Raw genomic sequence first — 57,671 nt, forward strand, 5'->3', positions numbered from 1 at the left:
TCGCCTCGGCCCGCTGGCGGGCCGCCGCAGCCGCCTGCCCCTGGTAGTCGGCGACGGCCTGCTGCTGCCGGGCGGTCAGCCGCTGCATCAGGTGGGTACGGTCGAAGAACTGCTGCGGGTCCTCGGCGAGCATCAGCCGCGCCGTCGAGTTCACGCCACCGCCGCGGTACTGCGCCGACGCGAAGGTGCCCAGCTCGCGCCGGGCGTCGTTCATCTTCTGCGCCCGCCGGGCGGCCGCGTCGAGCAGGTCGTTGACGGTGTTCTTCTGATCGTCGGCGCTCTCCTTCGCCGCGTTGTACTTCTGGGTGGCCACCTCGGCCTGGCGGTAGAGGCCGTCGACCTTCTGCTTGACCTCTTCGATGGTGGGCCGGGGCGCGCTGGGTGCCGCCTCGGCGGACTGTGCGAGCAGGGTCACCGAGGCGAGCGCGGCGGTGGTGAGCCCGGCGGCCGTACGGCGGCTTCCGGGCGAGCTGAGAACACTGGTGCGCGGCTTGCGGTGGGACGCCAAGGCCGGCGGCTCCTTCCGTGTGCCGCCTACCGGGTTAGCTGAAGGGTTCGGGCCGGCGGAAGGGTGGCCCTACGGTCCGGGCGTCCGCTGCGGGCGGTCGCAGGACCGATTCACCCCGGTGGTGCGGGTGGGTCCCCGGCTCCGGGCCGGGGGCCCGGGGTTCGGGTCTTCCGGCGCGTCTGGACTCGGCGGAGGCGGCCCGTGCCGGTGCTGTCACCGACGGCGTGCGGGCTGCCCGAGCCAGGACGTTAGCCAACTGGCGTGGCTCCTGTGAAGGCTGATGTTCGATATGCCCGAAACCTTTTCGTGACCTTAGTGGCCTCAGTGACGACTTCAGCGGCCTTGGCGGCAGCGCACGGCAGGACGAGGCAAGACGGGACAGGGAAGGGCGGGGGAGGTGAAGCGGGGGAAGTGAAGCGGGGGAGATGAAGGGGAAGGGGAAGAGCAGGGGAGAAGGGGAGGGGCTGCGGACGGCGGTCATCAGTGCACGTACCGGTTTCGTCCGTGCACGGAGCGGTTGCATCCGGCCGGTCCGGCCACACTTGTCCACACTCCCCAGCGCACTGTCGGTGGCGCGGCCTAGACTCGGTGGGCGATGAGCAGCCTCTTTGACGACAGCTTCCTGGCGGACCTCGCCCACAAGGGCGAGGAGGAGCCCCCGCCGCCTCCCGAGGACGAGCACGAGCCGGTCCCGGAGGAGATCCCCGCCGACCTCTTCGGCGGGCAGTTCGACGTGCCCGTATCCAGGGACGCGTACTACCGCGACGGCGCCGCCCGCCCGGTCATCGACCCCGCGGCGCTGCTCGAGGGCCTCAACGACCAGCAGAAGGCCGCCGTGGTGCACGCGGGCGGCCCGCTGCTGATCGTCGCCGGGGCCGGCTCCGGCAAGACCCGGGTGCTCACCCACCGCATCGCCCATCTCCTCGCCGAGCGCCATGTCCACCCCGGCCAGATCCTTGCGATCACGTTCACGAACAAGGCCGCGGGCGAGATGAAGGAGCGCGTGGAGCAGCTGGTCGGCCCGCGCGCCAACGCCATGTGGGTCTCCACCTTCCACAGCGCCTGCGTCCGCATCCTGCGCCGCGAGAGCAAGAAGCTGGGCTTCACCTCGTCCTTCTCGATCTACGATGCGGCGGACTCCAAGCGTCTGATGGCGCTCGTCTGCCGTGATCTGGACCTGGACCCCAAGCGCTTCCCGCCGAAGTCCTTCAGCGCGAAGATCTCCAACCTCAAGAACGAGCTCATCGACGAGGAGACCTTCGCCGGGACGGCAGCCGACGGGTTCGAGAAGACCCTGGCCGAGGCGTATGCGATGTATCAGGCACGGCTGCGCGAGGCCAACGCCCTGGACTTCGACGACATCATCATGACGACGGTCCATCTGCTCCAGGCGTTCCCCGACGTCGCCGAGCACTACCGTCGCCGGTTCCGTCATGTCCTCGTCGACGAGTACCAGGACACCAACCACGCCCAGTACACCCTCGTCCGGGAGCTGGTCGGTACGGGCACGGCCGACATCCCCGCCGCCGAGCTGTGCGTGGTCGGTGACGCCGACCAGTCGATCTACGCTTTCCGCGGCGCGACCATCCGCAACATCCTCCAGTTCGAGGAGGATTACCCCGATGCGACGACGATCCTGCTGGAGCAGAACTACCGCTCCTCGCAGACGATCCTGTCCGCCGCCAACGCGGTCATCGAGCGCAACGAGAACCGCCGTCCCAAGAACCTCTGGACGGACGCCGGCGCCGGCCCCAAGATCACCGGCTATGTCGCCGACACCGAGCACGACGAGGCCCAGTTCGTCGCCGACGAGATCGACCGGCTGACGGACGCCGGCGACGCCAAGGCCGGTGACGTCGCCGTCTTCTACCGCACCAACGCCCAGTCCCGGGTCTTCGAAGAGATCTTCATCCGGGTCGGGCTGCCCTACAAGGTCGTCGGCGGCGTGCGCTTCTACGAGCGCAAGGAGGTCCGCGACGTCCTCGCGTATCTGCGGGTGCTCGCCAACCCCGAGGACACCGTCCCGCTGCGCCGCATCCTCAACGTCCCCAAGCGCGGCATCGGCGAGCGCGCCGAGGCCATGATCGACGCCCTGTCCGCACGCGAGAAGATCACCTTCCCGCAGGCGCTGGCCCGGGTCGACGAGGCGTACGGCATGGCGGCCCGCTCCGCCAACGCCGTCAAGCGCTTCAACGTCCTCATGGAGGAGCTGCGGACGGTCGTCGAGTCCGGTGCCGGGCCCGCCACGATCCTGGAGGCCGTCCTGGAGCGCACGGGCTACCTCGCCGAGCTCCAGGCCTCCACCGACCCGCAGGACGAGACCCGGATCGAGAACCTCCAGGAACTCGCCGCCGTGGCCCTGGAGTTCGAGCAGGAGCGGGGTGAGGCGGCGACGTCGGGGGAGGCCGCCCCGGGGCCCGGCACGCTCGCCGAGTTCCTGGAGCAGGTCGCCCTGGTCGCCGACTCCGACCAGATCCCCGACGAGGACGAGGAAGGCACGGGCGTCATCACGCTGATGACCCTGCACACCGCCAAGGGCCTGGAATTCCCGGTCGTCTTCCTGTCCGGCATGGAGGACGGCGTCTTCCCGCATATGCGTGCGCTGGGCCAGACCAAGGAGCTGGAGGAGGAGCGCCGGCTGGCCTACGTCGGCATCACCCGCGCCCGTGAGCGGCTCTATGTCACCCGCTCGACGATGCGCAGCGCCTGGGGGCAGCCCTCGTACAACCCGCCCTCCCGGTTCCTTGAGGAGATCCCGGACGACTACGTGGAGTGGAAGCGCACGGGGCCGGCGACGCCTTCCGCCTCGATGGGCGGTCTGTCGTCGCGGGGCGGCGGAGCTGGCGGTGGCGGCCTCGGCGGGGGCATCGGTTCCACGCTGTCGTCGACCCGCTCGAAGGGTGCCGGCGGGTTCGCCACCCGCCGTGCCAAGGACCGTCAGGTGGTCTCGCTGGCCGTCGGCGATCGCGTCACCCATGACAGCTTCGGGCTCGGCACGGTCGTCGGCGTCAAAGGCAGCGGCGACAACGCCGAGGCGACCATCGACTTCGGCGGCGAGAAGCCCAAGCGGCTCCTGCTGCGCTACGCCCCGGTGGAGAAGCTCTAGTCCTCCCCCCCCGCCTCTCCCGGGTTTCCGCGAGCTCTCTGTGGACTCCTGGGCTCTGGGCTCTGTGGGCTCCGAGGAGCCGCAGAGCCCAGGGGTGCTTCAGTCTCTGTGATCTCTTCGGCCTCTGCGGTCCCTTCGGCCTCTTCGGCCTATGCGGTCCCTTCGGGGTTACGTGGCACCCGAGATTGAGGGGGACACCGGAATATCGCTCGCCCCCGCCTTGTTGTGGCCCCGCAGGGGGGCCTCGCTCCCCCTAGGGGATCTGTTCGAGCCTCCCCTAGGGAAACACCCCCAGAACCCCCGGGCGCGCGTGGGGCGCGGTGGCGTGCACGGTGTGCGCGGGCGCGCCCCGGGCGGTGCAGGAACGGTACGGCGGGGGTCAGTTCGGGTTGAGGCCGTGGGTGCGTAGCCAGGGCATCGGGTCGATGGGCGATCCACCGCCGGGCCGTACCTCGAAGTGCAGGTGCGGACCCGTGGAGTTGCCCGAGTTGCCCGAATAGGCGATCTGGTCACCGGCCTTGACCGAGCCGGAGCGGACCTTGGTGCTGCTCAGATGGCAGTACCACGTCTCGGTGCCGTCGGGAGCGGTCACTATCGCCATGTTGCCGTACGCGGTGTTCCACTGCGTACGGACGGTGCCGTCGGTGGCGGCGAGGACCGGGGTGCCGTAGCTGACCGGGAAGTCGATGCCGGTGTGCACGGACATCCAGTTCACGCCGGCCTGGCCGAAGAGCGCGCTCAGTCCGTGCTCGGTGACCGGCAGCGCGAACTTGGGCCGCATGGCCTCCTTACGGGCCGCCTCCTCCGCCTTGCGCTTGCGCTCCAGCGCCTGGCGCGCCTTGAGGTCGATCCGTTCCTGAGTGCGGCTGGCGCGGTCGCGGAAGTCGTCAGCGCTGGCGCTGAGCCCGGCGAGCTGGGTGTCGAGCTTCTTGTTGGCCGCGGAGCTCTTGACGCCCCCCGGGTCGACCGGGCCGGCCTGGTTGGTCGTCGTGTCGTCCTTGTCGTCCCCGCCGAGACCGGCGACGGACGCGGCGGCCACGCCGCACACCCCTATGGCGGCGACCGAGGGAACGGCGACGGTCAGCAGCGCCGACCGCTTCGCCGGGCGCCGTCGCCCGCGGCCGCGGACGGGCTTGCCGGGATTCGGGCCGGCGACCCGGCGGGCGGCGGGGGTGGCTGTGGCCGCGGCCGCGGTGGTGACCGGCATGGCCTGTGTCATGGCATCGGCGAGGGCGGCGGCGTCGGCATCGGCGTCGCCGGTGTCCGTGCTGCCGCTGGTGTGGCTGATAGCGCCGGTGTTGCTTGTGCCGTTGGGGTTGTCGGCGTCGGGGGAGCCGTCGTCGTGCCGGCCGGTCTCGTTCCATGGGGTGCGGACCCATGGCTCGCCGTCGTCCGGCGGGGGGCCGGCCTGCGCCGGGATTCCGGCGGTCAGCTCCTGGTCGGCGGCCGGCCAGATCGCCGTGGCCTCGTAGCTCGCGGTCTCGAACGCCGCGGTCTCGAAGCCCGCGGTGTCCTCGACGGCGGTGGCCTGCGGGCCGATGGTGTCGTAGCCGCCTGTCGTCCCGTACGTGCCCGTCGGCTCGTACGGATCGGCCGGCTGATGCGCCCCGGCCGTCTCGTAGGCGCCCGTCGCCTCATAGGTGACCGTGGCATAACTGCCGGTGTCGTAGGCGTCGGTGGGGTGGTTGCCGGTGTCATGGCCGCCGTGCCCGTAGGCGGTGGCGCCGTATGTGACGGCCTCCGGCGCGGTGCTCTCGTACGCGGTGTGGGCGTACGGGGCGTAGCCCGCGGCATCCGACTGGAGGTCCGTAAGGACGTGGGAGCCGGTGTCGTGGGTGCTGGTGGCCCACTGCGTCGTGTCGTAGGAGCCGGTGTCGTAGGTGGCTCCGGTGACGTCGTAGGTGCCTGTGCCGTAGGCGTCCGTGCCGTAGGCGCTGTGGGTGCCGGTGTGGTCGTAGCCCGTGGTGTGGAAGGTGCCCGTGTCGTAGGCGCCGGTGTCGTACACCCCCGTGTCGTACGGGCCGGGGTACGAACCGAACAACGGGGCGCCGTCGCCGTATTCGGCACCGGCAGTCGGCGAATACTGCTGCCCGTAGGAGTCGTAGGCGGGGTAGTGCGCATACGAGGCGTCGGAAGCGGAGTCGGTCGGAAGACGGCCTTCCGAAGGGCGACGGTCGTTCACCAACTTCTCTTTCGCCTCGGCAGCAGGAGAATTAGCGGCGACTGTACCCGGCGGTACGCGACGGCGACAATCTTCCACGGGTTCCGGGCTCGCCGAGGCCGGGCATTTGGCCGCCTTTCGGCACTCTCATGCGAGTTTTTGGCGCCCCGTTCGATGTTTGTTCGATTCGCATCGCCTCGCAGAGCAGTGTCAGGCCACGACTGACGCGGAGTCGGCGGCTCCCACCGCTGCCGGTATGCCGCCCGAGGTGAGCGCCTCGCGTATGCCGGCCGCCACAGTGCCGTTGACCGGCAGAGCGAGATGTCCGACACCGGCGACCTGCGCGTTGTACGCGAGCAAATCCGGGTGATCGATTCTGGCCGTGCCGGCCGGCACCATCACTTGATCCTCCTCGCTCCAGAAAGCGACAAATTGTGTTCGGCAATTCGGGGCCGGAAGCGCCAACTCTGCTATCACTTCGGAATCCGGGCGCATCTGCCGGACGACCGGATGTACCGACATCAGCGGCGCGACACGGGTACCGGAGTGCGGGGTGCCGAGCGTGACGACCGTACGGACCCGGGTGTCGCCGCCGAGCCGCTGGACGTAATAGCGCGCGATGAGCCCACCGAGGCTGTGGCCCACGATGTCCACCCGGCGGTGACCGGTCCGCGCACACACCTCCTCCACATGGCGGCTCAGCAGCTCGGCCGCCTTCCGCAGATCGCAGGTCAGTGGGGAGTAGTTGAGCGCTTCGAGGTGGCGCCAGCCGTGGCGGTGCAGGGAACGGCGCAGCAGTACGAAGACGGAGCGGTTGTCGATGAAGCCGTGGAGCAGCAGGACCGGCGGATGTGAACGGCCCTCGGTCGGGAGCAGGGCGGGCGGAGCGGGCAGAGCGGGCGGAGCAGGTAGAGCGGGTGGAGCGGATTGGCCGGCCGAGGCGCGGCCCGGGGCGGGCGCCGGGCACACCTCTGGGTCCTTTGTCGTGGGGGGTGGCAGGGGCCGGGGTACCGGGTGCTCCTGGGTGATGCCGGTGGGGTAGAGGAGCAGATGCCCGGCGAGGACCACCAGATCCACGACGGTGCTGCGCAACAGCAGCGACGACGCACGCCCGGGAAGCAGGCGTACGCGCCGGAGGGGCGCCGAGACGGCGCGTGCGATCAGCAAGGGTGCGGAGAGAAAGGGCAGGGCTCGCATAGCCGACCTCCCGAACGGCATGCGGGAGACGGCTCTGACCCCCGTATGCCCTCGTGGGAAGCCACCCCATGCGAGAGCGAGTATGCGGCGCACTCGCCCTGATGTGCGCCTCAAGGCGCGGTGGCCCGGCTGCGGCTCCCCGGGCGCGCGGTCCGCGCGTACTGAGCCACCCGTCCCTGAGGTGACGACACGCGGAACGCGGCGCGTAGCGGACGTGTCCCGTGTGTGATTTCCCCCTCGCCGGATGTCACGAAACGGCTGGGTACGGGATGCTGGAGATAACGTTCGTTCACGCTCGTGGCCGCCGGACCGCGGCCGCGCGATCGATTGTCGGCTCGGCACCACCGTGTCGTGCGTGGCTTGGAGGCAGTGATGAGTGTGGCTCGGCAGGACGGGGTGCAAGCGGGGAGCCAGGGCGTGGCGGGCCGTTCGGGGCCGATCCGCGTGGTGGTGGCCAAGCCGGGCCTGGACGGGCACGACCGGGGCGCCAAGGTCATCGCGCGGGCGCTGCGCGATGCGGGGATGGAGGTGATCTACACCGGGCTGCACCAGACCCCGGAGCAGATCGTCGACACCGCGATCCAGGAGGACGCCGACGCGATCGGGCTGTCCATCCTCTCCGGCGCGCACAACACCCTCTTCGCGAAGGTCATCGCCCTGCTGGTGGAGCGCGACGCGGCGGACATCAAGGTATTCGGCGGCGGCATCATCCCCGAGGAGGACATCCCGCCGCTCAAGGAGCAGGGCGTCGCGGAGATCTTCACGCCGGGTGCGACGACCGCGTCGATCGTGGAGTGGATCAAAGCGAACGTACGCCCGGCGGCGGTCTGAGGGACCTGCGGAGGGGCCCGCGGGGCAGGAGGCGGTCCCCAGTTGGCGGAGGGTGGCCGGGACGCTGCGGATCACGGTATGGCGGATGACGATGCCGCGGATCGCGGTACGGCCGGTCATGGCGCGGTCCGGTCGTCGTCGCCGGGCGGTGGGGTGAGTTCGGCCTGCATGGTGGCGCGCAGCCGGAGCGTGCCGACCAAGCGCTGGAACGCTTCGGACCAGTAGCCGCCGGATCCGGGAGAAGCACCCTCCGGCTCGTCCGTGAGCGCGGTGAGCCTGTCCAGGCGGTCCGCCGCGGACGGGTCCAGACAGCGCTCGGCCAGGCCCATCACCCCGCTGAAGCTCCACGGATAGCTGCCCGCGTCCCGGGCGATGTCCAGCGCGTCCACGACGGACCGGCCGAGCGGCTCGGCCCAGGGGACCGCGCAGACGCCGAGCATCCGGAAGGCGTCCGACAGGCCGTGTGCCGCGATGAACTCCGCCACCCACCGGGCCCGCTCGTCATCGGGCAGCACGGTCAGCAGCTTCGTCAGGTCCCGTGCCGAGCCGGCCGGTGCGACCTCGGCGGACCGGTCCGGGGCGCCCGGGCCACCCGGCGCGCCCAGCAGCGCCCGCGCCCAGTCGGCGTCCCGCCGGCGTACCGCGGCGCGGCACCAGGCGTCGTGCAGCTCGGTGCGCCAGCCGTCGGCCACGGGGAGCGCGACGATCTCCGCCGGGCCGCGCCCCGCGAACCGGTCGCGCCACCCGTCCAGCGGGGTCGCCTCCACCAACTGGACCAGCCACCAGGACCGTTCGCCCCGCCCGGAGGGCGGCTTGGGCGCGACGCCGTCCCGCCTCATCCCGGCATCGCACTCGTGCGGTGCCTCGACGGTGAGCACCGGCGCGTCGGCTGTGCGGTCCAGCGCGACGCAGGCGTGGGCGCGTCGTGCCATACGGGCCGCGAGCGCGGAGCCGGGCAGGGTGGAGAGCAGCTCGGCGGCCGTGGCCCGTACGCTCCGGCTGCGGTCGGACAGTGCCTGCTCGAGGAAGGGCTCGTCGGTCGCGGTGAGCTCCCCGCGCAGTGCGTCCAGGAACATCAGCCGGTCCTCGGCCCGTTCGGTCGCCCAGGTCGTACCGAGCAGCTCCAGACCCGCCCGCGGGTCGCGGCGGCGCAGCGCCGTCAGCAGCGCGACCCGTTCCGTGAACAGGCCCTCCTCCCACCGGCGCCGTACGTCCTCGGGGCCAGCCGCGCCGGGCGGCGCGGCCGGGTCTCCTCCGCCACCGCTGCGGAGCGCGAACTTCCAGTCGTCGTTGAGCCGGGCCAGCCACTGGGCACGTGGTCCGGCCAGGGCGAGCGCGGCGGGCCGGAGGTCCGTGCGGGCCCGGGCGGCGTCGAGCAGCGCGGGCAACAGGGCGGCGGGGGCGCGGTAGCCGTGGCCGTGCGCGGCGGTCAGCCACTGGGGCAGCAGCTCGGTGAGGTCGGGGGCGGTGCCCCGGCGGCTGCCGCTCGCGGTGCCGCCACGGTCGGCGAGCAGCAGGGACAGCCGGCGGTGCGCGGCCGGCGGCAGCGGGGGCCGGGTGTCGGAGGGGGCCGGGGCGGGGCGCTCACCGGCCGGGGCGGGGCGCAGCGCACCGCGCCGGCGCACCGTGGCCACCGCCGCCGCGTCCAGCAGCGCGGCCGCGGCGCCCTGCCCGGGGCGTACCGCCACCGGCGGCAGCCGCCGCTCGGTGCCGAGCAGTGCCGCACTCACGAGCTCGGCCCACGGGGCGGCGGCGGTCGGAGGGGCGGAAGCCGGTGCGGCCGACGGCGGGGGCGTGGAGGCAGGGGCGGTGGGGACAGGGGCGGTGGGTGCGGTCGGGGGAGGAGAGGCAGAGGAAGCAGAAGGCGTAGAAGGCGTAGAAGGAGGAGGAGAGGTGGAGTTGAGGGGGGTTGGTGGGGTGCAGGGGTTGGTGGTTGTCGTCATGTGAGTGCTCCAGAGGCGTGTGGTGGGCGGGGTGCGCGGGTGTCGTGGCTGCCGGCGCCGGGGTCATAGGGCCACCGGGGTCGGGTCCCAGACGGTCAGCGGGCGGAAGCCGTGGTGTCCGCACTCGCCGAAGACCGTGACCGGCTCGCCGCCCGATATCGCGACCAGCCGCCACAGTCCCGTACGGCCCAGGCAGCGCGGATCCAGCGGAACCGCCGACTCGCCGAGCGCGTCGGCCAGTTGCCAGCCCTCGCCGTCGCCGGCCGGTATCGGGGTGACGTCGGCGAGCACCACCGGCCAGGAGTCCAGCCAGGGGTCGTCGCGCAGCGTGTCGCCGTACGCGGCCAGCGCGGCATCGACGCCGCAGCCCGGCGGTACCGGCCCCGGGGCCGCCGGAGCGTGCCGTTCGCCCAGGAGAGCGCGCAGCGGGCGGGCGCCCGGGTAGTAGGTCAGGTCCGCGTCGATCACCAGGCCGGGCGGCAGTGCCAGGTCCAGGGGGCGGTGCGGGCCGCCGAAGGAGAGGTGCAGCGCCATCCGGCCGGTCCGCTCGCCCCGCAGGAAGATCCTGCGGGTGGTCAACTTGCCGTCGTCGCTGTCCTGCTGGGACAGCACCAGCCAGCGGTCCCGCACCGCCGTCGTGTCGGAACCGGCCAGCAGGCCGGCCGCTTCCGTGGTCAGCCCGACGCGTGCGCGGACGGTCGCCGCGAGTGGGTCGGGCAACCGCTCGATGCCGAGGAATCCCCGGGTGAGGAGGTGCAGCAGGGCACACTCCTCCAGCAGTCGCGTCGGCCAGTCCGGACCCGATGCCGCAACCGGCCCCAACTCCCGTACCCGCGCGGCGAGTCCCGGCGCCTGGGCGTCGACCATGCGGGCCGCCGTCTCGTCCCAGGGGGCGGTGCGGCCGGCCGCGGCCAGGCCGGACTGCAGCAGGTCCTCCAGCCGCTGCTCCAGTTCCGTGGCGCCCGCGCCGATCCGCTGCATCCGGCGCTCCGCCCGGCGTTCGGCGGCCTCCGGATCGGCCGGTGCCCGCGCCGCGGCACCGCCGCCGGGTACCCCGTCGTCCGTCCGCCCGGCGGCGTGCTCCCGGCGGTTGTCCAGCCATTCGCCCGCCCACTGCGGCGGTTCCCCGTCCGCCACCGCCCCCTCCGTACCGGCCCAGAGCAGCAGCAGTCCCAGTGCGTGTTTGCACGGGAACTTGCGGCTCGGGCAACTGCACCTGAAGGCCTGGCCCTTGACGTCCGCGACCGTCTGATACGGCTTCTTTCCGCTGCCCTTGCACAGTCCCCACACCGCGCTTCGGCCCGCACCCGTGTCCGACCACGGGCCGGGCGTGGCGAGCTTGCCACCCGCCTTGCGTGATGCCTCGTCAGGCGCCAGTGCGAGCACCTGATCCGTCGTCCAGCGTTCCCCCTGCGGATTCATGTCTCCGACGCTACGACGCGGCACTGACAATCGCCCTCGGCCGCCCGCTCAGCGCGAGGAAGGCGCAGGTCAGCGGGGATTTCAGGGGCGTTGTCAGTGGTGTGGTGCAGGCTGGATTCCGCAAGCGGCCGACGGGATTTCGCGGAGGCGGCCGCAGTCCTTGCGATAGGGGGAGCCATGTCCGAGAACACCTTCACGACGACGCATGAGGCGACGGCTGAGCACGCGACGGCCGATCACGCGGCGACGGAGCCGGCCGGAGGCGGCGCCCTGCGCCCGCACGCCGAGGAGAGTTTCGCGGCGGAGCTGACGGCTCTCGCGGCCGCCGACGACCGGCCGCGGCCCGCGCGCTGGCGGCTCTCGCCGTGGGCCGTCGCGACGTACCTGCTCGGCGGTACGCTCGCGGACGGCACGGTCATCACACCCAAATACGTCGGCCCGCGCCGCATCGTCGAGGTCGCCGTGACGACCCTGGCGACGGACCGCGCACTGCTCCTGCTCGGCGTGCCCGGCACCGCCAAGACCTGGGTGTCCGAGCACCTGGCGGCGGCCGTGAGCGGCGACTCCACCCTGTTGGTGCAGGGCACCGCCGGCACCCCGGAAGAGGCGATCCGCTACGGCTGGAACTACGCCCAGCTGCTCGCACACGGCCCCAGCCGGGACGCGCTGGTGCCCAGCCCGGTGATGCGCGCCATGGCGCAGGGCATGACGGCCCGGGTCGAGGAGCTGACCCGCATCCCCGCGGACGTGCAGGACACGCTGATCACGATCCTGTCGGAAAAGACCCTGCCCATCCCCGAGTTGGGGCAGGAGGTGCAGGCCGTCCGGGGTTTCAACCTGATCGCCACGGCCAATGACCGCGACCGCGGCGTCAATGAACTCTCCAGCGCGCTGCGCCGCCGCTTCAACACCGTCGTCCTGCCGCTGCCCGCGACCCCGGACGCGGAGGTGGACATCGTCTCGCGCCGGGTCGAGCAGATCGGCCGTTCGCTGGATCTGCCCGCGGCGGACGGCATGGACGAGATCCGCCGGGTCGTCACGGTCTTCCGCGAGCTGCGGGACGGCATCACCGCCGACGGCCGTACGAAGCTCAAGTCGCCGTCGGGCACGCTGTCCACGGCCGAGGCCATCTCGGTGGTGACCAACGGGCTGGCGCTGGCCACCCACTTCGGGGACGGCGTGCTGCGCGCCGGCGATGTGGCCGCGGGCATCCTGGGGGCCGTCGTCCGTGACCCGGCCGCCGACCGGGTCGTATGGCAGGAGTACCTCGAGACGGTGGTGCGTGAGCGCGACGGCTGGAAGGACTTCTACCGTGCCTGCCGCGAGGTGGGCGCATGAGGGGGAACGCCGAGCGGGCCGGGGGCGTCGGCGGGCCGGCGCTGCTCGGGGTGCGGCACCACGGACCCGGTTCGGCGCGGGCGGTCCGCGCCGCTCTGGAACAGTGCGGGCCCGCCGCGGTCCTGATCGAGGGCCCGCCGGAGGCGGACGCGCTGGTACCGCTGGCCGCGGGGGAGGACATGCGGCCACCGGTCGCCCTCCTCGCCCATGTGCAGGACGACCCCGCCCGCGCGGCGTTCTGGCCGCTGGCCGAGTTCTCCCCCGAGTGGGTGGCGATGCGCTGGGCGCTGGAGCACGGCGTCCCCGTCCGCTTCATCGACCTGCCCGCGGCACACTCCCTGGCCATGGGGGAGCCGGCCACGACGGAGGCCGAACAGGAGACGGAGGCCGAGCAGGAGGCCGGTGACGCGCAGGCCGGTGGCGCGGAGGCGGACGTACGGGTCGATCCGGTCCGGGTACTGGCCGAGACCGCCGGATACGACGACCCCGAGCGCTGGTGGGAAGACGCGGTCGAGCACCGCCGGGACGGGGGAGGGCCGGGCGTGGACGCGCTGGCCCCGTTCGCGGCGCTGGCCGAGGCGATGGGGGCCTTGCGCGAGGCGTACCGGGACGGCGGAGACCACGAACGTGACCGAGTGCGCGAGGCCCATATGCGACTCCGGCTCCGGGCCGCGCGGAAGGAGTTCGGCGACGACCTCGCCGTGGTCTGCGGGGCCTGGCACGTCCCGGCGCTGGCGCGGCGCACCACCGTGGCCGCCGACCGGCAGCTCCTCAAGGGCCTGCCGAAGGCGAAGACGGCGGTGACGTGGGTGCCCTGGACCCACCGGCGGCTCTCCCGGCGCAGCGGCTACGGCGCCGGCATCGCCTCACCCGGCTGGTACGGCCACCTCTTCAGCGCCCCCGACCGCCCCGTGGCCCGCTGGCTGACCAAGGTCGCCGCACTGCTCCGCGAGGAGGATTACGCCGTCTCGTCGGCGCATGTCATCGAGGCGGTACGGCTCGCCGAGGGACTGGCCACGGTCCGCGGGCGGCCACTGGCCGGACTGACCGAACTGGACGACGCCGTCCGGGCCGTCATGGGCGACGGCTCCGATGCGCCGTCCGCGCTGATCCACGACCGGCTGGTGGTCGGCGACGTACTGGGCGACGTCCCCGAGGACGCCCCCGCCGTGCCCTTGCAGCGGGACATCACTCGCAGTCGGCGGGCACTGCGGCTCAAACCCGAGGGCCCGGAACGGGAGCTGGAACTGGACCTGCGCAAGGAGACCGATGCCGGGCGCAGCCGCCTGCTGCACCGGCTGCGGCTGCTCGGTATCCCCTGGGGCGAGCCCAGCAGCTCCCGGGGCAGCACGGGGACGTTCCGGGAGACCTGGCGGCTGCGCTGGGAGCCGGAGCTGTCGGTGCGTGTGGCGGAGGCCGGCATCTGGGGTACGACCGTGCTCGGCGCCGCCACCGCCAAGGCCGCGGCCGAGGCGTCCGGGGCGGCCACCCTCGCCGAGGTGACCGCGCTCGCCGAACGCTGTCTGCTCGCCGAACTCCCCGATGCCCTGCCGGTGGTGATGCGCGCGCTGTCCGACCGCGCGGCGCTCGACGCGGACGTGGGCCATCTCGCGCAGGCACTGCCCGCCCTCGTGCGCACGGTGCGCTACGGAGACGTCCGCGGCACGGACGCCGGGGCGCTCCGCGAGGTGGCGACGGGCCTGGCCGAGCGGATCATCGTCGGACTGCCGCCGGCGTGCCTCGGCCTGGACACGGACGGTGCCGCCGCCATGCGAGGCCACCTCGACACCACCCACCAGGCCGTCGGCCTGCTCGCCCACCCGGAGCCCGGGGCGGAGGCCGCGCCGGCCGGGTTGCGGGCACGGTGGGCCGGGGTGCTGCGCGCGGTGAGCGGGCGGGATGCCGTGCCGGGACTGATCCGTGGCCGGGCGGCCCGGCTGCTGCGGGACGACGGGGAGTGGGGCAGTGGCGCATCGGCCGGCGGCGCGCCGGGCAACGTCGATCCGGTTCACGGCGAGTGGGGTGACGGGGGTGCGGAACGGCTGATGGCCCTGGCCCTCTCGCCGGGCACTCCGCCCACCGATGCCGCCGGGTGGATCGAGGGGTTCCTGGGCAGCGGGGCAGGCGGGGCCGGCGGGGACGGCGGGATGCTGCTGGTCCACGACGAACGGCTGCTCGCGCTGGTCGACGGCTGGCTGACGAGCGTGCCGGACAGCGCCTTCACGGACGTCCTCCCGCTGCTGCGCAGGACGTTCGCGGAGTACGAGGCCGGGGTGCGGCGCACGCTCGGCGAACTGATCCGCCGCGGCCCCGCGACCAGCGTGCGCGGCCCGGCCGGCGACGCCTCGGACTCGGACTCGGCCGCGCCCGGCTTCGGCCCCGGCCTGGACCGTGACCGTGCCGCGGCCGTCCTCCCCACCCTGCGTCTGCTGCTGGGGATCGAACAGCACGGCTTCGACCACGAGCCCCGCGGACAGTCCCCTAACGGTCGGTCCCCTTACGGACAGTCCCATGACCCGACGGGAAACAGCCCGACAGTCGGCAATGAACAGTCCAACAGTCGTGTGGAGGTGGCACGTTGAGCGCCATGACAGCAGGATCCGGTGCCGGTGCCGGTGCCGGTGCCGGTGCCGGGGTCGGTGCCGGGGTCGGGGTCCGGGTCGGGGCCCGGACCGAGTCCGGGAGCGAGGCGACGGCTGACCGGCTCCGTCGCTGGCGGCTGGTCCTCGGTGCCGGCGGCGCGGACGGTACGGGGTGTGAGCTGCGGGGGCGTGACGCCGCCATGGACGGCGCGCTGGCCTCGCTCTACGGCCGGCAGCCGGGCGGCGCGGGCAGGGACGCCGACAGCGGGCGGCGCACGGCGGGGCTGGGCGCCTCGGCGCCCGGAGTCGCGCGCTGGCTCGGCGACATCCGGGCGTACTTCCCGACCTCGGTGGTGCAGGTGATGCAGCGTGACGCCATCGACCGGCTGGGGCTCTCCGCGCTGCTGCTGGAGCCGGAGATGCTGACGGCCGTCGAGGCGGACGTACATCTGGTGGGCACTCTGCTCTCGCTCAACAAGGTCATGCCGGAGACGACCAAGGAGACCGCACGGGCCGTCGTCCGCAAGGTCGTTGAGCAGCTGGAGAAGAAGCTGGCGACCCGTACGCGCGCCACCCTCACCGGCGCACTGGACCGCTCCGCACGCATCAGCCGGCCCCGCCACCGCGACATCGACTGGGACCGCACGATCCGGGCGAACCTCAAGAACTACCTCCCGGAGTACCGCACGGTCGTCCCCGAGCGGCTGATCGGCTACGGCCGGGCGGCGCAGTCGGTGAAGAAGGATGTGGTGCTCTGCATCGACCAGTCCGGTTCGATGGCCGCCTCGGTCGTCTACGCCTCGGTGTTCGGTGCCGTGCTGGCCTCCCTGCGGGCCATCGACACCCGGCTGGTCGTCTTCGACACCGCGGTCGTCGACCTGACGGACCAGCTGGACGATCCGGTCGACGTCCTCTTCGGCACCCAGCTCGGCGGCGGTACGGACATCAACCGCGCGCTCGCCTACTGCCAGTCCCGTATCACCCGCCCCGCCGAGACCGTCGTCGTCCTCATCAGCGACCTCTACGAGGGCGGGATCCGGGACGAGATGCTCAAGCGGGTCGCCGCGATGAAGGCGTCCGGGGTCCAGTTCGTCACGCTGCTCGCCCTCTCCGACGAGGGGGCCCCGGCCTACGACCGGGACCACGCCGCGGCTCTCGCGGCCCTGGGCGCACCGGCGTTCGCCTGTACACCGGACCTGTTTCCGGAGGTGATGGCCGCCGCACTGGAGAAACGGCCACTGCCCATACCGGACATGGCGGAGCAACGGTGACCGATACCCCGGCGGGACTTGCGTGGCACCTGGCTCCTCGTGCAAGGATCGGGGCCATCGCTCGATCGCCCGCGACGGGTGTGACACCGAGGCGGTATGCCCGGGTGTCCCCGTCCGTATGGGAAGGTCCCCTCCGTGCCCGCTGTGTTCGTTCTGCCTGCCGCTGTGCGCCTGCCGCGCACGGTGACCGCGCGGCGTGCACTGCTGGCCGGGCTCTTCCTGGTGGGCTTCGTCGCCCTCGGCTTCGCCTTCGGCCCCGGCGCCCACGCCGATGACCGTACGGGCAGCACACCGGCCCTGACCGGGGCCGCGTCCCCGGGCGGGGAGGCCGTCAGCACCCCGGGTAGGGAGACGGCGGCAGCGGCCCTGAGGGACGAACCGGCGGATACGGACCAGGCGACGACCCGGGCGAAGTCCGCAGAGGGCGTGCAGTCCGGCTCCGCCGCGCTGTCCGAGGCCGTTCGGCGGCCCGTCGCCGAGCAGGCCGGACCGGTCACCGGTGCGCTCACTCGGTCAGTGGGCCGGGTCGTACGGAAGATCGGTGTGGTCGGCGAGATCGCCGACACGGCCGGCGCGGTGCTGCCGTCCGTGGAGCTGCCGTCCGTGAAACTTCCGTCCGTCGGCCTCCCGTCCGGAGCGCACACGGGACGGCCTGGCGACGACAGGCGGCACCAGCCCGGCCGTACGCCGGGTGACGTGCAGTCGGCCGGTCCGCGGACCGCTGCGACGGCTTCCGGGGGCGGCGTCGCTGCCGCGGCTCAGCCCGAGCAGTGCGCCGGTGGCCCGCGCCAGGCGTCTGCCACCGAGCACACCGGGCGTGCCGCCGTCGAGCAGCCGCACCCGGGCCATGGCGACCTTCCGGGGCAGCTTCCGCAGGGTCCGGTGGCGCCCGCTTCGCACACCGCCGGTGACGGCCACGGCCCCCGTGACGGGGACCAGCACGCCGCCGCCCCGGCACACCTCACGCCGTTCCGGCTGCTGCCCGGTGGCGTCCGCACGGCCGATGGCGCTCCGACGCGTCGGCGTGCCGAAGAAATCCTCGAATTCCCCGGCTAGGGCAGACCGTTCCGCGTCTGTACTGGACCTGCCGCGCGGGGGCGGATCAGGTCTGCCCGAAACCTCCTGATTCCTCAATCCTGAATCCTGAATTCGAAGGACTTTCTTCCATGCGTGCGAACATCCGCCGTTCCATCGTCGTTGCCGCTGCCGCCACCGGCCTGTGGGCCCTCGGCTCCGTGACCGCCAACGCCGCCGACCTGCCCGTCACCCCGGACCTGCCGGTCACCGGCACCGCCACGGACACCGCCGCCACCGCCACCGCCACCGCGACCCACACCGTGAAGCAGACCGCGGACGGCGTGCAGAAGCTGGCCGGTGGCGAGGGCCTGCTCGACACCGGCGCGGTGCGCGACGCCGCCGACCTGATGCCGGCCACCAAGCTGACGAAGCAGGTCGAGCAGGTCACCAAGGCCGTGCAGAACCCCGCCCAGGCCGTCAAGCCCGTCAAGCCCGTCAAGGCCGTCAAGGCCGTCAAGGCCGTCAAGGTCACCGACCTCGGAGAGGCCGGAAAGATCGGCAAGGTCGGCGAGCTCGGTCACCTCACGGACGGCACGCTGCCCGCCGTGCCGTCGCTGCCCGCCACCCCGGGCGTGCCCTCCGCCGACCTGCCCGGCGGTGTGCCCACCGACCTGTCGCAGCTGCCCAAGACCCCCGCGCTGCCCGTGGCCCCCGGCTCCGCCGACAACCTGCTGGCCGGTCTCGCCGGTGCGGGGGTCCGTCCCGAGCAGCTGACGAAGCAGGCCCAGGCGCCCCTGGCCACCGCCCGCCCGGTTGTCGACAAGACCGCCGCCGACGCGCTGCCGCCCGTCGCCCGTCGGACTGTCGTCAAGGTGGTGCCGGTGGTCCAGGGGGCGGTCGGCGATGCCGGTCACCTCGCGGGGGACGCGGCGGGGCAGGCCACCTCGTTCGTGACCGTCGTCGGCGGTCAGGCGCAGCAGTTCGCCCAGGGCAAGGCCGGTGACGCGGTGGCGTTCGCCGAGGCCGTGGCCGCTGAGGCCACTCCGCGTGCGCGGGGCCTGGTCACCGTTGTCGTGACGGACGCACACGGCATCGCGAACAAGAACGTCGCCGGTGCGCAGAGCCTGACGCCGGGCCAGGTCGTCCCGGCCGGCCGGACCGTGCCGTCCGGACTGACCGACGCCGTCGCCGTCCCGGTCGTGCCCGCAGGCCTGGCCGACCCGGCCAACGCCGCCAACATCCCGGCCCTGCCGGTTCTCCCGGCCCAGCCGAGCCTCCCCGTCCAGGGCGTCTGAGGCGGCCCCGGCCCCCGGGGCTGACGCCACCAGCACGTCACCGGAACGTACCGGCACGTATCCATCAGCACGTACCGGCACGTCACCCGAACATCGGCCGCGGCGGCGGCCGGTGCCGGAACACCCATGAACAGCCGGGCGGACCTCTGTGGGGGAGGGCCGCCCGGCCTTGGTGTGTTCTACGGGCCGACAGCGTGACGAATCGCCGGGCGGCGTCATGAGTGTCGCCGGACGGCGTGACGCGTACCGCCCGGCGGTGTTACGAGTGGGGGACGTGCAGGCGTTCCCAACTGGCCTTGCCCGGCACCCCGTCCGCGTCCTTGCCGCGGAAGCCGAGCTTGCGCTGCCAGGCCGCGTACGACGTGCGGTCCGCCTCGGTCCACTCCGGCCCGGGGCCCTGCTCGTAGTGGCCGCAGCCCTCGGCCACCAGCCGCTCGCCCATGGCCGTGATGACGGGGCTCTTCGCGCCCGAGTGGAAGAAGGCGCTGCCGGGGAACGGCTCGTACGGCGGATGCTGCGGCTTCGGCGGCACCGGCCGGCCATCCCCCTCCGTCCCTTCCGTCCCCTCGGTCCCCTGCGGCTCCTTCGCCAGCCGCCGCTTGATCGCTTCCCGCATGCCGTCCATCGGGAAGCCGCGCGGATCGACCTTCCCGGGCTGCCACTCCTTGTGGCCGATCACCGAGCGCTCGGTCCACTTGTGCGCCCGGCAGATCGCCGCCGAGACCTTCTCGATCGCCGCCTTCTGCGCCTCCGGCCACGGGTCTTCGCCGTTGCCGAGGTTGATGCACTCGAAGCCGTAGAAGTGCCGGTTGCCGTCGGTGTCCGCGGCGTTGTCCGCCGGCAGCTCCGAGGCCTCGTTGATCACCGCCTCCAGGACGTCGCGGTCGCCCAGCCCGGCGTGATTGGCCCGGCCGTTGCCGACGAGATGGACCTCGCCCTGCTTGTCGATCACGCCGTGGCAGAGCGGACCCGGCAGATCCGGGTGTCCGTCGTAGCACAGCTCCACCGACGAGTCGGTGCCCTCGGTGACCGTGTGGTGGATCATCACTCCGTGCAGCGGGCCCCAGTGGCCCTTCGCATTGCGGTTGTGGTGACGCCAGTCGCGGACCTCGTGGACGGTGAGGCCCTCCTCGCGCAGCGCCCGCAGTAGTTCGTCCGCGGTCAGTGGTGTGGCCATCAGGCGATTCCCCCTTCGTCGGCCGCGGCTTCCGCCTCGGCCGTGGTCTGTGACCTGTTGGGCAGTTGCCGCGTCAGGTCGTGTCCGGAGCCTATGACATCGTGTCCCGGGCCCCCTGCTTGTGCGCGCGGTGGCCCAGCGCCCTCAGCGGCCCCGGCCACTGCCCCGGCCGCCGCGCCGCCCGTCCTGCCGGCCACCGCGCCGTCCACCCCACCGGCCGCCGCCTCCTCGGCCCGGGCCGCCGCCTCGGCCGCCAGCGCCGCGTCGTCCGCCGCCGGGATGCCCGCCGACAACGGCCGGAACGTCAACCGCAGATCGGTTTCGGCCTGTTCGCCCGCCACCCACGCCAGCGGCGCGAAGTGCACCGCGATCCCGGACGGCGGCTCCAGCAGCGGACGGCGGACCGCGTCCGTGGGCCACTCCACCCCGCCGGTGGCCGTACGGGCCGGGATCAGCCAGTAGTCGCCGGTGCGGTAGCCGCCGCCGGGCGCGAAGTACACCTCCACGCCGTCCTCCAGTGGCAGCCACTCGCCCTCCCGCACCGGTAGTGCGCCGTGCCGGAGCCGGTCGCCCCGCCCGGCCGCCCGCTCACCGCGCTCGACGGTTCTGCGGCGGCCCTCGTGGTGGTCCCAGCGGCGCAGGAACGGATGCAGCTCCGGCCTCCGCCCCACCCCCGGCGCCGGCTCGCCGGACAGCCGCACCCGCCGGAGGGGCAGATCCAGCTCCTCGACCCGCAGCAGCGGCGCGGCCTCGCCCCGGCTCGTATAGGCGGTGTCCACGAACTCCACCCGGTCGCCGACGTTCAGATCCAGCTTGTCGTCGCCGCCCAGGGTCGCCAACTCGACCCAGGTGCCGTCCAGTTCGTCGACCGGGAAGGTGACCGAGCCGTTCTCCCGGGACCACTTGAAGGTGGCGTCCCCGGCGCCGCCCGCCTCATGGATCTCGACCCGGTAGAGCTGGTTCTCCGGCCCCCGGTAGCGGGCGTCCGGGGCGACCAGACAGGGGTTGTCGTCCCCGTGGTCCGGGCGCTCGCTGCGCGCTGCGAGCCGGGAGCGGGGGGCGGCCGCCTTCTGCGCCCAGGCGGCGAAGGCCTTGCGGATCTCGTCGGCCGGGGGAGTGGGGCCGGGCAGCCCCAGTTCGGCGGCGGGCAGCGGCAGCACCTGCCACACCACCTTCGTACGGGCCGCGGTGTCCGGCAGCGCCGAGCCCAGCGCCACCTCGCGCAGCGCGGGGTCCTCGGCCGCGGTCACCACCCGTTCCCATACCTTCAGATACGCCACGTACGGGAAGGCGGTCGGCAGCCGGTCGCCGGGGCGTTCCGGGTCCCGGAAGCCGTCCGGCTGGTCCCAGTACGTCCAGGTGGCGGGCGCCGCGGGGGCGCCATCCGCGCCCGCGCCGTGGCTCCCGGCGTCCCCGTCGGCATCCCCCGCCTCCTGCGCGGGCACCGCCTCCCCGGGCCGCGGGCGGGTCGCCTCGCACAGGATGCCGTCCACGTAGTAGCGGCCGCCTCCGATGACCAGGTCGTCCAGCTCCCGGCTGCCGCCCTGCAGCGTGATCTTGAAGCCGGTGGCGCCGTACGGGCCGCCGTGCTGCCCGATCAGATCGGCGGCGAGCGTACGGGCCTGGAACAGCTGGATCGCGGTCTGTTCGTTGGCGTCCGCGTCCAGTTGCACCCGGCCCTGCTGGGCGACGACCGCGGAGTAGCGCCGTTCCGGCCGGTGGGTGATGCGGGAGAGATCAGCGTGCATGGCAGGGGTCCCCTCGTACGGGATGTTCGGAAGGCGGAAGACGGAAGGCGGAAGACGGAAGGCCGACGGTCGGGTCACCCGGCGGCATACGATCACGGCTCACGCAACGGCGGGCGGTCCGCCGGTCGTTCAGGTCACGAACCACACCCCCGCATCGCTCCCGGCCGGTGTGTACTCCGCCAGCCGGGCCCGCAGGCCGTCCTCGCGCTGGGGCCGGTAGAGGTCGTGGTACGCGCCCATCTCGGCACCGTCCTCCGCGCCCCGCACGATCTCCTCCGCGCACCCCGCCGCCAACTGTCCGTACCACGGCGTCCCGTAGCGCTCGCCGCGCAGCAGCGGACGCACCCGTGCGGCCTCCCCGGGGCCGGCCAGGTCCGGCTGGCAGCGGTAGCGGCGCGGGGTGCGCGAGCCCGGCGGTACGTAACTGAACCGCAGGCAGCCGATGCCGCGCCGGGCGACCCGCAGCCGCCCGGTGAAGAGCGAGTTCTCGGCGAGCTCCACGGCATGGGTGTGCACCTCGCCGATGACCGTGGTCCGGTGCGCGTACAGCACCGCGTGCGCGGGCCGGCAGTCGGGCGCGGAGAGCGCCGCGCGGTCGGGCGCGGTGGCGTCCAGGAGGGAGTCGCGCAGATGGACCGGCAGCGGGTCGGTGCCCACCTCGTCGCCGGTCACCTCGATCGTGCCCAGGATGGTCCGGTCGATCTCCACACACGCGGTCGTACGGTCCAGGACCAGGCTCGGCTCCTCGGGGGAGTGCGGAGCGCACTCCGGCTCCAGGGACCAGCCCGGCACCAGCGTGCAGTGCCGCAGGACGAGCGAGCCCATCGGCCCGGTGACATTCAGCCCGCGCCCGGTGACCAGCAGCCCGTCCAGCACCATGCGTGGCCGCTCGCCCACCGCGCAATCGGCGCCCCGCGCCCGGATGTTGAGCGCGTCCGGCCGGTTGCTGTACCAGTCGAGCAGCCGGATCACCGGGCGGGTGCCCTCCGCCGCGCGCAGCTCCAGCCGGTCGCCGGGGTCCAGGTCGAAGTCCAGCTGTTCCTGGTAGGCGCCGCTGTGGGTGATCTCGATGATCCCCTCGGGGCCGCACCGCCCGGCCCGCCGGTCGTCCTGCCACGCCCGGTACGCGTCCATGATCCGCTGGAAGTCCTGGTCCGGGCCGACCCGGTAGACGGCGGCGCCCGGCGAGGTCTCCCTCTCCCGCGGGTACTCCCCGCCGCCCAGCTCGTCCCCGAACCCGTAGTGGTAGTCCACCCATACGCCCTGCCGGGGCGCCGAGCGGGCGCCGAACGCCATCCGTCCGAGCTCCGGGTCGACCGCGACCTGGCCGCGCCGGGGCCGGTAGCGCCAGTCGCCCAGGTCCGCGACGACGATATCGGCGAGCGGCACCGGGGCGTCGTCACCGTCCCGGCGGACGACGAAGCTCTTCCCCGGCCCGTAGTAGTCCGCGAGCCGGTCGTGCAGCTGCCGTCGGCGGATCGCGGCCGGGACGTTGTCGAGGGCCGCGCTGTGCGCCGCCGACGATTCCGGCTCCGGCCGGGTCACCAGCGCCGTGTCATTGCCCAGGAGGGAGAAGGTGTAGAGGTTGCGGGCCCGGTCGATGCAGTACGCGGGCGCCCGCGTCACCGAGTACGGCCGCAGCCGCCAGACGAACAGCCCGACCCCGGCCGGGGTATAACCCCCTTGCCTGCGAGGCGAGTTGGCGCGTCGCACATCCACCGACCGCGCCACCGCGCCGAACGGCCCCCCGGCCAGGTCCAGCGCGGCGCCGTCCCGGACGTCCACCAGACGGCCCCGGGCGGCCCGCCGCTCGTTCGCCGCGGCCGTCCCCGACCCGTACAGCCTCACCGGCTGATGGTGCGCGACCAGCCGGGAGAACTCCACCGCCCGGGCCGGCCGGCCCGCCACCGACGCGGACAGCTCCTCCAGCAGTGCCAGGGTGCCCTTGCGGCGCCGGTGGCCGACCGTCGCCGCCACATCGCGGCGCGGCGCCAGCGCCTCGGCCAGCCGCCGCCGCGAGGAGTCCGGCAGCCCGCCGTCCCGAAGGCCGGTGGCCGGCACCCGCTCGTACCCGGGCAGCGGGCGGTACCCCACCAGATCCCCCAGGTACGGCAGTACCCACTCCGCGGCGCTCTCCACGAACCAGTCGTCGTACTGCTGGGCGACCCCGTCGCGTACCCGGTCCACCTGCTCCGCGATCACGGCCAGCAGCGCCCGCAGGGGCTCACCGCCCTCCGCGTCCCGCAACCGGTGCCACTGCGGCAGCAGCTCCGCGAGCCCGTCCGGCTCCCGCGTCGCGCTCATCGGGTCACCTCCGTGAGGATCAGCGTATCCGCCACCTGCGGCGCGAACAGGGCGAGTTGGGCCGGGCGGATGCCGCGGGAGACGCGGACGGCCCGGCCCTTCGGCAGCGACCGGGTGTCGGTGATGCCGGGGTTGAGGCGCAGCAGCCCGTCCAGTGAGATGCCGTGGTGCGCGGCGACGGCGGTGAGCGTCTCGCCGCCGTCCGCCGTCACCTCGTGGATCCGCTCGTCGTACGTGGCGAGCCGGGCCGGCACCGTGCCGCGCACCGGCTCATCGGGAGGCCCGGTGAACCGGCCGGTGAGGGCGGCGAGTTCGGTGGGCGTGGCGGACGCCGGCACCCCCGTGAAGGCGTCCACGTCCACATGGTCGACGCCCGGTACGGACTGGGCCGCGGCCAGCACCTCCGACAGGTGCGCCGGCTGCCCCAGCTCCCGCCCGTCGTAGCCGAGCCGGTCCAGCAGCGCCTGCCGTACCCGCGGTTCCACCAGCGGCCAGGCGTGGTCCGGCGCCACCTTCACCTTCGCCAGGCACAGCAGCAGCACCGGCTCGCGGACGTCCACCCGGACCGGGAGGCGGGCATCGCCGTACTCCGCCAGCGCGGACCGCAGCGCCCGCAGCACCTCCGCGTCCGGTGCCAGCGGGATGTCGTCGACGCCCGCCACCGTCACATGCAGCACCTTGCGCCGCCCGTCGAAGAGTTCCCGGGCCGACGCCCGGCCGATACCGGCCCGGGAGCGCGCGAAGTCCTCGTAGTCCGCGAGCGACACCAGCCGGTCCAGCGCGGACACCGACAGCGGGATCGTGCGCCTGGTCAGGCCCGGCCCGTCGGCGTCCGCACCGCCGGTGGCCGGCTGCGGATTGGTCACGGCGGTCACCCCGAGCGGGCGGGTGACCGGCTGGGTGATCCGGTCCGCCGCGACGTTCGCCGCCCGCCCGGTGCCGAACCGGTACCTGGCCCGTACGTTGTCCTGCCCGGTCGGCAGCCGGGCGCCGTGCACCCCGTCGCCGAACGTCACCGTCGTACGCGTGCCCCCGGGACCGGACCCGGACCCGGCCCCGCCCCCGCTCCCGGAGGCATCGGCGTCCACCGTCCCCGTCACGTACACCCGCTCGCGGGGCCCGCGCCCGGCCAGGCTGTCCACCGGGGTCCACCGCAGCCCGTCGACCCGGATCTCCAGCTCCGGGGTGGCCCCCAGGGGGTTGTCCGCCGGCCGCCAGGTCAGCGGTGACCGCCAGAGCGCGAACGTCTGGTGGGTGCGGGCGGCATCGCCGCTGCCGATCGGCTCGTCCCGGCTCTCGCCGTGCGTGGCCGGTACGACGTTGCCCTGGATGCGGACGGTGTCCCGCCGGTACCGGTGGGCGAGGTCCGCGGTGAGCGTGAGCACGGTATGGACGTGATCGCCGGGGAGGCCGGGGTCGAGCCGCTGGTCGACCGAGGCGATCACCGCGGTCTCGGTGGCGCGGAGCGTGGCCGGGCCTGGGATGTCGGTGCGCACACCGGAGACGATCAGGCGCCGCCCCGGCCGCAGCCCGTCGTACAGCTCCGCCAGCTCCAGCTCGTTCCCGTGCACGTCCTCGCCCAGCGGCTCGTCCGCCATCCGCAGCGGCCGGCCACCCGCGTACACGGTCGTGTCCCGGATCGTGGAGAGCACCACGTCGTGGTCGTCCAGCCAGGGGTCGGCCAGCGTCAGTTCGGTGCCCCGCCCGGTGATGCCGAAGTGGGTGTACGCCGCGGTCCGCACCCCGGTCACCCGTGTCATCACCAGCGCCAGCTTCCTGTCGCCCGGGATGCCGTCGGCTCCGTCCGCGCCCTTACGGGGCCGCCGGACGGCGACCCAGCTGCCGACGGTGATGCCGTCCTGCACCGAATCCAGCGGCAGGACGTAGCGGTTGGCGGGTTCCGGGACCGTGGCCAGGCCGATCTCCACGGCGGGCGGTTCGCTCCCCGGCGTACGGCGCACGGTCACCTCGAACTCGCCGTGCCGCATCTGCTCCTGGTCGCCCGGCCGGAGGTGCCAGGTCCGCGTGTCGCCGTTGTTCAGCACGACCTCGATCCGGCCCTCGTCGTCCGGCCGGGCCACGAACAGGCCGCGTTCGGGCAGACCGGGCCGCAGCCGGACGGTGACCCCGGACTCCTGCGAGTCGGTCGGACGGCGGCCGAGCCAGCTCAGATCGTGGTCCTGCCCGGTGCGGGTGGACAGCTCGACCCGCCCGGGGCCGAGGCCGAACGCCTCGTCCGCCGGCAGATTCACCCGGTGCTGCACGGTCGTACCGGTCTCGATGTGCTCGAACTCCGCCCGCACCGGGACCTTCCCGGCCGTGTCGTACACGATCCGCACGCTGGTCAGCTCACCGCCGGTCAGCGGCCAGTCGGTCTGCCGGATCACCTGCCCCTTCTCGTCCTGTACGGGCTTGAGCGGCGCGGTCGCCCCGAAGGGCGCGGCGGTCACCCGCATCGCCAGCAGCGCCCGCAGCGCGGACGGTACCTCGGGCGCGGCCCGCCGCCACGCCGCGTACAGCCCGTCCGCCAGCCGCGGATCCAGCGCGGAGAGCAGCCGCGCGGCCAGATCCGAGCCGGACGGCGACAGGCGCCCCGGGTGGCGGGAGGAGGCCGGGGAGCCGGACGAGGTCCGTACGACGCTGCCGCGCAGGGCGGGGAGCACGGAGCCCAGGGCGCGCAGGGCGGCGGAGCCTTCGTCCGGCTCGGCCCCGGGGGGCACGGTGGGTGCCGGGGCCAAGTCCAGGGCCCGCTCCCGCAGTTCGCCCAGCACCGCTGCCAGTTCCTCGAACCAGGCGGCGACGTCCTCGTACGGCGCGGCCAGTGCCTGCGCCTCCGCCAGCCGCTCATGCGGCCCGGCCAGCCGTTCGGCGAAGGCGGCGGGCGTGGTGAGGGAGCCCAGGTCGGCACGGAGCGGCGCCAGCACCTGGAGGTCGAAGGTCTCGATCAGCCTGCTGACGGGACGGGGGTTGGGGACCTCCGGGGTGGGAGGCCCGGGCTTCCCGGGATCGTCCGGGTCGCCGCCGTCCGCCGGTTCGGTGATCCACTGCCGCAGCTCGGCCACCAGCTCCGTCAGCGTGGGCGGCGCGGACCGCGGCAGCCCGATGGCGGTGAGGTCCTCGTCCCGGTCGATCCGCACCTTCGCCACCGGCAACAGCACCTGCCTGCTGCCGAAGTCGAACAGCAGCTGGTCACCGGTCTGCAGCTGGGTGGACGTGCCGGAGACGAACAGCTCCGACCGCCGGGCCAGATCCTCCGGGACCAGCAGGGCCGGGCGGCGCCTGCGCACCTTCAGCTCGTTCCACGCCCAGCGTGCGATGAGGTCCTCGTCCGTCTCGAAGGTCTGCGACTCCTCGCCGGTCGCGGCCGGCACGCTGTGGCTGCGCGCACCGCGCGGGATGACCACCGGGAGGTCCTCGGCGCGCGGATCCTTGTCGAGGGTGTAGGCGAGGTGGGTGTCCGCCGCGACGCCGGGACGCGGACGGTGCCCCACCAGCCGCCCCAGCAGGGCCAGCGAGCGGTGCTCGTTCGCGGTCCGCAGATACCCTTCGTCGGCGATCCGCTCGCTGTGGAAGGTCAGGACGTCGCCGAGCACCGCCCAGGCGTCCAGCAGACCGATCGCCGGGTCGTCCGGCCTCCGGACGGTCAGGCCGCGCAGCGCCGGGTAGGCGGGCGAGGCGAGCCGGTCGAGCATCCCGGCGAGGAAGCTGCCGTGGTCACCGACGCGGTAGTCCAGGGCCGTCCGCCCCGGCGGGTTGTGGAGGGCGTCGGGGGCGCGCCGCTCATCGCTGCCGCCCCGGCAGCCGCAGCCGCAGCTGTAACCGAAGCCGTCACTGCATCCGCATCCGCATCCGTATCCGCGTCCGCTGATGCTCATCGCACACCCCCGATCCCGATGGCCAGCCGCCCGTTCTCCGGCCGCTCCGGGTCGTTGTCGCACACCGCGATCTCCAGCGGACCGAGCCGCAGCACACCGTCCTCCCGTTCTCCGTCGTCCTGATGGAACAACCGGCACAGCCGGGTCACCCGTACGCTCGCCACGCCCGGCACGGCCGCGGCCACCGCCGTGAGACGGCTGACCCGGACCGGCTCGCCGAACGTCAGCGCGTCCGGGTGGAAGAAGCCGAGCCGGCCGCCGGGCAGCCGCCGGTTGCCCAGCACGCGGTACAACTCGGCCAGGATCTGCCCGTGTTGATGCCCGGGCGTGGCACAGACCTCGATCGCCAGATCCACCGGCACCATCCGGGCCGGCGCCACGACCAGGTCGTGTCCGATGCGGCGGTACTTCTCCAGCGCGTACCCGACCGAGTCCAGCAGCCGGCGGCCGGGCTCGCCGGTCCCCGCCGCGTCGATCGCCACATGCGCCTCCTGGACGCTGCCGGTCCAGCGGATCTCCGCCGCCGCCCGCCGCACTCCGGGGAGGGCGGACGCCAGCTCCGCGTAGTCGGCGGCCGTCACGGCCCGCAGGCGCGTCCGCCTGAGGTCGAGCGGCGCGAGTTGCCGGACCTGTTCGAGGGGCTCGGGATCGGTACCGCCGGTGGCCGGGAGCGGATTGCGCACGCCCGCGACCGGCAGGGGGTCGGCGGCCGCCGAGGCCGCCGGGGCCCGGCCGATCACCAGGTGGTTGATCGCCTCGGCCCCGACGTTGCCCGCTCGGCCGCCCCCGAGCCGGTAGTGGAGGGCGAGCCGGCTGCCCGGCTCCGGGCGGGCACCGTAACGCCCGTCCCCGAACCGCAGCGCGATCCGGCCGTCGTTGTCCAGCTCCCCGACGAAGTGCCGGTCGCGCGGGCCGCTGGCGAGCAGATCGCGCCGCGGCAGCCAGGTGTGTTCCCCGTCGTCGATACGTACGGCGGGGAGCGCGGCCCGTGGATCGGGCACCAGGGAGGCCGCCGGCCCGTGCAGTACCGGCTCGTCCGGATGGAGCCCCGCCGCGTACGCCGGACCCCAGCTCTGCGCGATCTCCCAGGCGATCCGCCCGTCCAGCACCGTCCCGGCCCGGGCCCGTGCCGTCAGCACCTCCAGCCGGCGCAGCTTGGCGTGCAGCAGCCGGCGGGTGTGGTGCAGCAGCTCGCGCAGGGCCCGGACGGGATGCCGGCGCAGCGCGAACCGCTCCAGCGTCCTGAGGCCGAAGAGCACGGTCAGCTCGGCGATCTCCGGCTCCGACAGGCCGTCCCGGTCGCGGGCGCTCCGCCACAGCTCCAGCAGCCGCGCCCGCACCCGCTCCGGTACGTCCGCCAGCAGGCCGGCCTGCCCGGCGGCCACCTGCGCGGGCCGCGGGAAGGGCACCGTCTGCGCGACGGGGGAGCGGTGCAGTACGGGCCGGAAACGCGGCACCAGGCCCGGATAGACGGACTGGGCCAGCAGCGTGCGCAGGGCCTCGGCCTGTGCGTGCACTGTGCCGGGCACCACGCGCTCGCGCCGCTGCCCGGCCTGCTCCAGGCCGAGCCCGGCCCGTGCCGTCGCCTCCTCGCCGACGACGGTGAACAGCTCACGGATGTCGTCGGGGGTGAGCGCCTCCCGGCAACCGGTCTGCTCCAGCAGGCGGTTGATCGCCCCGGCGGTGGCGTTCCCGGCGCTCCGGTGGTCGTCACAGCCGAACCCGGGCGGCTCGCAGGAGCCCAGCACGGCCGGGACGGGTGGCACGGTGACGGTCTCGGGGGCGGCGTCCGGCTCCGTCCCGAAGGTCAGCGACCGCCCGTGGTCCACCAGGACGACGTTGCCGCGCGCCACGCTCACGTCCGCCACCGGCGCACAGTCCGTCCCGCCCCGGGTGGACAGGCACAACGGGAAGGCCAGCGCGTCCTCCGGCGCCCAGCGCACCTCCACCACCGGCTGGTCGTCGAGCCGGTCGACGGCCGGCGTGACGGAGGTGAGCCGTACCGCCTGCCGGTGCGCCGGGTCCTGGTCGCCCGGGGTGCCCGTACGGGGGCCCTTGACCTCCTCGAAGAGCAGCAGATCACCGGGGGAGAGGCGGAGCGAGCGGGCCGTGCGGTCGTCATCCGTCCACGCGTCCCGCAGTGTCGCGCCCGTCGCTCCCTTCGGCAGGATCCGGACCTCCCCGCCCCAGGTCCACAGCCGGATGGCGTTGTGCTGGGGCCGCAGGGCGAGGGGCGCGCCGGCGACCGGTTCGAAGACCTCCACCGATCCCCGCTCGTCCAGGACGGCCAGATCCCGGTCGTCGATGACCGTACCGATCTCCGGCCGGTCGCGCGGACCGTATGTCCTGGTGTCGACGGCCGCGAAGCGGAACTCGCCGGGGAGGAGGGTGAGTTCCCCGACGGTCTCCACGGCGACGAAGGCCCGCGCGCTGCACCCGTCGTGCATGGGGTAGTCGATCAGCCGGACGTGCCGTCGTACCGACACCCGCCGCCGGGCCGTGTCGAGGTAGGCCTCGGTCGCCACCGCGTCCTGCTGGTAGCTGATCTGGTCGGCGGTGTACGCGAGCAGCTCGACCAGCGTCATCCCCAGGTCCGCCGGACTGCGCTCGGTCCAGTCGGGGACGGTCAGCCGCATCCGGTCCAGAACGAGCTGCCGCAGGGTCTCGTAGTCGCGCGCGGTGTAGTCGATGACCGGGGCGGGCGGGAGGGCGTCCGCGCAGCCGTCCGTTCCGGCGTCCGCACCGTATCCCGTACCGCATTCCGTACCGCATTCCGTGCTGCCGTCCTCGGCGCAGTCGAAAGGGCTGGGGCAATCGGGCCGGAAGGCGAATTCCCGGCTGAAGTACCGCTGGTCGAAGCCCTCGTACGGCTCCGTTCCGGGCCGTCCGAAAGGATCCGTCCCGACGAGGGAGAGCCGGTAGCGGGACGTGTCCCCGCGCCGGTCGAGGACGACGAACAGCAGGTCGTCGAGTTCGGGGTCCTCCTCCCGTTCGACGGACACCTCCAGCGCTTCCAGTGCGGTGACGCGCCGCCCGCCGTCGATACGGACATTCTCCGGACGCAGCCCGTGGGGCGCCTTTCCCAGAAAGGTGACCGTCAACGTCACGCCGTCATCGGCGACTTCGACGGCGTCGATGCCATTGAGCCGGGCCGACCGGATGCGGTGACGACGGTCCTCCCCTGTGCTCATATCCCGCCCCGCGCTCATATTCCGCCCCGTCCCTCGAACACTTCATCGCGCCGGCTCGCGGTGGAGCGCACCACATAGCGCAGATACACGCGGACGGCGTTCTCCTCGCTCACCACGTCCAGCGATTCGACCTCGATCAGGTCGCCGAGCCAGCGTTGCAGTGATGCCTGTACCGAAAGCTCCACGGCGGACGCCAACTCGGGACTGTTCGGCGTGAAGACGAGATCCAGCAGCCCGCACCCGAAATCCGGCCGCATGACCCGCTCGCCCGGACTCGTGAACAACAACTGCTCGATCAGATCCCGCACATGGGCATCGTGGTCGGCATGCGCGGTCCGCCCTCTCCGGTCGATCCGGAAGGGAAACGCGATCTCGGTACGCACCTGCCTCCTGGTCCTCATCGGCTGGAAACCCCCTGACGGCCGCCCCGGCCCCGGTGGACGGACGCGATGACCGGCGGCCCCTGCGGCACCAGGTCCGCGCTGAAACACATCCCTGTCGCGCCCCCCGTGGACCCTGTCAGCAGCACCGGCACACCGTCCACGCGTACGGCGTGATCGTCGGCGTCCGGGGGCCACCGGATGGTGGTGCACGGTCGCGGCCGGCGGTCGACGGAGTGCGGACACCCGCTGACTGTGATCACCTCCGCCGCGGTGACCACGGACGCGCCATCGATCAGTACCTCCGCGCCCACGCCCGCACGCGTACCCGCGCCCCCGGCGGATATCGCCCGCCCGCCATGCGGGCAGCTGATCAGCGCACCCCCGTGAACAATATGTCCGTCAGCCATCTCTCGTTTCCTCCCCCGTTTCCCTCAGCGCTTGTTGGGCACGATCAACCGGCCCTCGTTCACATCGACCCGATCTCCCCGTACGGAGACCGAGGCCCCGAACCCATTGCTGATATGGACGCCCGTGGCATCGATCCGCACATACGCCCCGCCCGGCGCCTCCAGCAGAATCCCCTCGGTCGGCACGTCCGACATCACGATCTTGTGCTTTCCGGGGGTCTGGACAACCACCGGACGTGCGGTCGCCGGATTCCGCTGCGCATCCTCCGGCAACTCCTCCCGGCTCCCGTACCAACACCCCACCCAGATCGGATAACTGGGCTCCCCCTGCTCGAACTCCACCCACACACCCGCCCCGACGGACGGCACGACCACCTGCCCCGCCTGCGGTCCGGTGAACGGAAAACACGGCAGAGCCCATGTCGACGGCTCGTCGCCGAGGACATCCGGAACCTGGACGATCAGCCGTCCCCGTCCCATCGGATCGTTGTTGTCCACCACCCGGCCGCGGAACTTGCCGAGAAAGCGGTTGTTCGGTGCGCCAGCCATCTGTGTGCGTCTCCTGGATCTCCTGAAAGCCCTGCTACGGACGTACGGTGCCGCTACGGGCGATGAGTCCTTCTCTCGACAGCGTGAAATTCTGCTGGTACGAGCCCGGCCGAAGAAGGGTCGTCACGCTCTTCACGTAGTAGTCGCCGTCATACGTGACCCCGGCGCCCCGCACCCCGACCAACTCCCTTGCGCGCAGCACATATCCATGCCGCACCACATCCAGCTGCCCGGAACCCGAAATCGCGTCGGCGCTCGTCGCGGCCCGCCCCAGCGCCTCCGCCTTCGCGATCGCCTCATCCCGCTTGGCGGTTCCGCTCAGCGTCCTGCGCTGGAGGGCCGGCGAAGCCCGCCGGCCCAGCGGCGGCCGCAGCGGACTGATATCCGGCTGGGCGAGCAACGGCGCCTGCCGCGTCACGGGGTCCTGCACCCGCGCCTGCGGCTCCTCCCTCGCCGTCCCGTCGTAGGCGAACGTCAACTGATCAACGGTCGACTGCGCGTCCATGTTCACGTTCAAGGCGTGCTGCCGCCGGCCCAGTCGCTGTTCGGGTCCCCAGAACGCCGTCGACCGCCCCGGTACCGGCCCCGGATCCAGATAGAACGTGTACCCGTTCGCCCTGGCCAGCTCATTCACATACTGCAGATCCGTCGCGACCTGGCAGTCGACCCGGAGCTGTTCCCTCGGGGGCTGCGGAATCTGCTCCCGGATGATCCGGGCATCGATCCCGTAATCCGCGTACTTCCCGAGGATCCGCTCGACCCGCTGCGACGGTGCGAGGTTCGGATACCGGTCGGCTCGCTCCTCCAGGTCCATGAGCAGGGTGAGGTCCTCACCGGTGAGGGTGAGGGTGGTCTGTCCCGGCTGATTGCTGGCCCCCACCTCCTGCCGCACGATCAGCCCGTCCAGCAGCACGAACGAGGTTCCTTTGATGGACACGGCCACGATCACCCGGGTCTTGGGATCGAAGAACCCCTCCGGCAGCAACCGTTGCGCGAGGGCCCCCTTCTTCGTCAGGTCGAAGGCGATCTGAAACCCCGACCGCTCACCCGCCGTACTCGTGATCTGCGCCGTCAGCAGCGCTTCGGTCACCTCGTGCGGTACCGGGCGGGCCGACTTCGGCCCCATGTAGAGCGAGACGTGGACCGGCCCGCGCCCCACCGGCTGGTCATCACCCATTGCGCACTCCCGGCCCGCCCGTTCCGCCGGGGAACCCGCCCGGCAGCGGTACGGCTATCTCCTCCCCGGGCTCATCCGTCAATTCTCGCGGATCCAGCACCGGGTTCCTATCGGCGATCTGCCACCACTGCCCCGGGTCCCCGAAGTACCGCTGCCCCAGCTGATCCGGGCGCTCGCCACTGCTAACGGTATGCGGCACGGTGTCCTCCGCGGCAGCGTCCGGCATCGGCAGCAACCGCCGCTTGGCATACCGCACGTCGGTGCCGTCCGCGGCCCGGTGCACCCCGATCGTGACTCCGCTGTACCGGCTGCTCCGCGGATACGGATGCGCTCCGGGAACGTCGTCCAACGCCCGCTCATACGGCTCGATCACGCCTCAGATCCCCCTCCCGCCGAGTCCCAGCGCCGCGAAACTCCCGCCCCGCGCCGCCCGGGCCAGCTGCTCCTTCTGCGCCAGGTGTGCCAGGTACAACTCCGCCCCCCGGTGTCCCGCCGGCAGATCACTCACCGTCAGCACCTTCATCCCGATACTGAGCGAGGCCCGGATCGGATTGAGGTGGACATCGAACGCGGACTCGTTGACGGACAACTCCGTCAGCCGCACCGGCATGACCCGCTTACTTCCCCACGTGAACAGCGTCAACGGCGTCTCGATCGGACTGATTTCAATAGTCCCCTTCTGGCTGAGACGCGACGCGGCCCGCAACTGCGCCGTGGTCGGCTGCACCAGCATCTCCAGCACCGCCAACTGCGGATGAATCCCGTCCGGCGCCGCCACATCCAACTGATCCGTGGCATCGATCTCCGCCGTGAACTTCCACGACTCCTGCGCCGGCCCCTTCAGCCGCAGCGCCTCGTTCCGGTCCCCGCTCCCACTGCCCCCTCCGCCGCCATCCCCTTCCCCGCCGGCCGCCTGCGGTTGCAACGACCGTTCCAGAGTGTCCGGATTGAATTGCAGCACAATGATCCGCTGTGGTGTTCCCCGCTCGGGATCGACGACGACGATGCCGGAGCGGATGGGCTTGGGGATATCGGCGTATCGGGTCATGTCTGGGAACTCCGGTCTCTGTAAAGGTCACTCTTCGTCGGGCTCGTCGGGCTCGTCGGGCTCGTCGGGCTCGTCGAGTTCGGTGAGGGCGAGGCGAACCTCGTTCGCCGGAGAGGGGGCATCGGACGGCCAGGACGCGATAAGCCGTTCGATCAGTGGGCGGTATGTCGCGACGAGATCTTCCTCGGCCAAGTTGAGTGCGGCCTGGGCCTGAATCTTCAGATCGGGATCTTCGGTCGCGCGGACGAGAGTGGCGATCGCGTCCTCGGACCGTGCACTGCCGGTGGCGTTCAGGGCATGGATGCGGTCCGTGCGCCGCTCCTGCTGATCGAGCGCGATCTCCTTCAGCATTCCCAAGAGCTGCGGGTCGGGGGTCTCGGAGTTCCACAGGACGCCCCCGGCCACCTCCAGTGCGACATTGCGCACCTCTGGAGTGCGGGCGTGTCGGATGATATCCACCAGCAGAGCGGAATCCTCGGCTTCGGCCAGATGGGTGATCGCGTACAAGGCACTCGCATGGTTCGCTCCCTCTCCGGTGTGCGGGCTGAGGGCAGCCGGGGACGGCGGTTCCCGCAGCACCGCCCGGGCGATCGTGAGGACTTCGGCGGAGTGGCCGGAGAAGGGGTTGTCCGTACCGAAACGCCGTGTGGCGTCCGCGACCTGGTAATGGTCCATCGCGATCCCGACGGCCACCGGGTCATTGCTGCGGAGCAGTTCCAGGAACGCCGTGATGCGTTCCGTCCGTGGCGCCGGTGAAGCCAGCACCTCATGGGCGTGGGCCAGCTCGGGCGCGCCGAGATGGCAGCCTCGCCAGTAATGAGAATGCATGTACCCCAGTTCCTTTCGGTGGTTCCCCGGCCGGCGGTCGAGCCGCCGGTCAGTCGATTCTTACGATGGCGCCCGGCGGGATGGCCTTGAAGATCACGACTTCCTGGGTGCGGATGACGTCTTCCGTCGCTCTCAGTACGCGGCTTCCCGTGGTGTTGTCGATGAGGTCCCAGGTCCGTTGACCGTAGTGGGTGGTGAGGTCGGCGATGGACTCCCGGGGGATCTGCGTCAGGTCGATGAGGACGATGCCGTTGCCATGCCGCTGTGGTTCGTTGTCCGGGGTACTGAGCTTCCGCCCCTCTTCGCCTCCGATGTGGTGTCCATTCGGGTCCAGGATGTCGCCGTCGAGTTGCTTGGACGCGGATATGTACTTGGACGGGTAACCGCCCATGGCGTGCTGCCCCGGGGTATTCGCCGGCCGATTGGGGCTGCGCATCGAGTTCTTGTTGCGTTTCTGCTTCTGCTGTTTCTGCTGCTTGAAGGATTCGGAGCTCGAACGCATCCCCTTGCCGTTGTTCACGCGCTCAAGGTCCTCCGGGTTCATATTGCGCCGCAGGAAGCGCGGCACGAGTTGGTTCCGCTGGTCCAGTACGTACTCCTGGCCGTCGGGCCCCTTGATCAATTTCTGGCTTTCGGCCTGGTGCGGTTCGCGGCCCTGTTCCTCGTACCGCCCGCCGCGCTTGAAGGTACCGATGCCCGAAGGGGCGGTCCTGCGGTCGGGGCGGATCAGGGAGAGGAGGTGCGAGTCCTGATGGTCGTCCCACTTCAGGCGTTCGCCCTTCTTGAGCAGCGGTGCGGCAACCTGCTGGCACATGTGCTTGATGTCCCGGATCTCCGCGTCCTTGGGCATGGTCTGGAACCTCGCGGCTATCGCCGCACGCAGCCTGGCGCTTTCGTCCTTGATGTCGAAGCCTTCATACCGGTCGTCGAGTTCGAGGTAGGCGACGTTGTCGTCCCAGACGGCATGCTGTACCCGCCGTTGCGGGTTGAGCGCCGCCGTGATGTCGAACTCCGGACGCCCCTCGGCGGACAGCCGGGTCAGCCGGTACCAGGCCTGCAGCGTGGCGAGGAGGGAGCGGAAGGGAATTCCGTCGATGCCGCGCTTGAGGAGCGGGCGGAGCTTGGGGCGTATGCGGTTGACGATCTGATCGAGCCGACGTGCCTTGGACTCTCCGGAGTCCTCCTTCTTCTTCCGCTCCTTGCGGTGCTGCTTCTTGACGTCGGTGCGATGCTTCTTGTGGTCGCGCAGACGATCGCGCTTCTTTTTGAAGAAGTCGCGCGTCCTCCTGGCCGTGTTTTTGAGGGACTTGCCGAGCTTGGACTTGCGCAGCTTCCTGCCCAGGGCCTTGCCGGCGTTACGGACCTTCTTGAGCGCGGACTTGACCTTGCCTTTGATCTTCTTCAGGGCGCGGCCCAGGGGAGAAACGGGCTTGCGTGGTTTGGTCCGCTTGGGGGCCTCGGTCTCCTTCTTCTTGGTCGGCTTGTCGTGCGTCCTGTCCTTCTTGCCGTCGGTGCTGCCGTCCTTGTTCCTGGCCTTCGGGCTGTCGCGTTCGTCCTTCTCCGGGGTCCTGTCCTTCGGGCCGCCCTTGCCGTCGGTATCGGGGGACTTCGCGTTCTTGGCCTCCGGGCTGTCCTTGCCCGGCTTCGATCCCGGGGCGTCCCGGTCGGGGTGCCTGGTCGGTGACGGGGTCTCGTCCTTGGTCTTCTGTGCCCTGGTCTCGTCGTCGTGTTTCTTCTTCGCCGGGTCCGGGGACTTGCTCGCCGGGCGGCCGGTGGGGTGCGTCCTGGGCTGGTGCCTGGGCTGGCCGCCGCCGGGGGTCCGGTCCGTGGAGGCACCGGGGCGGGCGGGGAGGCGCGGGCCCTTCGGCTTGGCGGGGCGGGCAGGCTTGCGGAGAGCCTGGGCGGCCTTGCGGGCGGCGGCCTTGGCGGAGTTGACGGCCCTGCCGGCGACCTTGCGGGCGCCCTTGCCGGTCTTCTTCAGGCCTGCGGTGATCTTCTGGGCCATGCCCTTGAGGCGTTTACCGACGCCCTTGGTCGCGGAGGACAGGCGGATCAAGAGGAAGTTGCTGATGAAGTCCAGCAACGCCACCACGCCGGCCGCCACCGCTTCGGCGAAGAGGCAGGCGGCCGGGCCCGCCTTGACCGCTTTCAGGTAGGCCCAGAACTTACTGAAGGCCGAGAGAATGGAGCTGATGCTCTGCCAGGCGGCCATCAGGCCCTGGACGATCGTGAGGATCGCACCCGCCGCCGGGACGATCATCGAGACGACCTTCTCGATGACCAGGGACGCGATCATCATGGGGAGGGACGCGATGATCGCGTCCCAGGCCATCTTGCCGATCTGCTTGATCGACATGCAGCCCTTGACGAGGACGTTGATGACCGCCTTGCCCAGGCCGAGGATTCCTTCGACCTTGGCGTCGAACCACTGCTTGACGGCCGTCTTGATGGCGCCCCAGAGGTGTTCCTGGATACCGGTCTTGGCGGCGCTGCCCGCCTTTTTGAGCCAGCCGCCCGGGTCCGGGGCGATATCGGCGACCAGGGCCGCGAACTTTCCCAGGGCCTCGATCGCGGCCTCGGCGAACTTGATCGCGGCGGTGATCACGGCCTGGTAGGCCTTGATGACGGCCTTGATGCCGGCTTCGAGAGCGGACAGGAGTGCGTTGAGCCCCGCGGCCAGTGCGTCGAGGAGGGTGTTGACTGCCTTCTTGAGGCCGTCGGCCAGCTTGTTGACCGCGGCGATCGCGGCGTCGCGCAGACCCTCGATGGCCTTGCGGAACTTGTCGCGGAGTTCGGGGAAGGCGGCCAGGAGGACGTCGCCGATGGCGATCAGGGCGTCGGCGACGGCGGTGATGGCCTTGACGGCGAAGTCACGTACCGCGTCGATCGCCTTGTTCGCGAACTCCTTGAACTTGTCGATGACGCTGTTGATCGCGCTGCGCGCCGCATCGAAGATCGCTGTGACGGCGTCCAGCAGGCCCTTGAAGAAGTCACCGACGGCGTCCAGCAGCTTGCCGAAGAGGCTGTCGGATTCGCCCTTCTTCTCTTCCTTCTTCTTCTCGGCGTCCTTCTCGGCCTGATCGGCCTTGGTATCGATGTCCTTGTTGTCGTGGTCCTTGCGGTCCTCGACTTCCTTGTCCTTGCCGTCCCGCTCCTTGGTGATCTTCTGGTTGCCGTCCTGGTGCTCCTTCTCCGTGTCCTTGTCGGCCTTCTCGATCTTCTTGTCCTGCTCGTCGCGCCAGCTCTGGCGCTCCTTGCCGGCTTGTTCGGCGGCCCGGCCACGCTCCGCCGTCTGCTGCTCGGCGTTGCGCGCGACCTCGTTGTCGATCTCCCGCTGTTTCTCCTGCTTCGACTTCTGCTCGCCCTGCTGGTGTTCCTTCTCCTTGGCGGCCAGGTCGGTCTGCGACCGGGCCGCCCCGCTCCTGAGCTCGCCACCGCGCTCCTGCTGTGCGACGACACCGACGTGCCGCTTCGGTGCTCCGCCGGCCGGCTGCCGTCCGCCGCCGCGGCCGATCGCCCGTCCGGACGCCTTGCCCGTCAGCTCCTCCTCGGGAGCGTCAGGGAAGATCTTGTCCTCGCCCATCGGCTTGGACGCGTCCGCCCGGCCGGTGGTCTGGATGTCGCCCTGCTTGTCCTTGAGCTTCTCCGCCTGCTTGTCCGTACGCTGCGGGTCGCTCTCCCCCTCCAGCTTGATCTTCGGGGCAGGCCCGACCGTCTTGTTGCGGAGTTCCGGGTCTGTCGTCGGCACCCTGTCCGCCGCCGCCTCGACGCTCTTCGCGTCGCCCTCCGTCAGCTTGCCGTCCTTGCTGGGCGGCAGCTCCGGCGTCCTGACGTTGTCGGTGGGCTTGGCGCCCTGGGCCTTTTCACTGCCCTTGGCCTCTTGCTTCTTGCCCTGTTCTTCGGGCCCGACCCGCTCCAGCTTGCCCGTGACCGCGGTCTCGGGCGCCTCGGCCTCCGGCGGCCCGGGCTGGGTCTGCGGCGCACCCGAAGGCCGCTCCCGCTTCGGCGGGTTGGCCTCCAGCCGCTTCTGCTCCTGGCCGATCTTCTTGTCCGCCGCCCCGTCCACGCCGGGCATGGCGGCCTGCGCCTGGTCCGGCGAGAGTTTGCCGACGGTGCTGAGCGCGGCCTTCGGGTCCTGCCCCGAGACGTCCGGCGGTTCTTCCTTCTTCTCCTCGGCGGACTTCTCGCCGCCACCGCCCCCGCCGCACGAACCGCCCTTCTCCTCCCGCTCCGCCGCGGGCTCCGGCGGCGCACAGCCACCGCCGTCCTTCTCCAGCGAGGCGTCGGGCTGCGCCTTGGCACCTTCGGGCGCGGGCGCGCCCATCTTCCCCGGATTCTCGGTCTGTTCGGCCGCCGGGCCGACCGCGGCCCGGGCGGGGGAAGGCGCACCGCCCGGACCGGCCGCGGCCGAGGGCGCGACGGCCGGCTCGGCCCCGCCGACCGTGCCGCTGGGCGCCGCCCCCGGCCCGGCCTCCTTCGGCACGGCGCTCTTCGCCGCCGGCGCCTCGCGCTCGCCCCGTACGGGTTCGACCTCCCGCCGTACCGCGGGGGAGGGGTGCCGGTCCTGTGTCGGCGTCTTCTCCGTGTGCGCACCGGCCGGCGGGGCCGGCGAGGCCGCCGCGGCACCCGGGCCGGGACCGGCGCCGGTACGAAGGGCGGCGGGGCCGGCCGGCTTCTCCGCCGCCGCGCCCTCCGGCTGCCCCTTGGCTTCCTGCTTCTCCTCGTGCTCGTCCTGGTCCTTCTTCTCCTGCTGTTCGTCCTGGGCCTCCTTGGCGTCCGGCGACTCTTCGCCGTCGCCCGAACGCCCGTCCCGCTCCGCGTCCTTGTCTGCCGCGTCCTGCGCGGCCGCCCTGGCCCCGTCCTCGTTCTCGTCCTGCTGCTGTCCGGGGTCCCTGCTCTCCTCGTTCTCCTGCTCCGGCTGCGGCTTCTCCCCGCTGTCCGGGTCCGGACCGACCTCCTGGTCGGCCGGCTTCTCCGTCTGCAGGTCCTTCTCGCTGCGGTCGGGGCTCTCGGACGCCGGGCCGTGCTCGGGCTGCGGCGCCTCGCCCTCGACGGGGCCGCGCTCCTCGCCCGGCGCCTTGGCCTCGGCCTCCGGCGCGTCCTCGTCCTCCTCCTCGTCGGCCTCGTCCTCCCGGTCCTTCTGGATCTTCTCGGCCTTGGTGGGCGGGGGAGCGGGGAACGCCGGCATGGCGGGCCGGGCGCCGCCCGGCATCCTGCTGTCCGCGGCCGGGACGGACGACAGATCCGGATCGGCCCCGGGCAGATGGTCCTCGGGCTTCAGCTCCGCCTCGCCGGTGCCCGCACCGCCGCCGCGCTGCTCCTCCTGGCCGCCGTGGACTTCGTTGTCCGCACCCGCCTCCAGCCCGATCGGCTGCTCTGCCTCGCGCGGCTCGCCTTCGTCCTCGTCCTTCTCGTTCAGCCCGTGCTCGGACAGTGCGCTGTCGCGCTGCTCGGCCCGCTCGTCCACCTTCTCCGGACGGACCGGTCCGGGCTGCTCCCGCCGCTTCTTGTCGACCTCCTCCTGTTTCGACCCGTCCGCCGGCTTCTTCGCGTCGTCCCTGCGCCTGCGCTTGTCCGCGCCCGGCCGGTTGGCCTGCTCCGGGTCCTGCTCCTCCCGCTCCCGCTGCGCCTTGCGCTCCTCCTTGGTGCGCTCGGCGCCCTCCTGGCCCTGCTCGGCCTGCTCCGCGTCGGCCCGGTCGGCCTTCTCGCGTTCCTCGCCCTGCTTCTCCTCGTCCCGCTGCTGTTCCTCCTGGGAGTCCGCGAGCTCCTCGGCGCGCTCGTCCTCCTGCGCCGTGCGCTCACCGGCCTCCTTCTTCTCCGCCGCCGCGTCCTGCTGCGCCCGGGACTGCTCCTGCGCCCGCGCCCCGTCCCGCCCCTTGGCGTCCTCCTTCTCCTCGGCGGCGTCCTCGTCCCGCGCCTCCTGCGACGTCCGCTCGCGGTCCCCGCGCCCGGCCGCAGCCGCCCTCTCGTCCTGGACCAGCGCGAGAGCGTCCGGGACCGGCTCGGGAACGTCCGACGGCTGGAGGGCAAGGGGGGCGGTGGCCTCGGCCTCCGCCGTCAGATCCAGCAGCCGCTCGAACTCGGAGGTCAGCAACCGGACTTCGAGCCGGTCGAGGACCGACTCCTGGAGTTCCGGTCCCATCCGGGCGAGCTCCGCGCGCACCCGGCCCGACAGATCCTCCGGATCCCCCCGCAGCGACCGCAGCACCCCGTTCGCCAGCCGGTCCACCAGCGTCGCCGGGTCGACCTGCTCGATACGGGAGCGGTCGGCGCCGGCCGTCGCGTAGCGGAGCCAGCCGGGAGTCGCCCGGCCCGGTGCGACCTCGGCGGCCGGGTCCTCCTCGCGTACCGACCCCCGCAGGGCGTCCCGCACGGAAGCCCGCGCCGCCGACTCCGCCTCCCGCTCGACGGATTCCTGCGGCAGGCTGACGGCGCCCAGGTCGCGGCCCGCGCGAAGGGCCCCCAGCCCGTGCGGGTTCTGGACGGTGTGCAGCAGCTCATGGGCCAGGAGCCGCCGGCCGTCCGCCGTGCCCGGACGGTAGGTGCCCGCGCGGAAGAAGATGTCCTGGCCGACGGCGAGGGCGTCCGCGCCCATCATCTCGGCCAGCTGCCCGGAGTCCCGGTCGGTGTGCAGGCGGACCTGGCCGAAGTCGTGGCCGAGCCGCTCCTCCAGCTCGCGCCGTACGCTCACGTCCAGGGGCTGGCCCGCGCCGCTGACGATGTCCTTCGGCTCCGGGGCACGGGACCTGCCGGAACGTTCCCTGCGCTTGCGGCGCTTGTCGTGGGCGGCCGAGCGGGCGTCACGGGCGGTCCGGGGCGTACTCATCGCGGATCCCCCCGTCCGGCGAGCCCTGCGTGTACCGCGCGTGCCAGTGCCTCGCCCAGGCGCGTGGGAGAGGTGGTCGCGGGCAGTGGCGGCAGCCCGGTGAGACCGTCCAGCGCCACCCCCGCGCCGTCCGCCGCCAGCGGCACCCCGCGTTCGTGTACGAGCCGGGCCAGCTCGGCCTGGAACGCGGCGGTGACGCGGCCGGGGTCGACGCGCGCGTCGAAGCCGTCGAGGACGAGCTCGCCGATGTCGATACGGAAACGGGACGCCGCTTCCGCCGGGCCGGAAGGCGACTGCGGCGGACCGGAGGCCGACCGCGGCGCGGGCCCCGCCGGACCTGCGCCCGGTCGCGTGGTGGTGATCTCGTTCAGACCCATCCCTGGACCTCCGACGGGGTCAAGGAGCGTTCCAGCTTCAGGTACTCGGTACGGGCCGCGGCCAGCATGTGGCGCATCTGGAGGCGGTCGCCCTCGTCGGCGGCGAGGAAGGCCCCGGAGAGGGCGATATTGCGGATCGAGCCGCCGGAGACGGTGAGTTGGGCGAGCAGCGCGGGCTCGATTCCCTTCATGGGAGCCTGGGCGGGCAGCACCCGGCGCCAGATCTCCGCCCGCTCCTTCTCCCCCGGGAAGGGGAAGTCGACGACGAACCGGATACGGCGCATGAAGGCGGAGTCCAGGGCCTTCTTCATGTTGGTGGTGAGGACGGCCAGGCCGCGGTACGCCTCCATCCGCATCAGCAGGTAGCTGACCTCCAGGTTCGCGTAACGGTCGTGGCTGTCCTTGACCTCGCTGCGCTTGCCGAACAGCGCGTCCGCCTCGTCGAAGAGGAGCAGCGCCCCGCCCCGCTCCGCCGCGTCGAAGACCGTGCTGAGGTTCTTCTCCGTCTCACCGATGTATTTGCTGACGACCTGGGAGAGGTCGATGATGAACAGATCCAGGCCCAGCTCCTTGGCCATGACCTCGGCGGCCAGCGTCTTGCCCGTACCGGAGCCGCCCGCGAAGAGCGCGGTGACGCCCAGGCCGCTGCGGAGCGACTTCGCGAACCCCCATTCCTGGTGGACGGTGCCGCGCCGGCGTACGTGCGCGACGATCTCCTGGAGGATGCGGGTCTGCCGTTCGGCGAGGACCAGATCGTCCCAGCCGGCCCGTGGCTCGATCCGGCGGCCCAGCTCGTCCAGCCCCATCCGGGCCTCGGTGAGACCGGCCTGCCAGGCCAGCTCGGCGGCGTCCAGGGCGCCGGAGGACGGCAGATCGCGGCGCACGGTGGCGGCGGCCGACCGTACGACGTGCGGCGCAAGCTGGAACTGGGCGACGAGGGAACCGAGATGATGCTCCGTCAGCTCGTCGATGTCCGCGAAGGCGTCCCGCCAGAGGCCGAGTTGCTCCTCGTCGGAGAGCCTGGTCACGGTCACCCGTTCACCGCGGGGGTGGCCGGTCCGGCGCGGGTCCGGGCTGGAGACGACGAGCGGGACGGCCGCGCCCACGATGAACGCGTCGGCGGCGGCGTGCTGCTCGCGGTCCAGCTCGCCGACCTCGACGAGGAGGGCGGCGGGCAGCAGGACCGCCTCGCGCTGCCACAGCCGGGCCAGCCGGTCGCGGGCGGCCGGATCGGCCGGGATGTCCTCGGCGGCCATGGAGTACAGGCCGAACCCCGCTCGGGCGGCGGCGGTGGCCGCGATATCGGCGCGGGTGCGGAGGTCGGCACCGACCAGCTCCACCCGGAGCGGGGAGTCCGGACCGGCGGCGGACCAGCCTGCCGCGACCCGGTCCGCGGCGGCGTCGTACGACGGCGGCAGCGTGCCGGGTGCGTGCGTACGGCGCAGCAGCCCGTGCAGCTTGGCGTCCAGATACGGCGAACCGACCAGGAAGTGCAGGATGCGCTCGTCGAGGCGGAGGCGGGTGGTGGTCAGGCGGGTCTCGTCGTCCAGCGCGATCAGCTGCCAGCGGCGCAGCGGGGCGACGGGGGTGAGGGCGCTCCAGTGCGGGTCGGTGAGCGCGGCCAGGGCGAGGGAGAAGGTGGGGTGGGTGTGGCCGGGGTCGGCGCTCGCGGCGGCGCAGCGGGCGCCGGTCGTCGGGTCCAGTTCGGCCGCGGCGGCCAGGAGGACGATCTCCTGCTCGAAGGGGCTGAGGCCGAAGCAGGCGGTCAGCGCGTCGAGGCTGGGGAGCGGCGGGAGCGGGGTGGTGGGGGAGGGGAGGTCGGGGCCGGCACCGGCATCGGACCCGGTGGTGCGGCCGGCCCGCGCCGCGTGCGCGTCCAGGCGCGCCAGTACGCACCGGACGGCCGCGGCCAGCGCGGCGCCGGCTGCCGCCTGCGCCTCGTCGCCACCGCCGCCCATGTCCCACACTCCGCCCGCTCCGTGCACTCCGCTCAGCTCTCCTCGCCGTCGTCACGTGCGGTGGACTTGTCGGTTGCCTTCCGGGTGTCGGTTGCCTTCGGGGTGTCGGTTGCCTTCCGGGTACGGGTGGTGCGGGAGTTACGGGTAGTACGGGACGTGCGGGGGCGGGCCGTCTTCGCCGCAGCAGCAGGCTTGGCCTGCACCGCCTCAGTGGTGTCCGCCGGACGCTCCGGAGAGGCCGATGTCTCCGTCGCATCCGGTGCATCGGGTGCGTGCGGTGTGCCCGGTGCACCTGGCGCCTCCGGCGCCCCGAACGGCAGCACCGTCACCTCCGGCCGCTCCACCGGCTTCGCCGGCTTCGGCTTCTCATGGCCGTCCAGCAGCACCAGCGACGCCTGGTACACGACCGACAGCGCATACGGCGTGTTGTGCAGCATCCCCCACAGCTTCGACGTCTCGTCGATGTCCATCTGGGTCGGTGTGAAACGGACCCGCTGCAGCGCATCGGCGAGGTCACTGCCCTCCAGGCCGGGCCGCCGGGTCGCCTCCTCGATCAACTCCCTGGACAGCACCGGGATTTCGTGCAGGGTGCGCACCACGCTGCCGATCAGCCGCTGTCCGACCAGCTCGGTCTCCTCGCCGTACGCGCTGATCAGGAAGTGCAGGTCGATCGCGGCGGCGGACCGCTTCAGCAGTGTGCCGTCCGAGGCGCGGGTGACCAGGTCGTTGTTGCGCATCGACGGGTTGTGGGTGACCTGGTAGAGGAAGACCGTGATCGTCGGGTCCGTCGGCGGGTCGGACGGCGGCTTGCGGGTCTCCACGGATACGGCGATATCGAGCTCCGGGTGCAGATTGTGCTCGATCAGCAGTGCCAGCGCCTGGGTGACCGTCGCGACGGCGAGTGCGTTGCTCATCGGCCGGTCCCCTCCCCGCGCGCCAGGTAGTCCGCGAGGCTCAGCGAGGGCGCCCGCCGCTCCGTACGCACCGGCCGGCCGCTCCCCGGAGGCCCTTCGGTACGCGCCGCACTGACCTCCAGACGGCCGATCTGTACGTGCACCACCCGCTCGGCGGCGCGCTGTCCGCGCCGCCCGGAGGACGCGGCCCGCGCCGCGGCGTTCCGGGCGGCGGCCGGCCCGTCGTCCGCACCCGGGCGCGGCGCCGGGGCCGCGGTCAGGAGGCCGGTGTCCGCCTGCGCGCGGGCGGACACCGAGGCCCTCGCACCCGCGCCGGGACCGCCGTCCGCCGCCCCCGTCCCGGCCCGCCGCGCTGGGCGTACCGCCTCGGGCGCGGCGGGGCGCGGCCCCGGCTCGGCGGCCGCCGCGGGCCGCAGCAGCGATGCCGCCGGCCTCGCCGCGCGCCCGTCGCGGCCGGTGGGGCCCTGCCGCGGGGCGGCGCCGGGCGCGGCGGTCGTCCGCCGCTCGCGCTCGACGGTCCTGATCTCCCGCTCGTACCGGATCGGTTCCCCGTCGAACGGCGGCGACGGCGACCACGCCGACCGCGGGGACGGCGACGCCGAAGCGTCCGGCACGTCCAGCTCACCGGACGCGCCCCGCAGCGCCTCGACCCGCTCGAACGGGCCGGGCAGCCGCGGCCGTACGAGCGCGCGCCGGGCAACCCCGGCCGTACGGCCGCCGGTTCCGCCCGTACGGCCGTCGGACGCGGCCGGGAACGGGTCCGTGGACGGTCCCGCGGACGGGGGCCCGGACCGCTCGGGTGCGTACCGCGCCAGCAACCGGCCGAAGTAGTCGTCAGGCATCTGCGCACAGCTCCAGGTAGTAGCGGCGCCGCAGGGGGCTCAGCGCCAGGATCTCGGGCTCGCTCCAGCCGTAGGCCGAGGCGAGCAGATGGACGTCCAGGAGCACATCGCGCGCCCAGGCGTCCAGTTCGGTCCACAGGTACGCGGCGATGTCCAGCTCCGCCGGAGTGGCCGCGCCGCACTCCGGACAGGCGATGTTCAGCGCCAACTCGGCGGCCGGATCGGCCTCTTCGGCCGCCTCGGCGAACCGCTTCAGCACCGGCTCGGGCAGCAGCCGCGCGAGGTCCTCCTCGCCCAGGACCTCACGCCCGTCGTCCCGGACCGCCGAGAGGGCACAGCGGGCGCCCAGCCGCCGCCGGGCAGCATCCTGCGCCCCGGCGGCCTGCTCCGCGACCGCGGCCAGCTCTTCCTTCTTGCGCTCCTCGGCTTCCACCACGGCCGCGGCCTCCTCCGCCACCGCCGCGAGATCGGTCGGGCACGGCAGCCGGAACCGCACCGTCCATCCGCCCTCCGCCACCCGCAGGCCGCCCTCGGGCACCCGCGGCCGGGCGGCGCCCAGCTCGGCCGCGTCGAGCTCGAACTCCAGCGCCGCACCGCACTCCGGGACGGCGCAGTCCAGGGTGACCTGCATCCGCTCCCCGAACAGCGCCCGGCGCAGCGCGAAGAGATCCGCCGCCCGCTCCCCGAGCGGCACCGACAGCAGCACGTCGGGGTCGGTCTCGGGGCGGGCAGCGCGATGCAGCAGCAGGGCCCGGCCGCTGCCCTGCTGGGCCAGCCCGGCCTCCCAGATGGCCAGGAGTTCCGTGGCCCCGGTGACCGCCATTCGTTCACCCCGTCCCCGTCCCCGTCCCCGTCCCCGTCCCCGTCCCCGTCCCCGTCCTCGTCCCCGTCCGGTACGTCATGCCGGGGCGGGGCTCACGCCGGATGCGTGAACGACGGCTCCTCCGGTTCCGGGACCTCGTAGTCGCGCTCCCAGCCCTCGCACTCCAGCTTCAGGCTCTGGATGGCGACGGCGTTGGCGTTGGCGTCCATCTCGCCCAGGACCTGGTACTCGCTCGGCCAGGAGCGGTAGATCTTGTGCGAGACGGCGACCTGGCCGGCCTCGTTGAGGACCTGGATGATGATGTCCTTGCGGAAGTCGGCCAGCGAGACCTCGGCGCCGAGACCCGCGCCGACCTGCCAGACCTTGTTGGCCCAGCGGTCGAACTCCGGGTCGTGGGTGACCCCGCGCTCCAGGGTGATGCCCTCGAACTCGGAGCGCCCGGGCGACTTGCGCGGTGAGCTGGGGTCGCCGCCGTGCCGGTGCTTGACGACCTCTGTCGTCCGCTTCAGCGGGCTGATCTTGCTGACGCCCGCGACCGTACGGCCGTCCCACAGAACCAGGAACTTGAAGTTCTTGTACGGGTCGAAGCGATGGGCGTTGATCTGGAACTCAGCCATCGGATTCCTTCGGTTTCCTTCAGTAGACCTGGACCTGGGACTAGACCGCGAACTGCCCTGCCATCTGCTGGATTTTGACGATCACGAACTCCGCGGGCTTGACCGGTGCGATGCCGACCACGACGTTCACGATCCCGTTCTCGATGTCGGCCTCCGTCGTGGTGTCCTTGTCGCACTTGACGAAGTACGCCTGCCGCGGGGTGCTGCCCTTGAAGGCGCCCTTCTCGAAGAGGGAGTGCAGGTAGGCCGAGACGTTGAGGCGGATCTGGAGCCAGAGCTGTTCGTTGTTGGGCTCGAAGACGACCCATTGCAGGCCCCGCAGCAGACTCTCCTCGATGTGCAGGGCCAGCCGCCGGACCGGTACGTACTTCCACTCGCTGTCGAGGGCGTCCGCGCCCTGTAGCGTGCGGGCACCCCACACCAGCGGGCCGACCAGCGGGAACGTGCGCAGGCAGTTGATGCCGAGCGGGTTGAGCAGGCCGTTGTCACGGTCCGTCAGCTTGACGGCGAGGGAGTGGACTCCGGCCAGCCGGGCCTCGGTCCCGGCCGGCGCCTTCCACACTCCGCGCTCGCCGTCCGTACGGGCGATGACACCGGCGATCGCGCCGCACGGCGGGAAGGAGCGCAGCCGGCCGGAGAGCGGGTCGGTGAGCTGGAGGTGCGGGAAGTAGAGGGCGGAGTGGTTGCCGCGGACCGGTGTGAACGCGGCGATACCGGCCCGGGCGGCGTCCACGCTGCCCCAGGCGGCGGGCGCGTCGACGAGGAGGAAGATCCGGCGCTCCCGGCAGAGCCGCTCGGCCGCGGAGAGGACGGCGACGATGTCCTCGGTGCTCTCGTACGAGGCCAGCTCGGGCAGGGCGAGCAGGTTGACGTCATCGACGTCGCGCAGTGCCTGCAGGCCGCTCTTGCGGGCCTCGCTGCCGATCAGATCGCGGGGGCCGGGCGGGTCGCCGTCCTCGCCGTCGCACAGCGGGAACACCGGCGGGTTGACGGACGCCTCCAGGCCGAGGTCGTTGGCGCACTCGCCCAGGAAGCGGACGATGTCGCGGGGGTCGGCGGACCCGGCCACGACCTGGATGCGGTGGCCGAAGGCGGTGACCTCGGTGCCGGCGAAGGCGTGCTTGCCGGGGGCGTCCGGCAGGGCGCGCAGCTTGCGCTCCAGGAGGAGGGCCAGCTCGGTGACGTCGCAGGGCGGCTCGCCGTCGCAGTCCGGGTCGTAGAGGGTGAACTCCCGCTCCACCTCGCCGATCTTGACGGTCAAGTCGACGTTCAGGTCGGGGAGTTCGTGGTGGAAGGCCTTGGAGACGGTGCCGGACGGGTCCGGGCGGCCCTCGCCGACGACCTCGGCGCGGATCAGCGCGGAGCCCGTGTTGATCACCGTTTCGGCGTAGCGGCCGTGGCAGGGGTCCATGGACAGGCCGGGGAAGGTCTCCCGGGCGTGGCCGTGCGCGTCGAGGACGTGGAGGTTGAAGGTTTCGTCCGGACACGGGGTGTCGTGGTCGATCGCCACCCGGAGGCCGTTGCCCCAGACGCCCGGTTCCTTGGCGTGCACCTTCAGTACCGGGCACTGGCTGTGCCCCTCGGTGGACTCCAGGGTGGCGTGGGCCGCCTCGCCGCTGCCGGCCTTGGTCACCCGGACGATCACGGCGACCGTGCCGCCGTTGCCGAAGAACTGGTGGACGGCGTACGCGACCGGGCTCTGTGAGGTCAGGCCGCCGAAGCGGCGCTCGAAGTCGGCGAAGCTGGTGATCCGTACCGGCTGGTTGAGCGGGCCGCGCCGGGTGTGACCGACGAACGCGGTGACGGATGTGGTGACGGTGGTGATGCTGCGGACGCTGCTGGGAAGCTCTTCGACATAGACGCCGGGATAGGTCGTATGTGTCGGCATTCCCCCTCCAATCCCTTCAGGCACCGAGTGTGAGGGCACCAGGACATCGAGAAAGCCGGGAGGGGCGGCGGGAAGAGAGGGAGGGACGGCGGGTGCGCAGGAGTCCACGACGGCACCCCGCGCCGATCGTGGTCGCGCATCCCCCCACCGCTCATCAAGTTCCCCCGTCTGCATCCGGTGCGAGCGGTCCGTGGGCTGCCGGACGCCCGCACGGGACCAAGCCCGGAGCGCGCACATCTGGCTGCGACTGATGACGACTGGCTACGACCCCGGCTTGTGACTCCTGATGCGAAAGTGCTCAACGCAGTGTGCAATAGGGGGAGTTGATCGGACAAGGCTCTTTCCGGCCTCCGGCTGCGAAGGTGTTGTGCGGGCGCGTCGCACATTCTTCCCAACCGGATTCCCGCTCTCCCGCAACCTTGTCCGCGACCCCTTCGTCACAGTGAGTGACGATGGGTGGCCGGGTGAACACGGGGCGTGCGGCCCGGGATCTGTGACCGTAATCACCGCTGGAGTGTGATCTGTGATTTAGGGCCTCAGGTCCTGCGGCGATAACCTGCGAGACGGACATGCCGCGTATCCGGTCACCGTGTACGCCTCCCCTGTGACAGCGCCGTCACGTTGCCCTTCGCGGCACGCCCATCGCAGACGAACGAACCGCGATCACTACGGCGATTCTGAGAAGACAAGGGACGGACGCGCGTGGACCTGTTCGAGTACCAGGCGAGGGACCTCTTCGCCAAGCACGGTGTACCGGTGCTGGCCGGTGAAGTCATCGACACGCCTGAGGCGGCGCGCGAGGCGACGGAGCGACTGGGCGGCAAGTCGGTCGTCAAGGCCCAGGTCAAGGTCGGCGGCCGCGGCAAGGCCGGTGGCGTGAAGCTGGCCGCCACCCCGGACGAGGCCGTCGCCCGCGCGACGGACATCCTCGGCATGGACATCAAGGGCCACACGGTCCACAAGGTGATGATCGCCGAGACCGCGCCGGAGATCGCCGAGGAGTACTACGTCTCCTTCCTCCTCGACCGCACCAACCGCACCTTCCTCTCCATCGCCTCCGTCGAGGGCGGCGTGGACATCGAGGAGGTGGCGGCCAAGCGCCCGGAGGCCGTCGCCAAGACCCCGATCGACGCCAACGAGGGTGTGACCCCGGAGAAGGCCCGCGAGATCGTCGAGGCCGCGAAGTTCCCGGCCGAGGTCGCCGGCAAGGTCGCCGACGTCCTCGTCACCCTGTGGGACACCTTCGTCAAGGAGGACGCGCTCCTCGTCGAGGTCAACCCGCTCGCCAAGGTCGCCAGCGGTGACGTCCTCGCCCTCGACGGCAAGGTCTCGCTGGACGCCAACGCCGAGTTCCGCCAGCCGGAGCACGAGGCCCTCGAGGACAAGGCCGCGGCCAACCCGCTCGAGGCCGCCGCGAAGGCCAAGGGCCTGAACTACGTCAAGCTCGACGGCCAGGTCGGCATCATCGGCAACGGCGCGGGCCTCGTCATGAGCACCCTCGACGTCGTCGCCTACGCCGGCGAGAAGCACGGCAACGTCAAGCCCGCCAACTTCCTCGACATCGGTGGCGGCGCCTCCGCCGAGGTCATGGCGAACGGCCTGGAGATCATCCTCGGCGACGCGGACGTCAAGTCCGTGTTCGTCAACGTCTTCGGTGGCATCACCGCCTGTGACGAGGTCGCCAAGGGCATCGTCCAGGCCCTGGAGCTGCTGAAGTCCAAGGGCGAAGAGGTCACCAAGCCCCTGGTCGTCCGCCTCGACGGCAACAACGCGGAGCTGGGTCGCAAGATCCTGTCGGACGCCAACCACCCGCTGGTCCAGCGCGTGGACACCATGGACGGCGCGGCCGACAAGGCCGCCGAGCTCGCGGCTGCGAAGTAAGGGACGAGGGACTCCAACACCATGGCTATCTTCCTCACCAAGGAAAGCAAGGTCATCGTCCAGGGCATGACCGGTGCCACTGGCATGAAGCACACCAAGCTGATGCTCGGTGACGGCACCAACATCGTCGGTGGCGTCAACCCGCGCAAGGCCGGCACCGAGGTCGACTTCGACGGCACGTCCGTCCCGGTCTTCGGCTCCGTCAAGGAAGCGATGGAGAAGACGGGCGCCGACGTCTCCGTCCTCTTCGTGCCGCCGGCCTTCGCCAAGGCCGCCGTCGTCGAGGCCATCGACGCCGAGATCCCGCTCGCGGTCGTGATCACCGAGGGCATCGCCGTCCACGACTCCGCCGCCTTCTGGGCGTACGCGAAGTCCAAGGGCAACAAGACCCGCATCATCGGCCCGAACTGCCCCGGCCTGATCACCCCCGGTCAGTCCAACGCCGGCATCATCCCGGGCGACATCACGAAGCCGGGCCGCATCGGCCTGGTGTCGAAGTCCGGCACGCTGACCTACCAGATGATGTACGAGCTGCGCGACATCGGCTTCTCGTCGGCCGTCGGCATCGGTGGCGACCCGGTCATCGGCACCACGCACATCGACGCCCTCGCGGCGTTCGAGGCGGACCCCGACACCGAGCTGATCGTGATGATCGGTGAGATCGGCGGCGACGCCGAGGAGCGCGCGGCCGACTTCATCAAGGCCAACGTCACCAAGCCGGTCGTCGGCTACGTCGCGGGCTTCACCGCGCCCGAGGGCAAGACCATGGGCCACGCCGGCGCCATCGTCTCCGGCTCCTCCGGCACCGCCCAGGCGAAGAAGGAGGCCCTGGAGGCCGCCGGCGTCAAGGTCGGCAAGACCCCGTCGGAGACGGCAGTCCTGGCCCGCCAGATCCTGAACGGCTGAGTCCCTGACCGGCAGCTGAGTTTCTGAGCGGCCAGTTCCTGAACGGCTGAGTTTCTGAGCGGCTGAGGTCCTTCGGAAATACCACGCGGACCTGCTTCGTTGTGGACCCGCAGGGGGTGCTTGCGTCCCCTAGGGGATCTGTTCGAGTCCCCCTTAGGGGAAACGGCCCCGGGCCCGTACCCACCACGGTGGGCACGGGCCCGGGGCCGTATTCCGGTACGCACGTGATTCCGGCACGTACGTGGCCGGCTCATCGCAGATCGGGGCTGAGCCGGGGCTGTCCGGGGCTGCCCGGCGGGTCGGCCGGGACGTCCGCCGGGGCTGGGAGGTCCGGTCCGGCCGGGGCGTGCGGCACGGCGGGGACTGCCACGCGCGGCTCTGCTGAGACCATCACCCCCGGCTCTGCCAGGACGGGCACGCGTGGCTCTGCTGAGAACATCACCGGCGGCTCTGCTGAGACTGCCACGCGCGGCTCGGCTGGGACCGCCACCCGCGGACCTTCCCACGGGCGCGGGCGCGCACCGTGCCCCGGCGTTACGACCATCGCGAGCAGGGTGACCAGGACGAACAGCCCCGTCAGCCCGAGCGCCGCGAGCGTGGTCCGGCGGGCCCCGCGCTCGCCGTCGGCCCGGATCCCCGCTCCGCCCGGCGGCTCCACCTCCTCCGCCGCCAGCAACGCGTCCACCCGGGTCAGCAGCTCACCGAGCCGACCCCGTACGACGTCGCCCCGCCGCTCCGGAGGCTGCCCGCCGAGCCCCAGCTCCGGCAGCCGTACCGCGATCGTCTGCCGGGCGTACGCCAGCCGCCCCGCCGTCGCCGCCCCACTCGCCTCGACCTCGGCCGCCGTCGCACGAAGCCCGAGGCCGACCCCGTCATGCAGCAACAGCACCCGCCGATACGGGGCGGGCAGGGCCAGTACGGCCTCCAGCAGCGCACGGCCCGCGGGCCCCAGCGGCCGGCCGGCGGGCTGTACGGACGCCGAGCCCGGCAGGCGTTCCGGGCTCCGCGCGGTCCGCAGCCCGGGGCAGAGCCGGTGCCAGGGCGTCAGCGCGTACTCGTACGCCGCCGCCCGCACCCACCCCGCCGGGTCCGGGGCCGCCGCGACCTCGGGCCATCGCTGCCACGCCAGCCGGAACCCCCGCTCCACCGCCCGCCGTGCGAGCCGGGGCCGCCCGGTGAGCAGGTACGTCTGCCGGATCAACGCGGCCGCGTGCCGCACACAGAGCTCGTCGAAGGCAGCCGCGGCCGGGGCCGCCTCCCGCCGCCGGCTCACGGGCATCTCGTCCCGCCGGTTCACGGGCACCTCCTGGCGCTGGGGCAAGACATGACCAGCAGTTTGAAAATCCGCCCCGCCGCACTCACCTCGACACACCCGCCGGCCACGCCCGGTCACACTCGCCACCCACGACACGTCGACCATCTGCCCAGTACAGGGACAAAACAGGTGTTATTGGCAGCATGGCCGCGTGAGCCAGTTGATCGACCGCGGCGCCACCTTCTCCTCGTACGGCCGGACCGCCGCCCGGCGCTCCTCCGCGATCGGCGCGGCCTTCCTCGGCGGCGTCACAGCCGCCGGCCTCGGCCTCGGCGCGCTGACGGTCGCCGTGCTGCTGCTCTGGGTCGCCTCCCCGTACCCCGACAGCGGCCCCTCCCGCGCCCTGCACCTCGCCGCCGACCTGTGGCTCCTGGCGCACGGCGGCGACCTCGTCCGCACCACGTCCCCTCCCGGCCTCCCGGCCCCGGTCGCGGTGACGCCGCTGCTGCTCACCGTGCTCCCCGTCTGGCTGCTGTACCGGGCCGCCCGCCACACCCTGGCGACCGCGATCGCCGACCCCGACGCCCCCGGTCCGCACCCGTCGGCGCCGCGCCACAGCGCCGATATGCTCCCACCGCGCACCCTGCTCGGCGCGCTCCTCGGCGGCTATCTGCTGGTCGTGGCCGGCGCGCTGCTCTACGCCTCCACCGGCCAACTGGCCGCCGACCCGCTCAGCGTCCTGCTGTACGTACCGATCACCACGGTTGCCATCCTCACCGCCACGACCTGGCACATCCTCGGCCCCGCCGGAACCTGGCACCTCCTCCGGCCGACCGGCACCAGCCACATCCTGGGCCCGGCCGCCGCCGCCCTGCTGCCCTCCTGGCTCCGGCACTCCCGGCCCCGAGCGGCCGCCCGGCTGCGCCGCTTCCGCTCCCGCTGCCGCCCACCCGCCCGTGTCCGTCGCCTCCTCCGTGCCCTGCTCCGCTCACTCCGGCGTCTCCTGCTCCGCAGCCTGTTGGGCGGCCGCCTCGCCGCCGCCCAACGCGCCGCCGGCGCCGCCCTGCTCACCCTCTTCACCTGCGGCGCCCTGCTCACCGTCCTCGCACTCGTCCTGCACGGGGACCGGGTGTACCAGGACCTCCTCCAGCTCGCCCCGGACTGGCCGAGCCGCGCCACGGCCCTCCTGCTCTGCCTCCTCCTGCTCCCGAACGCGGCCATCTGGGGCGCCTCCTACGGACTGGGCCCGGGCTTCACCCTCGGCGCGGGCAGCACGATCGCACCGCTCGGCGCCACCGCGCACCCGGCGATGCCCCATCTCCCGCTCCTCGCCGGCGTACCGGCCCCGGGCCCGGGAGCCCCGCTCACCTGGACCGTGGCCGCGATCCCGCTGGCCGCCGGCGTCCTGCTCGCCCGCCATCTCGCCCGCACCGCCGCAGCACCAAGCCCTGCCCCAAACGTGACGGCAACCTCGACGGCGCCCCTGACGACAGATCCGGCCCACCCCTGGACACCATGGACCACGGCCTGCACGACGGTCCTCGCGGCCTGCCTCTGCGGCACACTCACGGCAGCACTCGCCGCACTCTCCGGCGGCGCACTGGGCACGGATGCCCTTGCCACCTTCGGCCCGAGCTGGTGGCGCACCGGCCTCGCCGCAGCCGCCTGGACGGCCCTCACCGGCATCCCCACCACCCTCGCCCTCCGAGCCTGGCACCTCCGAGCACGCCGGAAGGCCGGGGACGCCACGACGGGAACGGCGGGACACGCGGATGGCGACGCTACGCCAACGGGGCGCGGTGCCGGTGACGCCACGGCAGCGGGGCGCGACGATGCCACGGCAACAGGGCCCGGGATCGGCGACGGACAGTCCGACGAAGCGACGACGTGAGCGGCAGCGTGGCGGCCCCGCAGACGAAGGCCGCTTCGGCGTCTGGCGAGTTCCCAGGTGAGCGCCCCAGTTCGAGGTGCCGGTCGGCTCATCTGCCGACCCAGAGATGCTGCCCTCCCTGGCTATCCAGGAACTTCCGCGCGGCGTCGATCAAGGCAGCGTTGTCGCCAGCGGTCGCCCCGTCAGGCAGCACCAAGACATCTTCAAGGCCGATCCTGGTATCCAGGCCAAGCCGCGCAGCGGCCTCAAGGACAGGCCAGGCTCCGCCGTCTTCTCCATGCAGCAGCACGGGCGCTGCGAGCCCATCACTCAGCTCTTTCACCAGACTCGCAGCCGTAGTTACGGCCGTACGGGGGTCGGTGTCGGTCACTTCGGCGAGTACTCGCAGTACCCGGGCTGACAGCGGTGAGGCAAGGAATCTGCGGGCCGCGTCGGTACCGGAGTAGATGCCGGCCTCGATGCCGATACCAAGGTCCAGCAGCACACTGGCCACCGCCTCAGCACCATGCTCGTGCCAGTTCACCGAGGCGTGGTCGGGCAGAATCACCCAGCTGCGGATGAGGTCAGCCCGACGCTGAGGATCGGGTACCGCCCAGGCACCCGTGGTGACTCCGACCTGCACACTCTTCGGCACAGCAGCACGCACCGCCATGACTGCCTCACCTACCAGTCCAGGCTCCAAAGAGTCACGGCCATCGGCATCCTTGGGGTGCAGATGCACGTCCTCAGCCCCAGCGGCAACAGCTCGCTGCGCCTGTGCGGCCAACTCCTGAGGCGTCACCGGGAGAGTGCCGCACTCGCCACGGTCGCGGGCACCGTTCAAACACGCCTGCAGCATGGACGGGACTCTGCCAGACCCCACTGACATCCACGCCTGATCAACGGCCCAGTCCGAGGTCCGACGATGCGCTGAGCGTTGGGTGGAAATGCCCCTCCCGGGGTGCCCCTGTCGAGGTGGTCGGCTATTGAGCGGATCAGCTCGTGACGTGGCGAGGGGCCGCTTGGGCTGAAGGTGCCTTCACCGCTCAGGGAGAATGAGGGCATGGAGCTGCATGGGGACAAGGTCGTGCTGCGGCCGGTGACCGATGGCGATACTGAGATCCTCGAAAGGGTCGTACGAGAACCGGAAGTCGCGGCGTGGTGGTCGCCCCCAGACGGCTATGAGGGCATGCTGGCCGTCGTCTTCGAGGGTGAGGTCATCGGTGCCGTCCAGTTCGACGAAGAGACCGATCCCGAGTTTCGTCATGCCGGCATCGATATCTTCCTGACGGCGAAGCGCCACGGGAAGGGGCTCGGTGCCGATACGGTGCGCACGCTGGCCCGATGGCTGGTGCAGGAACGCGGCCATCACCGGCTGACCATCGATCCCGCTGTGGCCAACACCGCGGCGATCCGCTGTTACAGCAAGGTCGGGTTCAAACCCGTGGGGATCATGCGCGCGTACGGGCGCAATCACCGGACGGGCGCCTGGCAGGACGGTCTGCTGATGGATCTGCTTGCAGACGAGCTGGTCTGACGCGGTCGGCTCTCGAACGCGGCTACGGATAGCAGCCCTGCCCGTCACCAAAGAGCCCCGCCACCTGTCGCGAGGTAGCGGGGCTGGAGTGCCGTAAGGAGTCAGACGGTCGGGAGTGCGCCGCCCTTGATGTTGGTCACGAACGAGGACCAGGACGAGGCGGAGAAGGCGAGTGCCGGGCCGTGCGGGTCCTTGCTGTCGCGGACGGGGACGACGCCGGAAGCAACTGCATGATCCCGCGCCCACTCGATGCACTGGCCACCGTTGTCGCTGTAGGAAGATTTGACCCATCGGAGGGAAGAGTTGGTCACGGGGTGCCCTTTCGTAACTCGTTGATCAAGGTCACAGAAGCAGCCTGGGAGTGCGCGTCGGCCTGCAACTGATGGTAGGCCGTCAGTATGGGTAATACCGAGGTGCTTTCCCGTTCGAGACGACCCCGTTGCGCGGACTCGGCGTACGACATGAGCGAGCGATCCGGCAGCGTCAGCACGGTGATCGGCAACCTGACCGTTCGGCGCTCTCCCATGTCGAACGGTGCCACCTGGAACACGGTGTTCGGCATCTCCGCAAACTCGACCAGACGCGCAAACTGTGCGTCCATGACGGCGCATCCCCCGAC

The 57,671-nt window shown here is 72.2% G+C and carries 39 protein-coding genes and 1 riboswitch (1 of these 40 running past the window's edge); of the genes, 11 read left to right on the forward strand and 28 right to left on the reverse strand.

Translation table 11 applies throughout. The annotated features are described in order from the left end of the window. The coding region (locus tag AZE13_RS01170) for a coiled-coil domain-containing protein (protein WP_398780070.1) at positions 1-508 on the reverse strand (508 nt) is incomplete at its 3' end. A 28-nt stretch (positions 509-536) separates the two neighbouring features. Further along, a riboswitch (cyclic di-AMP (ydaO/yuaA leader) is annotated at positions 537-648 on the reverse strand. Positions 649-1,103: 455 nt separating this feature from the next. Here AZE13_RS01170 and pcrA point away from each other — a divergent pair. After that, the gene (gene pcrA / locus AZE13_RS01175) at positions 1,104-3,614 is read left to right on the forward strand and encodes a DNA helicase PcrA (RefSeq protein WP_066925636.1); all 2,511 of its coding nucleotides are present in this window, start codon (positions 1,104-1,106) and stop codon (positions 3,612-3,614) included. A 379-nt stretch (positions 3,615-3,993) separates the two neighbouring features. Here pcrA and AZE13_RS01180 read toward each other — a convergent pair whose 3' ends face one another. Continuing rightward, on the reverse strand, positions 3,994-5,796 hold the full coding sequence (locus tag AZE13_RS01180) for a M23 family metallopeptidase (protein WP_066925639.1): 1,803 nt from the start codon (positions 5,794-5,796) through the stop codon (positions 3,994-3,996). 189 nt (positions 5,797-5,985) lie between these two features. After that, positions 5,986-6,972, reverse strand: coding sequence for an alpha/beta fold hydrolase (locus tag AZE13_RS01185; protein ID WP_079123577.1), 987 nt, complete (start codon positions 6,970-6,972; stop codon positions 5,986-5,988). 372 nt (positions 6,973-7,344) lie between these two features. On the opposite strand from AZE13_RS01185, the gene AZE13_RS01190 reads away from it, so the two are divergent. After that, complete coding sequence (locus AZE13_RS01190; protein ID WP_066925642.1) at positions 7,345-7,803, forward strand: cobalamin B12-binding domain-containing protein; 459 nt, start codon at positions 7,345-7,347, stop codon at positions 7,801-7,803. Between the two features lie 116 nt (positions 7,804-7,919). On the opposite strand, the gene AZE13_RS01195 is transcribed toward AZE13_RS01190, so the two are convergent. Both AZE13_RS01195 and AZE13_RS01200 read right to left on the reverse strand, forming a co-directional pair. Next, positions 7,920-9,533 (reverse strand): DUF5691 domain-containing protein, encoded by a 1,614-nt coding sequence (locus tag AZE13_RS01195; protein ID WP_066925645.1) that lies wholly within the window; start codon positions 9,531-9,533, stop codon positions 7,920-7,922. A gap of 276 nt (positions 9,534-9,809) precedes the next feature. Continuing rightward, the gene (locus tag AZE13_RS01200) at positions 9,810-11,168 is read right to left on the reverse strand and encodes an SWIM zinc finger family protein (protein WP_066925648.1); all 1,359 of its coding nucleotides are present in this window, start codon (positions 11,166-11,168) and stop codon (positions 9,810-9,812) included. Between the two features lie 177 nt (positions 11,169-11,345). Between AZE13_RS01200 and AZE13_RS01205 the strand changes: the two genes are divergently transcribed. The 5 genes from AZE13_RS01205 (at position 11,346) to AZE13_RS01225 (ending at position 18,671) form a co-directional block, all read left to right on the forward strand. Beyond that, positions 11,346-12,506: an ATP-binding protein gene (locus tag AZE13_RS01205; protein ID WP_066925651.1), complete on the forward strand. Its 1,161-nt coding sequence runs from the start codon at positions 11,346-11,348 to the stop codon at positions 12,504-12,506. Beyond that, positions 12,503-15,088: a DUF5682 family protein gene (locus AZE13_RS01210; protein WP_220127552.1), complete on the forward strand. Its 2,586-nt coding sequence runs from the start codon at positions 12,503-12,505 to the stop codon at positions 15,086-15,088. Before AZE13_RS01205 ends, AZE13_RS01210 begins: the two co-directional genes overlap by 4 nt. Before the next feature lie 5 nt (positions 15,089-15,093). Beyond that, positions 15,094-16,359, forward strand: a complete 1,266-nt coding sequence (locus AZE13_RS01215; RefSeq protein WP_066925654.1) for a VWA domain-containing protein — start codon at positions 15,094-15,096, stop codon at positions 16,357-16,359. A 135-nt stretch (positions 16,360-16,494) separates the two neighbouring features. Then, a complete protein-coding gene (locus tag AZE13_RS01220) occupies positions 16,495-17,415 on the forward strand; it encodes a hypothetical protein (RefSeq protein ID WP_147264586.1) in 921 nt (306 codons plus the stop codon). Positions 17,416-17,525: 110 nt separating this feature from the next. After that, positions 17,526-18,671 (forward strand): hypothetical protein, encoded by a 1,146-nt coding sequence (locus AZE13_RS01225; RefSeq protein WP_066925660.1) that lies wholly within the window; start codon positions 17,526-17,528, stop codon positions 18,669-18,671. 259 nt (positions 18,672-18,930) lie between these two features. Here the strand turns inward: AZE13_RS01225 and AZE13_RS01230 are convergent, their stop codons facing one another. From AZE13_RS01230 to AZE13_RS01325, 19 genes are all read right to left on the reverse strand, one after another. Further along, positions 18,931-19,848 (reverse strand): peptidoglycan-binding protein, encoded by a 918-nt coding sequence (locus AZE13_RS01230; RefSeq protein WP_066925663.1) that lies wholly within the window; start codon positions 19,846-19,848, stop codon positions 18,931-18,933. Beyond that, positions 19,848-21,596 (reverse strand): DUF6519 domain-containing protein, encoded by a 1,749-nt coding sequence (locus AZE13_RS01235; protein ID WP_107288211.1) that lies wholly within the window; start codon positions 21,594-21,596, stop codon positions 19,848-19,850. Before AZE13_RS01235 ends, AZE13_RS01230 begins: the two co-directional genes overlap by 1 nt. Positions 21,597-21,725: 129 nt before the next feature. Then, positions 21,726-23,900 (reverse strand): hypothetical protein, encoded by a 2,175-nt coding sequence (locus tag AZE13_RS01240; RefSeq protein WP_066925665.1) that lies wholly within the window; start codon positions 23,898-23,900, stop codon positions 21,726-21,728. Further along, positions 23,897-27,775, reverse strand: coding sequence for a putative baseplate assembly protein (locus tag AZE13_RS01245; RefSeq protein ID WP_079123578.1), 3,879 nt, complete (start codon positions 27,773-27,775; stop codon positions 23,897-23,899). The genes AZE13_RS01240 and AZE13_RS01245 overlap by 4 nt, the downstream gene beginning before the upstream one ends. Beyond that, a complete protein-coding gene (locus tag AZE13_RS01250; protein WP_066925670.1) occupies positions 27,772-30,966 on the reverse strand; it encodes a putative baseplate assembly protein in 3,195 nt (1,064 codons plus the stop codon). The genes AZE13_RS01245 and AZE13_RS01250 overlap by 4 nt, the downstream gene beginning before the upstream one ends. A 14-nt stretch (positions 30,967-30,980) precedes the next feature. Continuing rightward, positions 30,981-31,367 carry a GPW/gp25 family protein gene (locus tag AZE13_RS01255; RefSeq protein WP_066925673.1) on the reverse strand — a complete coding sequence of 129 codons (387 nt, stop codon included), beginning with the start codon at positions 31,365-31,367 and terminating at the stop codon, positions 30,981-30,983. A 413-nt stretch (positions 31,368-31,780) separates the two neighbouring features. Further along, positions 31,781-32,305 (reverse strand): phage baseplate assembly protein V, encoded by a 525-nt coding sequence (locus AZE13_RS01265; protein ID WP_066925679.1) that lies wholly within the window; start codon positions 32,303-32,305, stop codon positions 31,781-31,783. A gap of 34 nt (positions 32,306-32,339) precedes the next feature. Then, complete coding sequence (locus AZE13_RS01270; RefSeq protein WP_066925682.1) at positions 32,340-33,482, reverse strand: hypothetical protein; 1,143 nt, start codon at positions 33,480-33,482, stop codon at positions 32,340-32,342. After that, positions 33,475-33,855, reverse strand: coding sequence for a hypothetical protein (locus AZE13_RS01275; RefSeq protein WP_066925685.1), 381 nt, complete (start codon positions 33,853-33,855; stop codon positions 33,475-33,477). Before AZE13_RS01275 ends, AZE13_RS01270 begins: the two co-directional genes overlap by 8 nt. Before the next feature lie 3 nt (positions 33,856-33,858). Next, the gene (locus tag AZE13_RS01280) at positions 33,859-34,530 is read right to left on the reverse strand and encodes a hypothetical protein (RefSeq protein ID WP_066925689.1); all 672 of its coding nucleotides are present in this window, start codon (positions 34,528-34,530) and stop codon (positions 33,859-33,861) included. A 27-nt stretch (positions 34,531-34,557) separates the two neighbouring features. Continuing rightward, the gene (locus AZE13_RS01285) at positions 34,558-35,358 is read right to left on the reverse strand and encodes a hypothetical protein (protein ID WP_066925692.1); all 801 of its coding nucleotides are present in this window, start codon (positions 35,356-35,358) and stop codon (positions 34,558-34,560) included. Between the two features lie 49 nt (positions 35,359-35,407). Beyond that, a complete protein-coding gene (locus tag AZE13_RS01290) occupies positions 35,408-42,184 on the reverse strand; it encodes a DUF4157 domain-containing protein (RefSeq protein WP_066925695.1) in 6,777 nt (2,258 codons plus the stop codon). Beyond that, the gene (locus tag AZE13_RS01295) at positions 42,181-42,561 is read right to left on the reverse strand and encodes a hypothetical protein (protein WP_258527525.1); all 381 of its coding nucleotides are present in this window, start codon (positions 42,559-42,561) and stop codon (positions 42,181-42,183) included. Before AZE13_RS01295 ends, AZE13_RS01290 begins: the two co-directional genes overlap by 4 nt. Continuing rightward, complete coding sequence (locus AZE13_RS01300) at positions 42,552-44,519, reverse strand: ATP-binding protein (RefSeq protein WP_066925698.1); 1,968 nt, start codon at positions 44,517-44,519, stop codon at positions 42,552-42,554. Before AZE13_RS01300 ends, AZE13_RS01295 begins: the two co-directional genes overlap by 10 nt. Positions 44,520-44,551: 32 nt before the next feature. Then, complete coding sequence (locus tag AZE13_RS01305) at positions 44,552-45,433, reverse strand: DUF4255 domain-containing protein (RefSeq protein ID WP_066925701.1); 882 nt, start codon at positions 45,431-45,433, stop codon at positions 44,552-44,554. After that, positions 45,430-46,275, reverse strand: coding sequence for a hypothetical protein (locus AZE13_RS01310; protein WP_066925704.1), 846 nt, complete (start codon positions 46,273-46,275; stop codon positions 45,430-45,432). Before AZE13_RS01310 ends, AZE13_RS01305 begins: the two co-directional genes overlap by 4 nt. Continuing rightward, the gene (locus tag AZE13_RS01315; protein WP_066925707.1) at positions 46,268-47,098 is read right to left on the reverse strand and encodes a hypothetical protein; all 831 of its coding nucleotides are present in this window, start codon (positions 47,096-47,098) and stop codon (positions 46,268-46,270) included. The genes AZE13_RS01310 and AZE13_RS01315 overlap by 8 nt, the downstream gene beginning before the upstream one ends. Before the next feature lie 92 nt (positions 47,099-47,190). Continuing rightward, a complete protein-coding gene (locus AZE13_RS01320; RefSeq protein ID WP_066925710.1) occupies positions 47,191-47,715 on the reverse strand; it encodes a phage tail protein in 525 nt (174 codons plus the stop codon). A 40-nt stretch (positions 47,716-47,755) separates the two neighbouring features. Continuing rightward, positions 47,756-49,603: a phage tail sheath family protein gene (locus tag AZE13_RS01325; RefSeq protein WP_066925713.1), complete on the reverse strand. Its 1,848-nt coding sequence runs from the start codon at positions 49,601-49,603 to the stop codon at positions 47,756-47,758. Between the two features lie 702 nt (positions 49,604-50,305). Between AZE13_RS01325 and sucC the strand changes: the two genes are divergently transcribed. Both sucC and sucD read left to right on the forward strand, forming a co-directional pair. Continuing rightward, a complete protein-coding gene (gene sucC, locus AZE13_RS01330; RefSeq protein WP_066925716.1) occupies positions 50,306-51,484 on the forward strand; it encodes an ADP-forming succinate--CoA ligase subunit beta in 1,179 nt (392 codons plus the stop codon). Positions 51,485-51,505: 21 nt separating this feature from the next. After that, a complete protein-coding gene (gene sucD / locus AZE13_RS01335) occupies positions 51,506-52,390 on the forward strand; it encodes a succinate--CoA ligase subunit alpha (protein ID WP_066925719.1) in 885 nt (294 codons plus the stop codon). A 250-nt stretch (positions 52,391-52,640) separates the two neighbouring features. On the opposite strand, the gene AZE13_RS36645 is transcribed toward sucD, so the two are convergent. Further along, positions 52,641-53,669: a hypothetical protein gene (locus AZE13_RS36645; protein WP_411293918.1), complete on the reverse strand. Its 1,029-nt coding sequence runs from the start codon at positions 53,667-53,669 to the stop codon at positions 52,641-52,643. A 187-nt stretch (positions 53,670-53,856) separates the two neighbouring features. On the opposite strand from AZE13_RS36645, the gene AZE13_RS35350 reads away from it, so the two are divergent. Further along, positions 53,857-55,536 carry a DUF6350 family protein gene (locus AZE13_RS35350; protein ID WP_066925737.1) on the forward strand — a complete coding sequence of 560 codons (1,680 nt, stop codon included), beginning with the start codon at positions 53,857-53,859 and terminating at the stop codon, positions 55,534-55,536. 88 nt (positions 55,537-55,624) lie between these two features. On the opposite strand, the gene AZE13_RS33585 is transcribed toward AZE13_RS35350, so the two are convergent. After that, complete coding sequence (locus AZE13_RS33585) at positions 55,625-56,374, reverse strand: 3-keto-5-aminohexanoate cleavage protein (RefSeq protein WP_079123581.1); 750 nt, start codon at positions 56,372-56,374, stop codon at positions 55,625-55,627. Between the two features lie 204 nt (positions 56,375-56,578). Between AZE13_RS33585 and aac(6') the strand changes: the two genes are divergently transcribed. Then, positions 56,579-57,052 carry an aminoglycoside 6'-N-acetyltransferase gene (aac(6'), locus tag AZE13_RS01355; protein ID WP_066925743.1) on the forward strand — a complete coding sequence of 158 codons (474 nt, stop codon included), beginning with the start codon at positions 56,579-56,581 and terminating at the stop codon, positions 57,050-57,052. 101 nt (positions 57,053-57,153) lie between these two features. Here aac(6') and AZE13_RS01360 read toward each other — a convergent pair whose 3' ends face one another. Then, positions 57,154-57,363 carry a DUF397 domain-containing protein gene (locus AZE13_RS01360; protein WP_066925746.1) on the reverse strand — a complete coding sequence of 70 codons (210 nt, stop codon included), beginning with the start codon at positions 57,361-57,363 and terminating at the stop codon, positions 57,154-57,156. Continuing rightward, positions 57,360-57,671: the 3' end of a helix-turn-helix transcriptional regulator gene (locus tag AZE13_RS01365; protein ID WP_066925749.1), read on the reverse strand. The gene runs 525 nt beyond the window's last position; 312 of the gene's 837 nt are visible here — the last part of the coding sequence; the start codon falls outside the window, past its right edge; the stop codon is at positions 57,360-57,362. The genes AZE13_RS01360 and AZE13_RS01365 overlap by 4 nt, the downstream gene beginning before the upstream one ends.

It is taken from the genome of Streptomyces sp. NBRC 110611, assembly GCF_001590865.1.
GTDB lineage: Bacteria > Actinomycetota > Actinomycetes > Streptomycetales > Streptomycetaceae > Streptomyces.

Coding starts and splice junctions, on each gene's coding strand:
- AZE13_RS01280 (WP_066925689.1), bottom strand. CDS start 34,530: ATGACCCGATACGCCGATATCCCCAAGCCCATCCGCTCCGGCATCGTC.
- AZE13_RS01305 (WP_066925701.1), bottom strand. CDS start 45,433: ATGAGCAACGCACTCGCCGTCGCGACGGTCACCCAGGCGCTGGCACTG.
- AZE13_RS01255 (WP_066925673.1), bottom strand. CDS start 31,367: ATGAGGACCAGGAGGCAGGTGCGTACCGAGATCGCGTTTCCCTTCCGG.
- AZE13_RS01185 (WP_079123577.1), bottom strand. CDS start 6,972: ATGCGAGCCCTGCCCTTTCTCTCCGCACCCTTGCTGATCGCACGCGCC.
- AZE13_RS33585 (WP_079123581.1), bottom strand. CDS start 56,374: ATGCTGCAGGCGTGTTTGAACGGTGCCCGCGACCGTGGCGAGTGCGGC.
- AZE13_RS01270 (WP_066925682.1), bottom strand. CDS start 33,482: ATGGGTGATGACCAGCCGGTGGGGCGCGGGCCGGTCCACGTCTCGCTC.
- AZE13_RS01240 (WP_066925665.1), bottom strand. CDS start 23,900: ATGAGCGCGACGCGGGAGCCGGACGGGCTCGCGGAGCTGCTGCCGCAG.
- pcrA (WP_066925636.1), top strand. CDS start 1,104: ATGAGCAGCCTCTTTGACGACAGCTTCCTGGCGGACCTCGCCCACAAG.
- AZE13_RS01235 (WP_107288211.1), bottom strand. CDS start 21,596: ATGCACGCTGATCTCTCCCGCATCACCCACCGGCCGGAACGGCGCTAC.
- AZE13_RS01320 (WP_066925710.1), bottom strand. CDS start 47,715: ATGGCTGAGTTCCAGATCAACGCCCATCGCTTCGACCCGTACAAGAAC.
- AZE13_RS01230 (WP_066925663.1), bottom strand. CDS start 19,848: ATGGCCACACCACTGACCGCGGACGAACTACTGCGGGCGCTGCGCGAG.
- AZE13_RS01225 (WP_066925660.1), top strand. CDS start 17,526: ATGCGTGCGAACATCCGCCGTTCCATCGTCGTTGCCGCTGCCGCCACC.
- AZE13_RS36645 (WP_411293918.1), bottom strand. CDS start 53,669: ATGCCCGTGAGCCGGCGGCGGGAGGCGGCCCCGGCCGCGGCTGCCTTC.
- AZE13_RS01290 (WP_066925695.1), bottom strand. CDS start 42,184: ATGAGTACGCCCCGGACCGCCCGTGACGCCCGCTCGGCCGCCCACGAC.
- AZE13_RS01245 (WP_079123578.1), bottom strand. CDS start 27,775: ATGAGCATCAGCGGACGCGGATACGGATGCGGATGCGGATGCAGTGAC.
- AZE13_RS01265 (WP_066925679.1), bottom strand. CDS start 32,305: ATGGCTGGCGCACCGAACAACCGCTTTCTCGGCAAGTTCCGCGGCCGG.
- AZE13_RS01285 (WP_066925692.1), bottom strand. CDS start 35,358: ATGCATTCTCATTACTGGCGAGGCTGCCATCTCGGCGCGCCCGAGCTG.
- AZE13_RS01295 (WP_258527525.1), bottom strand. CDS start 42,561: ATGGGTCTGAACGAGATCACCACCACGCGACCGGGCGCAGGTCCGGCG.
- AZE13_RS01190 (WP_066925642.1), top strand. CDS start 7,345: ATGAGTGTGGCTCGGCAGGACGGGGTGCAAGCGGGGAGCCAGGGCGTG.
- AZE13_RS01210 (WP_220127552.1), top strand. CDS start 12,503: ATGAGGGGGAACGCCGAGCGGGCCGGGGGCGTCGGCGGGCCGGCGCTG.
- AZE13_RS01200 (WP_066925648.1), bottom strand. CDS start 11,168: ATGAATCCGCAGGGGGAACGCTGGACGACGGATCAGGTGCTCGCACTG.
- AZE13_RS01325 (WP_066925713.1), bottom strand. CDS start 49,603: ATGCCGACACATACGACCTATCCCGGCGTCTATGTCGAAGAGCTTCCC.
- sucD (WP_066925719.1), top strand. CDS start 51,506: ATGGCTATCTTCCTCACCAAGGAAAGCAAGGTCATCGTCCAGGGCATG.
- AZE13_RS01315 (WP_066925707.1), bottom strand. CDS start 47,098: ATGGCGGTCACCGGGGCCACGGAACTCCTGGCCATCTGGGAGGCCGGG.
- AZE13_RS01205 (WP_066925651.1), top strand. CDS start 11,346: ATGTCCGAGAACACCTTCACGACGACGCATGAGGCGACGGCTGAGCAC.
- AZE13_RS01250 (WP_066925670.1), bottom strand. CDS start 30,966: ATGAGCACAGGGGAGGACCGTCGTCACCGCATCCGGTCGGCCCGGCTC.
- AZE13_RS01310 (WP_066925704.1), bottom strand. CDS start 46,275: ATGCCTGACGACTACTTCGGCCGGTTGCTGGCGCGGTACGCACCCGAG.
- AZE13_RS01300 (WP_066925698.1), bottom strand. CDS start 44,519: ATGGGCGGCGGTGGCGACGAGGCGCAGGCGGCAGCCGGCGCCGCGCTG.
- AZE13_RS01215 (WP_066925654.1), top strand. CDS start 15,094: ATGACAGCAGGATCCGGTGCCGGTGCCGGTGCCGGTGCCGGTGCCGGG.